Source organism: Gilliamella sp. Choc5-1, from assembly GCF_001690595.1.
GTDB classification, from domain to species: Bacteria; Pseudomonadota; Gammaproteobacteria; order Enterobacterales; family Orbaceae; genus Gilliamella; species Gilliamella apicola_M.
In genome coordinates this window covers 1-56655 of sequence record NZ_LZHH01000016.1, presented here as the reverse complement: position 1 = coordinate 56655, position 56655 = coordinate 1, and the positions used below count along the sequence as shown (strand labels likewise).

General features: G+C 36.4%; 68 protein-coding genes, 1 rRNA gene and 1 pseudogene (1 of these 70 only partly in view). 56 read left to right on the top strand and 14 right to left on the bottom strand.

All coding sequences use genetic code 11. From position 1 onward, the window contains the following. On the top strand, window positions 1–747 hold the 3' portion of the coding sequence (gene robA / locus A9G35_RS01390) for an MDR efflux pump AcrAB transcriptional activator RobA (RefSeq protein ID WP_065635371.1). The gene continues 171 nt to the left of window position 1, outside the view; only the last 747 of its 918 coding nucleotides appear in the window; its start codon lies off the left edge, out of view; the stop codon is at window positions 745–747. Between the two features lie 46 nt (window positions 748–793). Here the strand turns inward: robA and trpR are convergent, their stop codons facing one another. Next, window positions 794–1084 (bottom strand): trp operon repressor, encoded by a 291-nt coding sequence (gene trpR / locus A9G35_RS01385; protein WP_065635370.1) that lies wholly within the window; start codon window positions 1082–1084, stop codon window positions 794–796. Between the two features lie 9 nt (window positions 1085–1093). Next, window positions 1094–3031, bottom strand: a complete 1938-nt coding sequence (gene sltY, locus A9G35_RS01380; protein ID WP_065635369.1) for a murein transglycosylase — start codon at window positions 3029–3031, stop codon at window positions 1094–1096. A gap of 161 nt (window positions 3032–3192) precedes the next feature. Here sltY and iscR point away from each other — a divergent pair, with 161 nt between their 5' ends. The 35 genes from iscR (at window position 3193) to rplQ (ending at window position 22524) form a co-directional block, all read left to right on the top strand. Beyond that, complete coding sequence (iscR, locus tag A9G35_RS01375; RefSeq protein ID WP_065635368.1) at window positions 3193–3648, top strand: Fe-S cluster assembly transcriptional regulator IscR; 456 nt, start codon at window positions 3193–3195, stop codon at window positions 3646–3648. Between the two features lie 45 nt (window positions 3649–3693). Then, window positions 3694–4908 carry an IscS subfamily cysteine desulfurase gene (locus A9G35_RS01370; protein ID WP_065635367.1) on the top strand — a complete coding sequence of 405 codons (1215 nt, stop codon included), beginning with the start codon at window positions 3694–3696 and terminating at the stop codon, window positions 4906–4908. A gap of 15 nt (window positions 4909–4923) precedes the next feature. Then, window positions 4924–5310, top strand: a complete 387-nt coding sequence (gene iscU / locus A9G35_RS01365; RefSeq protein ID WP_034911174.1) for a Fe-S cluster assembly scaffold IscU — start codon at window positions 4924–4926, stop codon at window positions 5308–5310. Next, window positions 5310–5633 (top strand): iron-sulfur cluster assembly protein IscA, encoded by a 324-nt coding sequence (iscA, locus tag A9G35_RS01360; protein WP_065561024.1) that lies wholly within the window; start codon window positions 5310–5312, stop codon window positions 5631–5633. Before iscU ends, iscA begins: the two co-directional genes overlap by 1 nt. Before the next feature lie 15 nt (window positions 5634–5648). Next, window positions 5649–6167 (top strand): Fe-S protein assembly co-chaperone HscB, encoded by a 519-nt coding sequence (gene hscB, locus A9G35_RS01355; RefSeq protein ID WP_065635366.1) that lies wholly within the window; start codon window positions 5649–5651, stop codon window positions 6165–6167. A gap of 36 nt (window positions 6168–6203) precedes the next feature. Continuing rightward, a complete protein-coding gene (hscA, locus tag A9G35_RS01350; RefSeq protein ID WP_065635365.1) occupies window positions 6204–8063 on the top strand; it encodes a Fe-S protein assembly chaperone HscA in 1860 nt (619 codons plus the stop codon). A gap of 14 nt (window positions 8064–8077) precedes the next feature. After that, entirely contained in the window at window positions 8078–8416 is a 339-nt protein-coding gene (fdx, locus tag A9G35_RS01345; RefSeq protein ID WP_065635364.1) for an ISC system 2Fe-2S type ferredoxin, read from the top strand. A gap of 367 nt (window positions 8417–8783) precedes the next feature. After that, window positions 8784–9095 carry a 30S ribosomal protein S10 gene (gene rpsJ / locus A9G35_RS01340; RefSeq protein WP_006120582.1) on the top strand — a complete coding sequence of 104 codons (312 nt, stop codon included), beginning with the start codon at window positions 8784–8786 and terminating at the stop codon, window positions 9093–9095. A 31-nt stretch (window positions 9096–9126) separates the two neighbouring features. Next, entirely contained in the window at window positions 9127–9753 is a 627-nt protein-coding gene (gene rplC / locus A9G35_RS01335) for a 50S ribosomal protein L3 (protein WP_034911162.1), read from the top strand. A gap of 16 nt (window positions 9754–9769) precedes the next feature. Then, window positions 9770–10372: a 50S ribosomal protein L4 gene (rplD, locus tag A9G35_RS01330; RefSeq protein WP_034911160.1), complete on the top strand. Its 603-nt coding sequence runs from the start codon at window positions 9770–9772 to the stop codon at window positions 10370–10372. Then, a complete protein-coding gene (gene rplW / locus A9G35_RS01325) occupies window positions 10369–10671 on the top strand; it encodes a 50S ribosomal protein L23 (RefSeq protein ID WP_034885052.1) in 303 nt (100 codons plus the stop codon). Before rplD ends, rplW begins: the two co-directional genes overlap by 4 nt. Before the next feature lie 18 nt (window positions 10672–10689). Further along, on the top strand, window positions 10690–11514 hold the full coding sequence (gene rplB / locus A9G35_RS01320) for a 50S ribosomal protein L2 (protein WP_065561019.1): 825 nt from the start codon (window positions 10690–10692) through the stop codon (window positions 11512–11514). A gap of 19 nt (window positions 11515–11533) precedes the next feature. After that, window positions 11534–11812, top strand: a complete 279-nt coding sequence (gene rpsS / locus A9G35_RS01315) for a 30S ribosomal protein S19 (protein ID WP_024496505.1) — start codon at window positions 11534–11536, stop codon at window positions 11810–11812. Window positions 11813–11825: 13 nt separating this feature from the next. Beyond that, a complete protein-coding gene (rplV, locus tag A9G35_RS01310; RefSeq protein ID WP_034947997.1) occupies window positions 11826–12158 on the top strand; it encodes a 50S ribosomal protein L22 in 333 nt (110 codons plus the stop codon). 14 nt (window positions 12159–12172) lie between these two features. Further along, window positions 12173–12910: a 30S ribosomal protein S3 gene (rpsC, locus tag A9G35_RS01305; protein ID WP_065561018.1), complete on the top strand. Its 738-nt coding sequence runs from the start codon at window positions 12173–12175 to the stop codon at window positions 12908–12910. A gap of 12 nt (window positions 12911–12922) precedes the next feature. Then, window positions 12923–13333 carry a 50S ribosomal protein L16 gene (rplP, locus tag A9G35_RS01300; RefSeq protein WP_034911153.1) on the top strand — a complete coding sequence of 137 codons (411 nt, stop codon included), beginning with the start codon at window positions 12923–12925 and terminating at the stop codon, window positions 13331–13333. Beyond that, window positions 13334–13525, top strand: a complete 192-nt coding sequence (gene rpmC / locus A9G35_RS01295) for a 50S ribosomal protein L29 (protein WP_034902373.1) — start codon at window positions 13334–13336, stop codon at window positions 13523–13525. Between the two features lies 1 nt (window position 13526). Beyond that, a complete protein-coding gene (gene rpsQ / locus A9G35_RS01290; RefSeq protein ID WP_034911151.1) occupies window positions 13527–13787 on the top strand; it encodes a 30S ribosomal protein S17 in 261 nt (86 codons plus the stop codon). A gap of 194 nt (window positions 13788–13981) precedes the next feature. Continuing rightward, window positions 13982–14353 (top strand): 50S ribosomal protein L14, encoded by a 372-nt coding sequence (gene rplN / locus A9G35_RS01285; protein ID WP_025314392.1) that lies wholly within the window; start codon window positions 13982–13984, stop codon window positions 14351–14353. Between the two features lie 10 nt (window positions 14354–14363). Next, entirely contained in the window at window positions 14364–14678 is a 315-nt protein-coding gene (rplX, locus tag A9G35_RS01280) for a 50S ribosomal protein L24 (protein WP_065561017.1), read from the top strand. 17 nt (window positions 14679–14695) lie between these two features. Next, window positions 14696–15235 (top strand): 50S ribosomal protein L5, encoded by a 540-nt coding sequence (rplE, locus tag A9G35_RS01275; protein ID WP_025314394.1) that lies wholly within the window; start codon window positions 14696–14698, stop codon window positions 15233–15235. 11 nt (window positions 15236–15246) lie between these two features. Continuing rightward, on the top strand, window positions 15247–15552 hold the full coding sequence (rpsN, locus tag A9G35_RS01270; RefSeq protein WP_025314395.1) for a 30S ribosomal protein S14: 306 nt from the start codon (window positions 15247–15249) through the stop codon (window positions 15550–15552). A 17-nt stretch (window positions 15553–15569) separates the two neighbouring features. Further along, on the top strand, window positions 15570–15962 hold the full coding sequence (gene rpsH / locus A9G35_RS01265; protein ID WP_034911147.1) for a 30S ribosomal protein S8: 393 nt from the start codon (window positions 15570–15572) through the stop codon (window positions 15960–15962). 11 nt (window positions 15963–15973) lie between these two features. Beyond that, entirely contained in the window at window positions 15974–16507 is a 534-nt protein-coding gene (rplF, locus tag A9G35_RS01260; RefSeq protein WP_065635363.1) for a 50S ribosomal protein L6, read from the top strand. 9 nt (window positions 16508–16516) lie between these two features. Further along, entirely contained in the window at window positions 16517–16870 is a 354-nt protein-coding gene (gene rplR, locus A9G35_RS01255) for a 50S ribosomal protein L18 (RefSeq protein ID WP_025314398.1), read from the top strand. A gap of 14 nt (window positions 16871–16884) precedes the next feature. After that, on the top strand, window positions 16885–17385 hold the full coding sequence (rpsE, locus tag A9G35_RS01250; RefSeq protein ID WP_025314399.1) for a 30S ribosomal protein S5: 501 nt from the start codon (window positions 16885–16887) through the stop codon (window positions 17383–17385). 6 nt (window positions 17386–17391) lie between these two features. Beyond that, a complete protein-coding gene (gene rpmD / locus A9G35_RS01245) occupies window positions 17392–17571 on the top strand; it encodes a 50S ribosomal protein L30 (RefSeq protein WP_025314400.1) in 180 nt (59 codons plus the stop codon). Between the two features lie 5 nt (window positions 17572–17576). Beyond that, window positions 17577–18011, top strand: a complete 435-nt coding sequence (rplO, locus tag A9G35_RS01240; protein WP_065626331.1) for a 50S ribosomal protein L15 — start codon at window positions 17577–17579, stop codon at window positions 18009–18011. Between the two features lie 8 nt (window positions 18012–18019). Beyond that, window positions 18020–19357, top strand: a complete 1338-nt coding sequence (gene secY, locus A9G35_RS01235) for a preprotein translocase subunit SecY (RefSeq protein ID WP_065635362.1) — start codon at window positions 18020–18022, stop codon at window positions 19355–19357. Window positions 19358–19383: 26 nt separating this feature from the next. Next, window positions 19384–19497, top strand: coding sequence for a 50S ribosomal protein L36 (gene rpmJ / locus A9G35_RS01230; protein ID WP_025314403.1), 114 nt, complete (start codon window positions 19384–19386; stop codon window positions 19495–19497). Window positions 19498–19666: 169 nt separating this feature from the next. Next, complete coding sequence (gene rpsM, locus A9G35_RS01225; RefSeq protein WP_065586686.1) at window positions 19667–20023, top strand: 30S ribosomal protein S13; 357 nt, start codon at window positions 19667–19669, stop codon at window positions 20021–20023. A 15-nt stretch (window positions 20024–20038) separates the two neighbouring features. Further along, the gene (rpsK, locus tag A9G35_RS01220) at window positions 20039–20428 is read left to right on the top strand and encodes a 30S ribosomal protein S11 (protein WP_025314405.1); all 390 of its coding nucleotides are present in this window, start codon (window positions 20039–20041) and stop codon (window positions 20426–20428) included. Between the two features lie 44 nt (window positions 20429–20472). After that, on the top strand, window positions 20473–21093 hold the full coding sequence (gene rpsD / locus A9G35_RS01215) for a 30S ribosomal protein S4 (RefSeq protein WP_065567150.1): 621 nt from the start codon (window positions 20473–20475) through the stop codon (window positions 21091–21093). Between the two features lie 25 nt (window positions 21094–21118). After that, window positions 21119–22108, top strand: a complete 990-nt coding sequence (locus tag A9G35_RS01210) for a DNA-directed RNA polymerase subunit alpha (RefSeq protein ID WP_065635361.1) — start codon at window positions 21119–21121, stop codon at window positions 22106–22108. 29 nt (window positions 22109–22137) lie between these two features. Further along, window positions 22138–22524 (top strand): 50S ribosomal protein L17, encoded by a 387-nt coding sequence (gene rplQ / locus A9G35_RS01205; protein WP_034884211.1) that lies wholly within the window; start codon window positions 22138–22140, stop codon window positions 22522–22524. A gap of 192 nt (window positions 22525–22716) precedes the next feature. On the opposite strand, the gene A9G35_RS01200 is transcribed toward rplQ, so the two are convergent. From A9G35_RS01200 to fabI, 4 genes are all read right to left on the bottom strand, one after another. Beyond that, the gene (locus tag A9G35_RS01200; protein ID WP_065635360.1) at window positions 22717–22920 is read right to left on the bottom strand and encodes a SlyX family protein; all 204 of its coding nucleotides are present in this window, start codon (window positions 22918–22920) and stop codon (window positions 22717–22719) included. A 54-nt stretch (window positions 22921–22974) separates the two neighbouring features. Further along, entirely contained in the window at window positions 22975–23646 is a 672-nt protein-coding gene (radC, locus tag A9G35_RS01195; protein WP_065635359.1) for a RadC family protein, read from the bottom strand. Between the two features lie 169 nt (window positions 23647–23815). After that, window positions 23816–24388: a peptidylprolyl isomerase gene (gene slyD, locus A9G35_RS01190; RefSeq protein WP_065635358.1), complete on the bottom strand. Its 573-nt coding sequence runs from the start codon at window positions 24386–24388 to the stop codon at window positions 23816–23818. Between the two features lie 200 nt (window positions 24389–24588). Further along, window positions 24589–25377, bottom strand: coding sequence for an enoyl-ACP reductase FabI (fabI, locus tag A9G35_RS01185; protein ID WP_065635357.1), 789 nt, complete (start codon window positions 25375–25377; stop codon window positions 24589–24591). 190 nt (window positions 25378–25567) lie between these two features. On the opposite strand from fabI, the gene tehB reads away from it, so the two are divergent. Next, window positions 25568–26428 (top strand): SAM-dependent methyltransferase TehB, encoded by an 861-nt coding sequence (tehB, locus tag A9G35_RS01180; protein WP_065635356.1) that lies wholly within the window; start codon window positions 25568–25570, stop codon window positions 26426–26428. Window positions 26429–26471: 43 nt separating this feature from the next. Here tehB and fmt read toward each other — a convergent pair whose 3' ends face one another. The 4 genes from fmt to gntK form a co-directional block, all read right to left on the bottom strand. Then, the gene (gene fmt, locus A9G35_RS01175; RefSeq protein ID WP_065635355.1) at window positions 26472–27434 is read right to left on the bottom strand and encodes a methionyl-tRNA formyltransferase; all 963 of its coding nucleotides are present in this window, start codon (window positions 27432–27434) and stop codon (window positions 26472–26474) included. A 628-nt stretch (window positions 27435–28062) separates the two neighbouring features. Continuing rightward, window positions 28063–29940, bottom strand: a complete 1878-nt coding sequence (locus A9G35_RS01170; protein WP_065635354.1) for an SLC13 family permease — start codon at window positions 29938–29940, stop codon at window positions 28063–28065. 948 nt (window positions 29941–30888) lie between these two features. Beyond that, window positions 30889–32694: a phosphogluconate dehydratase gene (gene edd, locus A9G35_RS01165; RefSeq protein ID WP_065635353.1), complete on the bottom strand. Its 1806-nt coding sequence runs from the start codon at window positions 32692–32694 to the stop codon at window positions 30889–30891. A 45-nt stretch (window positions 32695–32739) separates the two neighbouring features. Further along, window positions 32740–33270: a gluconokinase gene (gene gntK / locus A9G35_RS01160; protein ID WP_065635352.1), complete on the bottom strand. Its 531-nt coding sequence runs from the start codon at window positions 33268–33270 to the stop codon at window positions 32740–32742. A gap of 292 nt (window positions 33271–33562) precedes the next feature. On the opposite strand from gntK, the gene gatA reads away from it, so the two are divergent. From gatA to A9G35_RS14025, 8 genes and pseudogenes are all read left to right on the top strand, one after another. Further along, window positions 33563–34015 carry a PTS galactitol transporter subunit IIA gene (gene gatA / locus A9G35_RS01155; protein ID WP_065635351.1) on the top strand — a complete coding sequence of 151 codons (453 nt, stop codon included), beginning with the start codon at window positions 33563–33565 and terminating at the stop codon, window positions 34013–34015. A 17-nt stretch (window positions 34016–34032) separates the two neighbouring features. Then, window positions 34033–34317: a PTS galactitol transporter subunit IIB gene (gatB, locus tag A9G35_RS01150; RefSeq protein WP_065635350.1), complete on the top strand. Its 285-nt coding sequence runs from the start codon at window positions 34033–34035 to the stop codon at window positions 34315–34317. Between the two features lie 4 nt (window positions 34318–34321). After that, window positions 34322–35671, top strand: coding sequence for a PTS galactitol transporter subunit IIC (locus tag A9G35_RS01145; protein ID WP_065635349.1), 1350 nt, complete (start codon window positions 34322–34324; stop codon window positions 35669–35671). Window positions 35672–35805: 134 nt separating this feature from the next. Beyond that, a complete protein-coding gene (locus A9G35_RS01140; protein ID WP_065635348.1) occupies window positions 35806–36849 on the top strand; it encodes an alcohol dehydrogenase catalytic domain-containing protein in 1044 nt (347 codons plus the stop codon). Between the two features lie 93 nt (window positions 36850–36942). Continuing rightward, window positions 36943–37716: a DeoR/GlpR family DNA-binding transcription regulator gene (locus tag A9G35_RS01135; protein ID WP_065635347.1), complete on the top strand. Its 774-nt coding sequence runs from the start codon at window positions 36943–36945 to the stop codon at window positions 37714–37716. Between the two features lie 204 nt (window positions 37717–37920). After that, complete coding sequence (locus tag A9G35_RS01130; protein ID WP_065635346.1) at window positions 37921–38859, top strand: hexose kinase; 939 nt, start codon at window positions 37921–37923, stop codon at window positions 38857–38859. 26 nt (window positions 38860–38885) lie between these two features. Beyond that, window positions 38886–39740 carry a tagatose bisphosphate family class II aldolase gene (locus tag A9G35_RS01125; RefSeq protein ID WP_065635345.1) on the top strand — a complete coding sequence of 285 codons (855 nt, stop codon included), beginning with the start codon at window positions 38886–38888 and terminating at the stop codon, window positions 39738–39740. A gap of 1 nt (window position 39741) precedes the next feature. Continuing rightward, window positions 39742–39834, top strand: a pseudogene (locus A9G35_RS14025) (phosphatase); the annotation flags it as partial. A gap of 57 nt (window positions 39835–39891) precedes the next feature. Here A9G35_RS14025 and A9G35_RS01120 read toward each other — a convergent pair. The 3 genes from A9G35_RS01120 to A9G35_RS01110 form a co-directional block, all read right to left on the bottom strand. Next, window positions 39892–41049, bottom strand: coding sequence for an ABC transporter permease (locus A9G35_RS01120; protein ID WP_218057157.1), 1158 nt, complete (start codon window positions 41047–41049; stop codon window positions 39892–39894). Then, window positions 41046–42179 (bottom strand): HlyD family secretion protein, encoded by a 1134-nt coding sequence (locus A9G35_RS01115; protein ID WP_218057156.1) that lies wholly within the window; start codon window positions 42177–42179, stop codon window positions 41046–41048. Before A9G35_RS01115 ends, A9G35_RS01120 begins: the two co-directional genes overlap by 4 nt. 75 nt (window positions 42180–42254) lie before the next feature. After that, window positions 42255–42752, bottom strand: coding sequence for a MarR family winged helix-turn-helix transcriptional regulator (locus A9G35_RS01110; protein WP_065635343.1), 498 nt, complete (start codon window positions 42750–42752; stop codon window positions 42255–42257). 290 nt (window positions 42753–43042) lie between these two features. Between A9G35_RS01110 and nirB the strand changes: the two genes are divergently transcribed. From nirB to cysG, 4 genes are all read left to right on the top strand, one after another. After that, entirely contained in the window at window positions 43043–45565 is a 2523-nt protein-coding gene (nirB, locus tag A9G35_RS01105) for a nitrite reductase large subunit NirB (protein WP_065635342.1), read from the top strand. A 1-nt stretch (window position 45566) separates the two neighbouring features. Next, complete coding sequence (gene nirD / locus A9G35_RS01100) at window positions 45567–45899, top strand: nitrite reductase small subunit NirD (protein ID WP_065635341.1); 333 nt, start codon at window positions 45567–45569, stop codon at window positions 45897–45899. 26 nt (window positions 45900–45925) lie between these two features. Next, on the top strand, window positions 45926–46693 hold the full coding sequence (nirC, locus tag A9G35_RS01095) for a nitrite transporter NirC (RefSeq protein WP_065635340.1): 768 nt from the start codon (window positions 45926–45928) through the stop codon (window positions 46691–46693). 229 nt (window positions 46694–46922) lie between these two features. Further along, on the top strand, window positions 46923–48296 hold the full coding sequence (gene cysG, locus A9G35_RS01090) for a siroheme synthase CysG (RefSeq protein ID WP_065635339.1): 1374 nt from the start codon (window positions 46923–46925) through the stop codon (window positions 48294–48296). Between the two features lie 166 nt (window positions 48297–48462). Here cysG and A9G35_RS01085 read toward each other — a convergent pair whose 3' ends face one another. Beyond that, entirely contained in the window at window positions 48463–49485 is a 1023-nt protein-coding gene (locus A9G35_RS01085) for a DUF4272 domain-containing protein (protein ID WP_065635338.1), read from the bottom strand. A 984-nt stretch (window positions 49486–50469) separates the two neighbouring features. On the opposite strand from A9G35_RS01085, the gene murA reads away from it, so the two are divergent. The 7 genes from murA to A9G35_RS01050 form a co-directional block, all read left to right on the top strand. Continuing rightward, window positions 50470–51723, top strand: coding sequence for a UDP-N-acetylglucosamine 1-carboxyvinyltransferase (murA, locus tag A9G35_RS01080; protein WP_065635337.1), 1254 nt, complete (start codon window positions 50470–50472; stop codon window positions 51721–51723). A 51-nt stretch (window positions 51724–51774) separates the two neighbouring features. Beyond that, on the top strand, window positions 51775–52350 hold the full coding sequence (gene yajL / locus A9G35_RS01075; RefSeq protein ID WP_065635336.1) for a protein deglycase YajL: 576 nt from the start codon (window positions 51775–51777) through the stop codon (window positions 52348–52350). Between the two features lie 11 nt (window positions 52351–52361). Next, the gene (locus tag A9G35_RS01070) at window positions 52362–53255 is read left to right on the top strand and encodes a cation diffusion facilitator family transporter (protein ID WP_065635335.1); all 894 of its coding nucleotides are present in this window, start codon (window positions 52362–52364) and stop codon (window positions 53253–53255) included. Between the two features lie 96 nt (window positions 53256–53351). Next, window positions 53352–54314, top strand: a complete 963-nt coding sequence (gene pfkA / locus A9G35_RS01065) for a 6-phosphofructokinase (protein ID WP_065635334.1) — start codon at window positions 53352–53354, stop codon at window positions 54312–54314. A 185-nt stretch (window positions 54315–54499) separates the two neighbouring features. Continuing rightward, window positions 54500–54760, top strand: coding sequence for a GNAT family N-acetyltransferase (locus A9G35_RS01060; RefSeq protein WP_065635333.1), 261 nt, complete (start codon window positions 54500–54502; stop codon window positions 54758–54760). Window positions 54761–54899: 139 nt separating this feature from the next. Then, entirely contained in the window at window positions 54900–55970 is a 1071-nt protein-coding gene (locus tag A9G35_RS01055) for an acyltransferase (protein WP_065635332.1), read from the top strand. A 580-nt stretch (window positions 55971–56550) separates the two neighbouring features. Continuing rightward, window positions 56551–56655: ribosomal RNA gene (locus tag A9G35_RS01050) — 16S ribosomal RNA — on the top strand; the annotation flags it as partial.

The window sequence follows — 56655 nt, the reverse complement described above, 5'->3', positions numbered from 1 at the left end:
CGTTTAACTTATGCTGCGCTTGCTTTGCGCATGACAAGTAAGCCTATTTTAGATATTGCGATGCAATATCGTTTTGATTCTCAACAAACTTTTACTCGATCTTTTAAAAAACAATTTAATGAAACACCCGCAAGTTATAGGCGAGGTGAATTTTGGGATCCTACTGGATTAACACCTGCTATTGAGTTGAATAAAAATCAACTTTTATTACCTGAACCAAGATTTGTTAATATGCCCAAACAAACGTTTTGGGGTATTACATTTAAGAATAATTGTAATTTGAGCCAATTATTAGATGAAGAAAATAAGCTAAGAACTGAATTTTTTCATAATTATATATCACGCTGTAATAATAAATTCGAAAATCTACCTGATAAAATTTATGCTTTTAGTCGTATATTGAAAAGTAAAGATAATGCTAATGAACAAGAGTTATTTTATACAATTGCTTTAGATCATAATAATGATATTGAGCATATTGAGGAGTTTGTTAGTGAAGGGGGATTATATCTTTGTTTTAAATATATTGGTTCGCCAGACAAGTTTATCGATTTTATTTCTCGGGTACATTTAGCGGCTATGCCAGCATTAAAAGTGCGTTTACGTTATTCTAGTTACATAATTGAAATTCATAAAAATCTTCACGATGGAGGTATCGAATCGGTTAAGGATATTAAACGTATGGAGTGCAATTATTGCGTGCCAGTTGTTGCTGATAGTGAAGTCAATATCCAATCAAGTTTATAACTATAATATGATATAAAAATCGGCTATTAGATATTGACTGAGTTATTTAGTTATCTGAGTTTAATAAAATTTTTTCTAACCACTTTTTAAATTCTGGAGTTGCTTCTTTTAGGCTATTAGAGCCTCTTGTTACTGTTGCAATACCAATTTTTAGTTGTTCTTTAAGTTGGCGTTGATTGATTGAACCATCGAGTAATGAATGTACAATTTTAACTCGAGTAATTAAAGCATCTCTCTCATCGGCAGTCATTAGTAGTTTTAATATATCCAGTGAATAACCATCGTTAAATGCTTGGTGTAATAATTCAACTGTTTGTTGCCATTCGTTAGTTTTCATTATAATCACCTAATATTGTTTATTAAATTCATTTGAACTAAGAAAATTGACATTTTTTTGCCCTAAGATTACTTGATAAATATAATCATATACCAATACGTTTTTGACGTAATTACGTGTTTCAGTAAACGGTATACTATCGATAAATGCTACTGCATCAAGTTTTCCGTTACTCTTTTTTAGCCAGCGCTTAACATTATTTGGACCAGCATTATAAGAGGCTGAAGATAATATACGATTTTTATCATTTTGTAGATAAGCAGTGTTTAAATAGGTAGTGCCTAACTGTATATTTGTTTGAGGATCAAATAATTGTGCTGATGAAATATAAGTTACTGAATTAACATTTTTAGCTGTTTCTTTTGCTGTGGCTGGCATTAATTGCATTAACCCACTGGCGCCGACAGGTGATTTGGCGGTAGTATCAAGTGCACTTTCTTGACGAGAAATAGCTAAAGCATAAGATAACCCAATAGCTTTATCTTTTAATGCATTGTTATATAAATCTTTGTACATAATTGGTAAACGTTCTGTCCAGTTATCCCAAAGTTTGCCAGCAATGGTTGCTTGAATACTAAGATCACCCCACCCTTTTTGTAAAGCATATTGAGCTAATGGTAAGTATTCATTTTTGTTTTTTTGATTATTTAGCATATATCGCCATTCGTAATTTGATTCTGGCAGCATTCCCAAATAACGTAATTCGTTAATTCTTTTTACATAAGGTTGATTATTGTATTTGTTTTTTAACGTTGATATTTCTGATGGTGTAATCTTTGGAGATTGGTTATTGATTGAATAAGGTTGATTAAGTGTTTGTGCACTTATCATGCCATAAAACCCACGTTTGGTTGTGAGTGTTTGCAAAATTTTGTTAGCTTCACTTTTCTTATTATTATTTAATAAAACTCTAGCTTGCCAATATTGCCAGTCTTCTTTTTGTTGATCTTCTGGCGATAGTTGTGCTATCCAATAAGCGATGTCTGAGAAGTTATAGTCATCAATAGCAAGGCGGATACGCTTTTCAACTAAAGTTGTATCATGATATTTCGCTATATAGTTATCGCGCCATTTTATTTGTTCGTCAGTTGCAGAATCTTTGAAGTAACTGTTAGCCAAACTTTTTTGTAATGCTACTTGCTCTGTTTTGTTTAACGTCTGCTGTTTAACTAATTTTGGTAATAATGTTGCAGCTAAATTCATATCAGCTTTTACTAAGCGAGGGTATGATGCTAATACAATTTTTTTAGTGAAAGAGCTAGCTTTAATATTTTTTGAAAAATCTTCTAATTTTTTAGGATTATTAAGAACTGCTAGTAAATTGATTTTGGTTGTTTTGTAGTTGTCATCAAGTAAGTTAGCTAGATGCTTGGCTAATTTTAAATTATTTGCTTCAATAGCAAGTTCGATACGCAATAGTATTAAATTAGCTGTCCGTTTACCTGCTTGAGCCCAAGCGTCGAGTAATGGATCGCATGCAGAAGGAAGTTCTTTGCCTGTCATCCAAAGTGATTCAACAGTGCTAAAAGCAACCTCGTTATTTCCTTGTTGTAGTAATGCATATTGATAACGACAATTAGATAGTATGGAGTTATCTTTTGGGAATGAAATGATGGAATTCCAATCTTGGCGATTGCTTAATTCGGTTAAATAAGATTGTGTTAATGAAGCTGTTAGCGGAAAATCATTATATTGATTGACAAAATTGCTTACCATTTGTGGTGAAACGATTTTAATATTACTCTGAAAAAACTGTACAGCAGCATAAGGATATAATGGGTAATCTTTTATGGTAGAGAGCAATGTTTGCTGTTCTTCAAAGTTAAGTGATTGATATGAATTAAGCCATATTTGATAATTTTCTCGTCCTTTTAGAGAACTATCTGCGTAAATGTTACCTGTGGACAATAGGCTAATTATCAAAAAATAACGTAATAGTAATTTCATCCTTTAACTCCCATGTGAATTTAGTTTATTAGATTAGCATATTAAGCTATGATTCGTCGATAAGAGCCATAGCTTAATTCCTACTAAAATACTCAACTAAATACTTGACTAAATAGAAAGGATATATACAATAAGCATACGCATATATAAAGGAATGCTCAATGAAACTGACATCAAAAGGGCGATACGCGGTGACAGCAATGCTTGATGTCGCATTGCATGCTGATTCTGGTCCGGTATCTCTTGCCGATATTTCAGAACGTCAAGAAATCTCGCTTTCTTATCTTGAGCAATTATTTGCTCGGTTACGCAAAAATGGTTTAGTGCAAAGTGTTAGAGGCCCTGGCGGTGGTTATATTCTTAGCCGTAGTATGGATCAAATTGCTATTAGCTCAATTATTAAAGCTGTAGATGAAAAAGTTCATGCAACAAAGTGCCATGGGCAAGATGGATGTCAAGGCGGTGTTAGATGTTTAACCCATACACTGTGGAATGATTTAAGTGAACGAATTGAGGACTTTTTAACTAGCATTACATTGAGTGAATTGGTCAATAATAAAGAAGTTAAAGCTGTTGCTAGCCGACAAAGTAATATACAACACGTTCAAATTAATTAATAAAAATAGAATACAGAATACAGAATTTTTCATTGGGAGTAATTAATGAAACTACCTATTTATATGGATTATGCAGCGACAACGCCTGTAGATCCTAGAGTTGCTGAAAAAATGATGCAGTATTTAACGCCAGACGGTATATTCGGTAACCCAGCATCTCGTTCCCACAAATTTGGCTGGCAAGCTGAAGAAGCGGTTGATATTGCCCGTAATCAAATTGCCGATCTTATTGGTGCTGATTCACGCGAAATCGTCTTTACGTCAGGGGCAACTGAAGCTGATAATTTAGCAATTAAAGGTGCAGCTCATTTTAATCAAGCCAAAGGTAAGCACATTATTACTTGTAAAACTGAGCACAAGGCTGTGCTTGATACTTGCCGCCAGCTTGAGCGAGAAGGTTATGAAGTAACTTATTTAACGCCAGAATCCGATGGGATCCTTGATCTTGATAAACTTGCAACGGCTATGCGTAGTGATACAACCGTTGTATCAATTATGCATGTCAACAATGAAACGGGTGTAATACAAGACATCGAAAAAATTGGTGAGATGTGCCGTGAAAGAGGCATTGTTTTTCACGTTGATGCAACGCAAAGTGTGGGTAAATTATCAATTGATTTAACAAAATTAAAAGTCGATCTGATGTCGTTTTCGGGGCATAAGATTTATGGTCCTAAAGGAATTGGTGGACTTTATGTAAGGCGTAAACCTCGTGTTCGTATTGAAGCTCAAATGCATGGTGGTGGACATGAGCGGGGTATGCGCTCTGGTACTTTACCTGTACATCAAATTGTTGGTATGGGTGAAGCATATCATATCGCTAAAGAGGTAATGGCAACTGAAATGCCACGTTTGTTGGCGCTTAAGAATCGTTTATGGAACGGCTTAAAAGATATTGAAGAAGTTTATCTTAATGGTTCTTTAGAGCATAGTGTGCCAAATATCTTAAATGTTAGTTTTGCTTATATTGAAGGTGAATCTTTGATGATGGCTTTGAAAGATTTAGCTGTTTCATCTGGTTCGGCTTGTACATCTGCTAGTTTAGAGCCGTCTTATGTTTTGAGAGCATTAGGACTTAATGATGAGCTTGCGCATAGTTCAATCCGTTTTTCGATTGGTCGCTTTTCAACCGAAGAAGAAATTGATTATGTTATTAAGTTAGTTAAACAATCAATAGGTAAACTCAGAGATTTATCCCCGCTTTGGGAAATGTTTAAAGATGGCGTTGATTTAACAAAGATTAAATGGTCAGCACATTAAAATTGGGAGTAAATTATGGCATATAGTGAAAAAGTTGTTGATCATTACGAAAACCCACGTAATGTTGGTTCGTTTGATCAAAATGATCCTAATGTTGGTAGTGGTATGGTTGGCGCACCAGCGTGTGGTGATGTGATGCGTCTACAAATCAAAGTGAATGACAACGGTATTATTGAAGATGCTAAGTTTAAAACTTATGGTTGTGGTAGTGCAATTGCATCAAGTTCTTTGGTTACAGAATGGATAAAAGGTAAATCATTAGACGAAGCAGAAGCTATCAAAAATACGGATATTGCTAAAGAACTTGCTTTACCTCCGGTTAAAATTCACTGTTCAATTCTAGCGGAAGATGCAATTAAAGCTGCTATTGATGACTACAAAACCAAAAAAGGACAACGTTAATGGCAATCACATTGACTAATAGCGCAGCTGATCGTGTTCAAGCTTTTTTGGCTAATCGCGGAAAGGGTGTTGGGTTACGATTAGGTGTTAAAACATCTGGTTGTTCTGGTATGGCTTATGTTTTAGAGTTTGCCGATGTGATTAATGATGATGATAGTGTCTTTGAAGATAAACATGTCAAAGTTATCGTGGATAAAAAAAGCTTAGTTTATATTGATGGTACTGAACTTGATTTTGTTAAAGAAGGATTAAATGAAGGTTTCAAGTTTAATAATCCTAATACGAAGCACGAATGTGGCTGTGGCGAAAGCTTTAATGTGTAATCGGGCACAATAATTATGGTTAATTACTTCGAGCTATTTAGTTTGCCAGCTCAATTGCCGGTGGATGTCGCTCAACTAACAACTCATTATCAGCAATTGCAAAAGCAATATCATCCAGATAATTTTGCTGTTGGAAACGATATTGATAAAGTGGCAATTGTTCAAAAGTCAGCAATCATTAATGATGGTTATCATACGTTAAAAAATCCAATTAAAGCCGCTGAGTATTTTTTATCTCTACAAGGTTTTGACGTAGCAACTGAACAAAGTATTATTCATGATACTGATTTTTTAATGGAGCAATTTGTTTTACGTGAAAGACTTGATGATATCGAACGTAAAGATAATTTTGAATTATTAGATGATTTTTATGCTGAGATTGTTGCTTGTCAAAAGATAGTTTATAACGAATTATTACAATTTATTACTAATCAAGATTGGTCAAAAGCACTTAATCAGATCTATAAAATTCGCTATCTTGCCAGATTGATTGAACAAATCGAAAAGTTACAAGAAAAGCAATTTGATTTATAATTTAAGATAAGTAACATATCGATAGAGATAGATTAAATGGTATTATTACAGATCAGCGAACCAGGACAAACTCCACTACCACATCAGCGCCGCCTTGCTGTAGGAATTGATCTTGGTACAACTAATTCATTAGTAGCAACGGTACGAAGTGGACAAGCAGAGGTATTGCCTGATTTAGAAGGTAATCCGCTATTGCCATCCGTTGTGCATTATGGCATCGATCATGATGATAACTCTGTTATCACGATTGGAAAAAATGCCAAAGATAATGCTGTGAATGATCCGCAAAATACAGTTAGCTCTATTAAGAGATTAATGGGGCGAAGTTTATCTGATATAGATTTATCACAATTTCCTTATACTTTTTCACAAACTGAAAATGGTGTTCCTTTATTAAATTTGCCTAATGAGCAAGTAAATCCAATACAAGTTTCATCAGAAATTTTGACAGCGTTAGCTGAGCGAGCAAAAGAGAGTTTACAAGGTGAAATTGATGGTGTGGTTATTACTGTGCCAGCTTATTTTGATGATGCACAACGGCAAGCAACAAAAGATGCTGCCAAATTAGCTGGTTTGCATGTATTGCGCCTACTTAATGAACCTACAGCCGCTGCGATTGCGTACGGTTTAGATTCAGGGAAGGAAGGTATAATCGCTGTTTATGATTTAGGTGGCGGTACTTTTGATATTTCTATTTTACGCTTAAATAAAGGTGTTTTTGAGGTTCTAGCAACTAGCGGTGACTCAGCACTTGGTGGTGATGATTTTGATCGGCTACTTGTTGACCATATAAAAGAGAAATTAGGATTAACTAATAATATAGATCCTTATATTAATCAAAAAATCAGTAGCCAAGCTACCGAAATAAAGATTTTATTAAGTGAGCAAGATTTAGCTGTATTTTCTCTGGATAATCAATCTTTGACTATTACTCGCCAGCAATTTCAACAATTAATTGAGCCATTGGTTAAACGCACTTTAGCTGTTTGTCGCCGTGCATTAAAAGATGCCGAGATTAATATGGATGAAGTAGTTGAAGTTGTTATGGTTGGCGGCTCTACTCGTGTGCCATTAGTGCGAGAATTAGTAGGGAATTATTTTAAAACTAATCCCTTGATATCTATCGATCCTGATAAAGTAGTTGCTATTGGTGCAGCTATTCAGGCCGATATTTTGGTTGGCAATAAACCCGATTCAGATATGTTATTGCTTGATGTGATCCCATTGTCGTTAGGCATTGAGATCATGGGTGAATTGGTCGAAAAAATTATTCCACGTAATAGTACAATTCCGTGTGCAAGAGCTCAAGAGTTTACCACTTTTAAAGATGGTCAAACCGCGATGATGGTTCATGTTTTACAAGGAGAACGTGAAAGTGTTGCTGATTGTCGATCTTTGGCTCGTTTTACTCTGCAAGGTATTCCAGCAATGCCTGCCGGTGGTGCGCACATTAGGGTGACTTTCCAAGTTGATGCTGATGGTTTATTAAGTGTAACAGCAATGGAAAAATCAACGGGTATTGAAGCTGCTATCCAAGTAAAACCTTCATATGGACTGACTGATAATGAAATTGCCGATATGATTCAAGATTCAATCAGTTACGCAGAGCAAGATAAACAGATTCGAATACTTGCTGAACAAAAAGTTGAGGCAGCCAGAGTGCTTGAAAGCTTGCAAAGTGCTTTAGATAAAGATGCTGACTTATTAGATGAAAGTGAACTAAACCATATTTTAATTGCTAAGCATCAATTACAAGCTGTAAGTGAGTCAAATGACAGTTATGCAATTGAAAAACAAATTAAAATTGTTGATAAAGTAACACAAAATTTTGCAGCTAAGCGAATGGATAGGTCAATTCGACATGCGTTAACTGGCCATAACGTTGATGATATTTAACTAACGAGATTATTATGCCAAAAATTACTTTTTTACCGAATGCGGAGCTTTGTCCAGATGGAAGAACTGTTGATGCCCAAGAAGGCGAATCCATTTTAGAAGTGGCATTGCGCAATGATATTGAAATCGAGCATGCTTGTGAAATGTCATGTGCTTGTTCAACATGCCACTGTATTGTGCGTAAGGGATTTGATTCGCTTGAAGCAAGCGATGAGCAAGAAGATGATATGTTAGATAAAGCCTGGGGAGTTGAACCGCATAGTCGTTTAAGCTGTCAAGCTCGTGTCACGAATGAAGATTTAGAGGTCGAAATCCCAAGATATAGCCTTAATCATGCCAAAGAAGATCATTAGTAAGTTATCATAATGATTATCCATTATGGGTTAATATAAAAATAACATTAAATCTGGTTATTTGATTGAAATTTGGTAATTGTAAATTAATAACCAGAAAAAGCTTCCCATCTTTAAACCCAAATATCTTTATTTATTTCTTGCCTTTAGTTAACTAACAGAGTATAATCGGCTCACTTTGTTTATTGCCTTTATGTAAGCAAATGAGAAAAAGATATAATTGTTATATAAAAAATAGCTAATTATATCAACAATACTCCCGATTTGGGGGTTACGAAAAAGAACGGATTACACTCTCCTGTCAATCGAAACAGGGTAAGAGGAGTAGTCTTTTGTTATAACTTTTAAATAATGGAGCTCTGGTCTCATGTCGAACCAAAGAATCCGTATCCGGTTAAAAGCGTTTGATCATCGTTTGATTGATCAATCAACTGCTGAAATTGTAGAAACTGCGAAGCGCACAGGTGCGCAAGTTCGTGGTCCTATTCCATTACCGACACGCAAAGAGCGTTTCACTGTATTGATTTCTCCACACGTAAATAAAGATGCGCGTGATCAGTACGAGATTCGCACTCATAAGCGTCTAGTTGATATTGTTGAGCCAACTGAAAAAACAGTTGATGCTTTAATGCGTCTAGACCTTGCTGCCGGTGTTGATGTGCAGATCAGTTTAGGTTAATCCTAAGCTGAATGATTGAGAGGTCGAAACAATGATTGGTTTAATCGGTCGTAAAGTAGGAATGACGCGTATCTTCACTGAAGATGGTGTTTCTATTCCTGTCACCGTAGTTGAAGTTCAAAGCAACCGCATTACTCAAGTTAAAACACTTGAGAATGATGGTTATCAAGCTATTCAGGTTACTACTGGCAGCAAAAAAGCAAGCCGCGTAAACAAACCTGAAGCAGGTCATTTCGCTAAGGCTGGCGTTGAAGCTGGTCGTGGTCTATGGGAATTCCGTTTTGAAGAAGGCGAATTTTCTGTAGGTCAAAGTATTAACGTTGATATCTTCGCTGACGTTAAGAAAGTTGATGTTACTGGAACATCTAAAGGTAAAGGTTTTGCCGGCGTTACTAAACGTTGGAATTTCCGTACTCAAGATGCTACTCATGGTAACTCTTTGGCACACCGTGGTCATGGTTCTATTGGTCAAAACCAAACCCCAGGTAAAGTGTTCAAAGGTCGTAAAATGGCAGGTCACCTAGGTAATGAACGTGTAACTGTTCAAAACTTAGATATTGTACGTGTTGATGCAGAACGTAACCTTTTATTAATTAAAGGTGCAGTACCAGGTGCAATCAATAGTGACGTAATTGTTAAACCGGCAATCAAGGCTTAACGTCGAGGAGATAGAGATGGAATTAGTAGTAAAAGACGCGAAAGCGCTTTCTGTTTCCGAAACTACCTTCGGACGTGAGTTTAATGAAGCGTTAGTTCATCAAGTAGTTGTTGCTTATGCATCTGCTGCTCGTCAAGGTTCTCGCGCACAAAAAACTCGTGCAGAAATCGCTGGTTCAGGTAAAAAACCATGGCGTCAAAAAGGTACCGGTCGTGCTCGTTCAGGTTCAATTAAGAGCCCAATCTGGCGCAGTGGTGGTGTAACATTTGCAGCAAAACCACAAGATCATAGCCAAAAAGTTAACCGTAAAATGTATCGTGGTGCATTAAAGAGTATTTTCTCTGAATTAGTGCGTCAAGAACGTTTAGTTGTGGTTGAAACATTTACTGTTGAAGCACCTAAGACTAAATTATTAACTCAGAAATTAAACGATATGAATCTTAATGATGTTCTTATTATCGCTTCTGAAGTTGATGAAAATCTTTTCTTAGCAGCACGTAACTTACATAAAGTTGATGTGCGTGATGTGGCAGGTATTGATCCAGTTAGTTTGATTGCATTTGACAAAGTGGTTATCACAGTTGATGCCGTTAAACAAGTAGAGGAGATGTTAGCATGATTCGTGAAGAGCGTCTGCTTAAAGTCCTGCGAGCACCACATGTTTCTGAAAAAGCATCTATTTCAATGGAAAAAACAAATACATTAGTATTGAAAGTTGCTAAAGATGCTACTAAGAGAGAGATTAAAGCCGCAGTTGAACAACTATTTGAAGTTAAAGTAGATGACGTTAATACACTTGTTGTTAAAGGTAAAGTTAAACGTCGTGGTCAACAAATCGGTCGCCGTAGCGACTGGAAAAAAGCTTACGTTACTTTAGCAGAAGGTCAAAATTTAGACCTTGCTGGCGTCGCTGAGTAATTCGGAGGAGTAAGAACAATGGCAGTTGTTAAGTGTAAACCTACATCTCCGGGTCGTCGCCACGTTGTTAAAGTGGTTAACCCAGAGTTGCATAAAGGTAAACCTTATGCACCGTTGCTTGATTCAAAAAGCAAAACTGGTGGTCGCAATAATAATGGTCGTATCACTACCCGTCATATTGGTGGTGGTCATAAACAACATTATCGTATTGTCGACTTTAAGCGTAATAAAGATGGTATTCCAGCAGTTGTTGAACGTTTGGAATATGATCCAAACCGTAGTGCAAATATTGCATTGGTTTTATATAAAGACGGTGAACGCCGTTATATTTTAGCGCCTAAAGGCTTAAAAGCAGGTGATCAGATCCAATCTGGTGTTGATGCAGCAATTAAAACAGGTAACTGTTTACCAATGCGCAATATTCCAGTCGGTTCTACCGTGCATAATATTGAAATGAAACCAGGTAAAGGCGGACAACTTGCTCGCTCTGCTGGTAGTTATGTTCAAATCGTTGCGCGTGATGGTGCTTATGTAACATTACGTCTACGTTCAGGTGAAATGCGTAAAGTATTATCTGATTGTCGTGCCACTATTGGTGAAGTTGGTAATTCAGAGCATATGCTTCGCGTATTAGGTAAAGCGGGTGCAACGCGTTGGCGTGGTGTTCGTCCTACTGTTCGTGGTACAGCAATGAACCCGGTAGACCATCCACATGGTGGTGGTGAAGGTCGTAACTTTGGTAAACATCCTGTGTCTCCATGGGGTCAAAAAGCCAAAGGATTGAAAACGCGTAGCAACAAACGTACTGATAAGTATATTGTTCGCCGTCGCAATAAGAAATAATTAATATAGAGGATTAGCTATGCCACGTTCTCTCAAGAAGGGTCCTTTTATTGACCTACACTTGCTGAAGAAGGTAGAGAAAGCGGTGGAAAGCGGGGACAAGAAACCAATTCGTACTTGGTCCCGTCGTTCAACGATCTTTCCTAACATGATCGGTTTGACCATCGCTGTCCATAATGGTCGTCAGCACGTTCCAGTTTATGTTTCCGACGAAATGGTTGGTCATAAATTGGGTGAATTCGCGCCGACTCGTACTTATCGCGGCCATGCGGCTGATAAGAAAGCTAAGAAGAAATAAGTAGGAGAAAGAGATGGAAACAATTGCAAAGTACCGCCACGCTCGTTCTTCTGCACAAAAAGTTCGCTTAGTTGCAGATCTTGTTCGCGGTAAGAATGTGTCTCAGGCACTAGATATTTTAACGTACACCAATAAAAAAGCGGCTGTACTTGTTAAAAAAGTATTAGAGTCTGCTATTGCTAATGCAGAGCATAACGATGGTGCTGATATTGATGATCTAAAAGTTGCGAAGATTTTCGTAGATGAAGGCCCAACCATGAAGCGTATTATGCCTCGTGCGAAAGGTCGTGCAGATCGAATTTTGAAGCGTACGAGTCACATCACCGTGATCGTTTCAGATCGCTAGGCTGGAGAATAGCAATGGGTCAAAAAGTAAATCCAAATGGTATCCGATTAGGCATTGTCAAGCCTTGGACATCTACATGGTATTCGGGTACAAAGACATTCGCTGATAATTTAGAAAGTGATTTTAGAGTGCGTGAATTCTTAAATAAAGAATTATCTCAAGCGTCAATCTCTAAGATTGTTATCGACCGTTCAGCAGAAACTAACGTTCGTATTACTATTCACACTGCTCGTCCGGGTATTGTGATAGGTAAAAAAGGCGAGGACGTTGAAAAATTACGTAATGCCGTAGCTTCTATTGTCAATAAATATAAAGACAAAAGAGAAAAACGTGATGTAGCAGTACAAATTAATATTGCTGAAGTTCGTAAACCAGAACTTGATGCTAAATTAGTTGCTGATAGCATTACTTCTCAATTAGAACGCCGCGTTATGTTCCGTCGAGCTATGAAACGTGCGGTTCAAAATGCAATGAAGGCGGGTGCTAAAGGTATCAAAGTCGAAGTAAGTGGTCGTTTAGGCGGTGCTGAAATTGCTCGTAGCGAATGGTATCGTGAAGGTCGTGTACCTTTACATACATTACGGGCTGATATTGACTATGGTTTATCTGAAGCATTAACTACCTATGGTATTATTGGTGTTAAAGTGTGGATCTTCAAAGGTGAGATCCTTGGTGGTATGGCTGCCGTTGAACAAGCAGAAAAACAACCTGCTGCTCAACCGAAAAAGCAGCGAAAAGGCCGAAAACAATAAGGAGCGTCGCTGATGTTACAACCAAAGCGTACAAAATTCCGTAAAGTGCACAAGGGTCGCAATCGTGGCCTTGCTGTAAGTACTGATGTTAGTTTCGGTACATTCGGTCTTAAGGCTGTAGGTCGTGGTCGTTTGACTGCGCGCCAGATCGAAGCAGCACGTCGTGCAATGACTCGTGCAGTTAAGCGTCAAGGTAAAATCTGGATTCGAGTTTTCCCTGATAAACCAATTACCGAAAAACCACTTGCAGTGCGTATGGGTAAAGGTAAGGGTAACGTTGAATACTGGGTTGCTCAGATTCAACCAGGTAAAGTCCTCTATGAAATGGACGGTGTGCCTGAAGAAGTTGCTCGTGAAGCATTTGCGTTGGCAGCTGCAAAACTGCCAATTAAAACCACCTTTGTGATTAAGACGGTGATGTAAATGAAAGCAAAAGAGCTACGCGAAAAAAGCGTTGAAGAGTTAAATACTGAACTTCTTAATTTATTACGTGAGCAATTTAACTTACGTATGCAATTAGCTGGAGGTCAGTTAACACAGACTCATATGTTAAAACAAGTGCGTCGTAATATTGCACGAGTTAAAACATTATTAACTGAAAAGGCGGGTGCGTAATATGACTACTGAAGTAAAAATTCGTACTCAGCAAGGTCGTGTTATTAGCGACAAAATGGATAAATCTATTACTGTAGCTATTGAACGTAAAGTGAAGCATCCGTTATATGGTAAGTTCATTAAACGTACGACTAAATTGCATGTACATGATGAAAACAACGAGTGTGGTATTGGTGATACTGTTGAAATTAAAGAGTGTCGTCCATTATCAAAAACCAAATCTTGGACTCTTGTTCGAATCGTTGAAAAAGCAGTTATTTAATCTTTTTGATTGAAAACTGTACATAATATAATAAACGGCTCAACGGCCGTTTATTTTATGCTATCCATTTTATTTGAGTGGTGTTATACTATGCGTCCTCACGTAAGTGGGTTTTTGGTTGTCTATTCTTATCCATGGTAGTTGAAGTGGATGAAGGTAGATTAGACAATAATTAATTTATACGGAGCATTAAAATGATCCAAGAACAGACTAGGCTAGATGTTGCTGATAATTCTGGCGCACGTAGCGTAATGTGTATCAAGGTTCTCGGTGGATCGCACCGTCGTTATGCAGCTGTAGGCGATATCATCAAAGTTACCATTAAAGAAGCCATTCCGCGTGGCAAAGTTAAAAAAGGTGATGTACTTAAAGCTGTTGTTGTGCGCACTAGAAAAGGTGTTCGTCGCCCTGATGGATCTGTCATTCGTTTCGATCGCAACGCTTGTGTTATTTTAAATAATAACAGTGAGCAACCGATTGGTACGCGTATTTTTGGACCGGTCACTCGTGAACTTCGCTCTGAGAAGTTTATGAAGATCATTTCATTAGCACCAGAAGTACTGTAAGGAGCGGGTAATGGCAGCGAAAATCCGTCGAGAAGATGAAGTTATCGTGTTAACTGGCAAAGATAAAGGTAAACGCGGTAAAGTTAAGAGTGTTTTGTCTACAGGCAAAGTGATTGTTGAAGGTATCAATTTGGTGAAAAAACATCAAAAACCAGTACCTGCATTAAATCAAGAAGGTGGAATTGTTGAAAAAGAAGCAGCTATTAATGTTTCTAATGTGGCAATTTTTAATCCAGCTACAGGCAAAGCAGATCGAGTAGGCTTTCGTATTGAAGACGGTAAAAAAGTCCGTTTTTATAAGTCTACTAATGAATTAATCAATTAAGTAATTTGGAGTGTACGATGGCGAAACTGCATGATTACTACAAAGCACAGGTAGTAAATAAACTGCAAGAACAGTTTGGCTACAAATCTGTCATGCAAGTCCCTCGGATCGAAAAGATCACCTTGAATATGGGTGTGGGTGAAGCAATTACTGATAAGAAATTATTAGATAATGCTGTTGCAGATTTAGCAGCAATCAGTGGTCAAAAACCACTAGTCACTAAAGCACGCAAATCAGTTGCTGGTTTTAAAATCCGTCAAGGGTATCCTATTGGTTGTAAAGTCACTTTACGTGGCGAACGTATGTGGGAATTTTTTGAACGTCTAGTTTATATTGCTCTTCCTCGGACTCGAGATTTTCGTGGTTTAAGCGCAAAATCTTTTGATGGTCGTGGCAACTATAGCATGGGTGTTCGTGAGCAAATCGTTTTCCCTGAAATCGATTATGACAAAGTTGATCGTGTTCGTGGTTTAGATATTACTATCACCACTACTGCACAATCAGATGAAGAAGGCCGAGCTTTATTATCTGCCTTTAACTTCCCATTTCGTAAGTAAGGTAGGGCATAATGGCTAAACAATCAATGATTGAACGCGATAAGAAACGCGTAAAGCTAGCAGAAAAATATTTTGCAAAGCGTCAAGAATTAAAAGCGATTATCTCTGATCTTAATGCATCAGATGAAGATCGTTGGAATGCAGTGCTTAAATTGCAAACGCTTCCTCGTGATTCTAGTCCATCACGTCAACGCCGTCGTTGTCGTCAAACTGGTCGTCCTCATGGCGTCCTTCGTAAGTTTGGTTTAAGCCGTATTAAGGTTCGAGAGTCAGCCATGCGTGGTGAGATTCCTGGTCTTAAAAAGGCAAGTTGGTAATCAGGGGAGTGTTATAGATGAGCATGCAAGATCCTATAGCAGATATGTTGACCCGTATTCGTAATGGTCAATCTGCGAATAAAGTTGCAGTCACCATGCCTTCCTCTAAGCTAAAAGTGGCAATTGCCAATGTGCTAAAAGAAGAAGGTTATATTGGGGACTTTAAAGTTGTTGGTGACACTAAGCCAGAACTGGAAATTACTTTAAAATATTTCCAAGGTAAAGCTGTTGTAGAAAGTATCAAACGTGTTAGCCGTCCAGGTTTACGTATTTATAAGCGTAAAGATGAATTGCCGAAAGTTATGGCAGGGCTAGGTATCGCAGTTGTTTCTACTTCTAAAGGTGTTATGACTGATCGTGCAGCACGCCAAGCAGGTCTTGGTGGTGAAATTATCTGCTACGTAGCGTAAGGGAGAAAAAAATGTCTCGTGTTGCAAAAGCACCTGTCGTTGTTCCTGCTGGCGTAGAGGTAAAACTCAATGGTCAGGTAATTACGATTAAAGGTAAAAATGGCGAGTTATCTCGCACAATAAATAACGCTGTTGTTATTAATCAAGAAGAAGGTCAAATTAAATTTGCTCCTCGTGATGGTTTTGCCGATGCTTGGGCTCAAGCTGGTACTGCTCGTGCGTTAATTAATGCAATGGTTATTGGTGTTACTGAAGGTTTTACTAAAAAACTTCAGCTAGTTGGTGTCGGTTATCGTGCACAAGTAAAAGGTAATACAATTGGTTTATCTCTTGGATATTCTCATCCAATAGAACATCAATTACCTGCAGGTGTAACAGCTGAATGTCCTTCTCAAACTGAAATCGTACTTAAAAGTGCTGATAAACAGTTAATTGGACAAGTAGCTGCTGATATCCGTGCTTATCGTCGTCCTGAGCCTTATAAAGGTAAAGGTGTTCGTTACGCAGATGAAGTTGTGCGTACTAAAGAAGCTAAGAAAAAGTAAGGTAACACTATGGATAAGAAATCAGCTCGTATCCGTCGTGCAACTAAAGCGCGTCGCAAGATGCATGAACTACTTGCAACTCGTTTAGTGGTTCATCGTACTCCGCGTCATATTTATGCGCAGATTATCGCACCAAACGGATCAGAAGTACTGGCAGCCGCTTCTACATTAGAAAAAGCTATCAGTGAAAGTTTAAAATATACCGGAAACAAAGATGCAGCAGCAGCGGTTGGTAAAGCAATTGCTGAACGTGCATTAGCGAAAGATATCAAAGAAGTTTCATTTGATCGTTCAGGTTTCCAATATCATGGTCGAGTTCAGGCGCTAGCAGATGCTGCTCGCGAAGCTGGCCTACAGTTCTAAGGTAGGAGTTAAAGATGTCAAACATCGAAAAACAAGCTGGTGAACTGCAGGAAAAACTAATCGCAGTTAACCGAGTTTCTAAAACCGTAAAAGGTGGTCGTATTTTTAGTTTTTCTGCACTAACAGTTGTTGGTGACGGTAATGGCCGTGTAGGTTTTGGATATGGTAAAGCACGTGAAGTGCCGGCAGCAATTCAAAAAGCAATGGAAAAAGCACGTCGCAACATGATTAATGTTGCTTTAAATAACGATACTTTACAGCATCCAGTTAAAGGTGCTCACACAGGTTCTCGTGTTTATATGCAACCAGCATCAGAAGGTACTGGTATTATTGCCGGTGGTGCAATGCGTGCTGTTTTAGAAGTTGCAGGTGTTCGTAACGTTTTAGCTAAAGCATATGGTTCTACTAACCCAATTAATGTGGTTCGTGCAACAATTGATGGCTTAGAAAATATGAAATCACCTGAAATGGTTGCAGCTAAGCGTGGTAAAACCGTCGAAGAAATTTTGGGGTAATTAGCCATGGCAAAAACAATTAAAATTACACAAACTCGTAGTTCTATTGGTCGTCTACCGAAGCATAAAGCGACGTTAGTTGGTCTTGGATTACGTCGTATTGGTCATACTGTTGAGCGCGAGGATACTCCTGCAATTCGTGGTATGGTAAACCAAGTTTATTACATGGTTAAAGTAGAGGAGTAATAGTAATGCGTTTAAATACTTTATCTCCTGCTGAAGGTTCAAAGCATGCACCAAAACGTCTGGGCCGAGGCATCGGTTCAGGATTAGGTAAAACTGGTACTCGTGGTATTAAAGGCCAAAAATCTCGTTCAGGTGGTGGCGTTCGTCGCGGCTTTGAAGGTGGTCAAATGCCTTTATATCGTCGTTTACCAAAATTTGGTTTTACCTCACGTAAAGCTCAAGTTACAGCTCAAGTTCGTCTTTCAGATTTAATGAAAGTCGAAGGCGATATTGTTGACCTAAATAGCTTAAAAGTTGCAAATGTGATTAATTCACATATCGAATATGCAAAAATCATGTTATCTGGTGAAGTAACTAAACCAGTAACTGTTCGCGGTATTCGAGTAACTAAAGGTGCTAAAGCTGCAATTGAAGCTGCTGGCGGAAAAATTGAGGAATAAGTAGAAAGATGGCAAAGCAACCAGGATTAGATTTTCAAAGTACACGAGGCGGTAGTGGTGAGCTTAAAAGACGCTTAATGTTTGTGCTTTTAGCGCTTATTGTTTTTCGTCTTGGTTCTTATGTTCCCGTTCCTGGTATTGATACTAAAGCGTTATCGGATATGCTAGCAGCATCATCAAATGGCATTGTTAATATGTTCAATATGTTTTCAGGTGGTGCTTTAAGCCGTGCTTCAATTTTTGCATTAGGGATAATGCCTTATATTTCGGCATCAATTATCGTGCAGTTATTAACGGCAATTAGTCCTAAGTTAGCAGAATTAAAGAAAGAAGGTGAATCTGGTCGTAAAAAGATTAGTCAGTACACTCGCTATGGCACATTAGCTTTAGCGATTGTGCAAGCTGTTGGTATTGCGACTGGTTTACCAAACATTCCTAATTATGGCAATGTTGTTATTAATCCGGGATTTTCTTTCTACTTTATTGCATCGGTTAGCTTAGTTACTGGTACTATGTTTCTTATGTGGCTAGGTGAACAGATCACAGAGCGAGGCGTAGGTAATGGTATTTCAATCATTATCTTTGCTGGTATTGTGGCTAGTCTTCCTCATGCTATATATGAAACAATTGAACAAGCTCGTTCTGGTTCATTGCATCCGATTTTATTATTAGTGGTTGCTGCTTTAGTGGTGGGTGTTACTTACTTTGTTGTATTTGTTGAACGTGGTCAACGACGTATTGTTGTTAACTATGCGCAACGACAACAAGGTCGCCGTGTGTATGCTGCACAAAGTACACATTTACCGTTAAAGATCAATATGGCTGGGGTTATTCCTGCAATATTTGCCTCAACAATAGCTATGTTACCATCAATGATGGCTTCTTGGTTCCAAGGAGACGGTGAGGGATGGAGATATATTATGGTCCTTATAAACCAATATTTTTCTCATGATCAACCGTTATACATTATCTTTTTTGCGGCGGCGATTATCTTTTTTTGTTTCTTCTATACGGCATTGGTTTTCAATCCAAGAGAAACAGCAGATCAGCTTAAAAAATCAGGTGCATTTATTCCAGGTATCCGTCCAGGTGAACAAACATCTAAGTATATTGACAAGGTAATGACTCGTTTAACGCTAATTGGCGCAATCTACATTACTTTTGTATGTTTAGTTCCAATGTTTATGACAAGCGCAATGAAAGTTCCAGTTCAATTTGGTGGAACATCATTATTAATCGTTGTTGTTGTAATCATGGATTTTATGGCACAAGTACAGACTTTAATGATGCCAAATCGTTATGAGTCAGTGTTAAAGAAAGCGAACCTTAAAGGCTACGGCCGATAAGTTAGCCAGAAGTTACGGAGAAAAAAATGAAAGTTCGTGCTTCAGTCAAGAAATTATGCAGAAATTGTAAAATCATTAAACGTAATGGCATTGTTCGTGTTATTTGCGTTGAAGGTAAACATAAACAACGTCAAGGTTAATTTATTTAGCCGTAAAGTTGCGCTTTTGCATATTTTACTTGCCAAAGTATAGTAAAGCTGGCTAGAATAGCCAGCCTAGATTTATTTTTGGGTTCACTGTTTGAGTATCCTGAAAACGGGCTTTTCAGTATGGTGAACTCACTAAACATTAACAATAAAGGAGTGCATAGTGGCCCGTATAGCAGGCATTAACATTCCTGATCAACAACATGCTGTGATTGCTTTACAAGCAATTTATGGTATTGGAAGTACTCGCGCTAAGACAATTTGTGCTGAAGCTGGTATTCCTGAACATGTTAAGATCAGAGAACTATCTGAAGATCAGATTGAAAAGTTACGTGAACAAGTCGCTAAATTCACTGTTGAAGGTGATTTACGTCGTGAAGTAACTATGAGTATCAAGCGTTTATTAGACCTTGGTTGTTATCGTGGCATGCGTCACCGTCGTGGACTTCCTGTCCGTGGTCAACGCACAAAGACTAACGCTCGTACCCGTAAGGGACCGCGTAAGCCAATCAAGAAATAATTGAGGTATAATTAAATGGCAAAGACACCTGTTCGTACACGTAAACGTGTAAAAAAGCAAGTTTCTGATGGTATAGCTCATATTCATGCATCATTCAACAATACAATTGTAACTATTACCGATCGTCAAGGTAATGCGTTAGGTTGGGCAACCGCTGGTGGTTCTGGTTTCCGTGGCTCTCGTAAGTCAACACCTTTTGCAGCTCAAGTGGCAGCGGAACGTTGTGCTGAAGCCGTCAAAGATTACGGAATTAAGAATCTGGAAGTTATGGTTAAAGGACCTGGTCCTGGTCGTGAGTCAACAATTCGTGCATTAAATGCGGCGGGTTATCGCATCACTAACATTACTGATGTTACTCCGATTCCTCATAACGGTTGTCGTCCACCAAAGAAACGTCGTGTTTAATTTTTTATTAAACATTGAATGTTTAGGATTATTGGAGAAATAAAATGGCAAGATATTTGGGACCAAAGCTCAAATTAAGTCGTCGTGAAGGTACAGATTTATTCCTTAAGTCTGGAGTACGAGCGGTTGACAGTAAATGTAAATTAGAACAAGCTCCTGGACAGCATGGTGCGCGTAAACCGCGTTTATCAGATTATGGTGTTCAGTTACGTGAAAAACAAAAAGTTAGACGTATTTATGGAATTTTAGAACGTCAATTCCGTAATTACTACAAAAGCGCAGCGCGAATTAAAGGTAACACAGGTGAAAACCTACTTGGTCTTTTAGAGCGTCGCTTAGATAATGTTGTTTATCGCATGGGATTTGGCGCAACTCGCGCTGAAGCTCGTCAATTAGTTAGTCATAAAGCTGTTCTTGTTAATGGTCGCGTTGTAAATATTGCATCTTATCAAGTTTCACCTGAAGATGTGATCAGTGTTCGCGAAAAATCAAAAAAACAAGCACGTATTAAAGCCGCTTTAGAGCTAGCTGAACAACGTGAAAAACCAACATGGTTAGAAGTTGATGCTAGCAAAATGGAAGGCGTATTTAAACGCTTACCAGAACGTTCAGATTTATCTGCTGACATCAACGAACATTTGATCGTCGAACTTTACTCTAAGTAAAGTTTAGCACTTAAGAGAGGACATAATGCAGGGTTCTGTAACAGAGTTTTTAAAACCTCACCTAGTTGATGTTGTTCAATACAGTCAAACACATGCCAAAGTGACTTTAGAGCCACTTGAGCGTGGTTTTGGCCATACTTTAGGTAATGCACTACGCCGCATTTTATTATCATCTATGCCGGGATATGCAGTAACCGAAGTTGAAATTGACGGTGTTCTGCATGAGTACAGTACTAAAGAAGGCGTTCAAGAAGATGTACTTGATATTTTGCTTAATTTGAAAAAATTAGCAGTGCGAGTACATACTAAAGATGATGTTATGCTGACTTTAAACAAATCAGGTATTGGTGTAGTGACTGCATCTGATATCACTCATGATGGTGATGTTGAGATTGTTAATCCTGATTTAGTAATTTGTCATCTTACTGATGCAAATGCTTCAATTAGTATGCGTATTCGTGTACAACGAGGGCGTGGTTATGTCCCTGCTTCTGCTCGCGTTAAGTCAGAAGATGAAGAACGACAAATCGGTCGTCTGTTAGTTGATGCATGTTATAGTCCTGTAGAGCGCATTGCATATTCTGTTGATGCGGCTCGTGTGGAACAACGTACAGATCTAGATAAACTTGTTATCGATATGGAAACCAATGGTACTATCGATCCAGAAGAGTCTATTCGTCGTGCATCAACTATTTTGGCTGAACAACTTGAAGCTTTCGTTGATTTGCGTGATGTACGCCAACCAGAAGTGAAAGAAGATAAACCGGAATTTGATCCAATTCTATTACGTCCAGTAGATGATTTGGAATTAACTGTTCGGTCTGCTAATTGCTTAAAAGCAGAAGCAGTTCATTATATTGGTGATTTAGTACAACGTACTGAAGTTGAGTTACTTAAAACCCCTAATCTTGGTAAGAAATCACTTACTGAAATTAAGGACGTACTCGCATCTCGTGGTTTATCTTTAGGCATGCGTCTTGAGAACTGGCCACCAGCAAGTATTGTTGAAGACTAAGATAAAATTTATATAAGAAGGATAAAGTTATGCGCCATCGTAAAAGTGGTCGTCAACTGAACCGAAATAGCAGCCATCGTCAAGCAATGTTTCGTAACATGACTAGTTCACTTGTTGAACATGAAATCATCAAAACTACATTGCCTAAAGCAAAAGAGTTGCGTCGTGTTGTTGAACCGTTAATTACGCTAGCCAAAAGCGATAGCGTAGCTAATCGCCGTCTGGCTTTTGCTCGTATCCGTGATAAAGATACAGTTAAAAAATTATTTTCAGATTTAGGTCCACGTTTTGCTACCCGTCCTGGTGGTTATGTACGCATTTTAAAATGTGGTTTCCGTGATGGAGATAATGCTCCAATGGCTTATATCGAATTAGTTGATCGCCCTGCAGTAGAAGCAGAAGCAGCAGCTGAATAGTTTTAAATCATTGTGCATCAAAACCGGCTTTATGCCGGTTTTTTATTGTCTAATTTAATTCTTATTAACTTTAATGACAAATTGATAGCTTACTTAAATTCGGAATCAATCATCAATTCAGTGTTATCTAGGCAATACTTATCATTAAAAAGCCATTAAATAGCAGTGCTGATTGCCATCATACAGCTGTTATTAATAATGAGGTGGAGGTGTTTCTTCAGATAAACTAGCAATATTTGATGGCTGTGTTGCTTGTAATTTTTGTGATAATAACGTTAATTGTTCTTTCAGCCTACTTACATCAGCTTGTAAATTGGTTACCATTTGATTAAGTTCTTCAATGGTGATTTCTTGAAAAGCCACTTTGGTTTCAAGTAACTCTAATTGTTGGTTCATAAAATAGATTCATATATAGATTAATTGATTAAGCTACATTGTAAGTAAAAACCACTACGAAATCCATCCACGCTCAGCAAAAGAGACATATTCGCCTTTGCCGATAACAATATGATCTATAATTCGAATATCAACTAATTCGCAAACCTCTTCTATTTTTTGAGTAAGATGGCGATCTGCTTGACTCGGTTCTGCTATACCAGAAGGGTGATTATGCGCTAAAATTAATGCGGCTGCATTATGTTGTAGCGCGCGTCTGACAACTTCACGCGGGTGGACTTCTACACAATTATAGGTACCAACAAACATTTCTTCAGACGAAATAACATGATGTTGATTATCTAAAAAAATCACCATAAAAATTTCACGATCTTTATTAGCTAAACGACTGGCTAAATAGTGGTGCGTTACTGATGGTGAAGAAAGCGAATTTTCATGCATCATTTTCACTTTCAAATAACGAGATGAAAGCTCAACAACTGCCTTTAACTGCGTATATTTAGCGGTACCTAAGCCATGTTTTTGGCAAAAAACTTGGTGACTTGCATTAATTAAATTATATAAAGAACCAAAATCATTTAATAGGCTTTGTGACAACTCCAAAACAGGTAAATTGCGAGTACCAGTTCGTAAAAATAGCGCTAATAGTTCAGCGTCACTTAATGTTTCAACACCAAATTTTAATAGCTTTTCACGGGGCATTAATTGAGGATATTCTAAGGACATTATACTTTTATTTAGTAATTAAAAGTAAATTATGAATGAATGATTAGTTTACTAAACCTAAAAAATAAAAGATTTCTAGCTATTTCACAAAAAAATAAACCGTTTTGCACAGCTTTGCAAAAAAAGAAAAGCGCTATAGCGCGCTTTTAAATATCGATTAGCAATAAAACTAATGACAGCCACATCCTCCATGACCACCGCCACAACAACCATGATCTTCATCGTCTTCATCATGATCATGACCGCCACAACCGCAACCACCGTGCCCATGATCGTGTCCGTGAGCGCCATGAATATGACCGTGTGCAATTTCTTCTTCTGTTGCTTCACGAATTGCTAAAACTTCAACGTTAAATTGTAAATCTTGGCCTGCTAACATATGATTGCCATCGACAGTTACAGTATCACCATCAATAGCGGTAATTCCTACTGGTAAAGAACCTTGATCTGTATCAGCAAAAAAGCGCATACCCACTTCTAGTTCATCAACACCAACAAACACATCACGTGGAACGTTTTGTACAAGCGCATCATTAAAATCGCCATAAGCGTTAATGATTTCGATATCAAATTTATCGCCAACTTGACGACCTTCTAATGCATTTTCGAGATCTTGTAATAAGTTACCTGCACCTTGCAAATACTCAAGTGGCGCAACAGTTGTTGCTTCATCAACTAACACACCGTCTTTAGTGCGGACTTGGTATGCCAAACTGACTACTTTATTTTTTGCTATTTTCATTTTTTCTCCAACAGACTTGTATTGAGCAAATTACTTTAGATTTTAGCGGAAAAAAGAAGTTATGTATTCTAAATTTTCTATTTTGTTCAAAACTAACAAAAGAATAATATAACGCAGTAATATAATAATTTGTTATTAACTACCATTAAAAAAGGCATCAAGATAATCATTGACGCCCTTTTCAGTGTTAAATATCAATTTTATTTAAGTTCTAACTCATTCATTGCCGCAATGCTAAATCCACCATCGACATGAATCACTTCACCAGTAATACCAGATGAAAGGTTTGAGCATAAGAATGCTGCTGAATTACCCACATCTTCAATTGTTACAGTACGACGGATTGGTGTTACTGATTCACAGTGAGATAACATTTTTTTAAAATCTTTAATGCCAGATGCGGCAAGCGTACGAATTGGGCCTGCTGAAATTGCATTAACACGGATACCTTCAGGACCCATAGCATTTGCCATATAACGCACATTTGCTTCTAGTGAAGCTTTAGCAAGTCCCATTACATTATAGTTAGGGATTGCACGCTCAGCACCAAGATAAGAAAGTGTCACTAATGCTGAATTTGGATTTAGCATTGAACGACATGCCTTAGCCATAGCAACGAAGCTATAAGAGCTAATATCGTGAGCAATAGCAAAACCTTCACGGGTCACTGCATTAACATAATCGCCATCTAATTGATCGCCAGGAGCAAAAGCGATAGCGTGAACAAAGCCATCGAATTTATCCCAAGTTTTTGCAAGTTCAGAAAATAGTTCAGAGATGCTTTCATCATGAGCAACATCGCAAGGTAAAACGATTTTAGAACCAAAATCAGCGGCAAACTCTTCAACGCGTGTTTTTAATTTATCATTTTGGTAAGTAAAAGCGAGTTCAGCGCCTTCACGATGCATTGCTTGTGCAATACCGTAAGCAATTGAACGATTACTTGCAACACCAGTAACGAGTATACGTTTACCTGTTAAAAATCCCATAAATTATTCCTCTAATTTTCACTATATAGTCTAGGATGGTGACGATTATATGTTGATCAAGCCAACTTCGCTACTATAAATTTATTTTCGTTGATAGGTTTTTATTTTATTGTCTAAAATAAATGATTGTTTACCATATTAATATCCTACTATAATAGTCAACTATTGTTTTTTTATAGGAGGTATCAATTTGAATAATTTAGTTTGTTACAAAACATTGCCTATTTGGAATGCTGATACATTACCTGCGTTGTTGCGTCAAAAGCATAATACCCAAATTGGTACATGGGCAAAGTTACAAATTTTAAAAGGAAGTGTTGGTTTTGAAATGTTAACCGAACAAGGCGAAGTGATCACTAAGCATTGTTTTGATACTCAGCAGCAACCACCATTTATATTGCCACAGCAACGGCACCGCATTGTCGAAATATCTGATGACTTACAGTGTCAGCTAGCTTTTTATTGTTTGCCTGAGGATTATACCCAAAAAAAATACCAAATGACCAAAACCCACTCCGAGGTACTTAGCGCAACAAAGATTATCCAAGCAGGAAAGGCATTAGATTTAGGTTGCGGTTCAGGTCGCAACTCACTCTATTTGCAGTTACAAGGCTTTGATGTTACCGCTGTTGATAAATCAGAACTCAGTATTGGAAATTTACAAAAAATCATTAATGATGATAACCTTAAGCATATTAATACAATGGTTTATGATATCAATCAAGCAAATTTACAGGGCGAATATGATTTTATCCTTTCGACCGTTGTTATGATGTTTTTACAACCCGAAAGAATTCCTGCTATTATTAATAATATGCAAAAAATGACCAAATCAGGAGGATATAATTTAATTGTCAGCGCCATGTCTACGCCTGATTACCCTTGCTCTGTTGGGTTTTCATTTACTTTTAAAGAAAACGAGTTGCACCAATATTACCAAGATTGGGAAATACTAAAATATAATGAGGATGTTGGACAATTGCATAAAACGGATATACATGGAAACAGAATCAAATTAAGGTTTGCAACCTTATTGGCTAAAAAACGATAGCAATTACAGGATATAGCATCCTGTAATTTTATACATTGATCGATTAACGTGTATTTAATTTTTCGCCAACTGTGAACCAAGCCTTGCGTGAGTTTAACAAATCTTGGGCAGACATCGGTTTTTTCCCCGCAGGTTGTAAAAGTGTCATATTCAATGCGCCATTGCTGGTTGCAATACAAATGCCATTTTTATTGGCTTGCAAAATTGTGCCAGCCGGCTGTTTTGAATCCATTTTTACCACATGGGCTTGCCATACTTTTACAGGCTCACCATTAACCTCAAAATAACTCACTGGCCATGGATTAAAAGCCCGAACGCAACGCTCAAGTTGCACTGCAGGCAAATTCCAATCAAGTTTAGCTTCTTGCTTTGATAATTTTTCGGCATAAGTTGCTTGTGATGGATCTTGCTTTTCGGGTTGGATTTTTTGTTCAGTGAGTAATGTCAACGTATCAAGCAACGCTTGCGGTCCTAATTTTGCCAGTTTTTCATATAACGATGCGCTAGTATCGGTCTGCTCAATTGGGCAGGTCAGCTTATATAGCATATCGCCCGTATCAAGCCCTGCATCCATCTGCATAATGGTAATGCCTGTTTGCTCATCACCTGCCCAACATGCACGTTGAATTGGCGCTGCACCACGCCAACGAGGTAATAACGAACCATGCACATTTAAACAACCCAGTTTAGGCATATCTAATACTGCTTGTGGCAAAATTAGTCCATAAGCAACCACAATCATAATATCGGCATTAAGATCGGCAATAATTTTTTGATTCTCTTCTTTTTTAAGCGTGGCAGGTTGATAAACAGGTAAATTGTACTCGATTGCAAGTTGCTTAACTGGGCTTGCTGTTAATTTATTGCCACGACCCGCAGGGCGATCGGGTTGCGTAAAAACGGCAATCACATTATGTTCCGAACCAACAAGCGCCTTTAAATGAGTAGCAGCAAAATCGGGCGTACCAGCAAAAATGATATTTAAAGGTTTAGTGACATTAGGCATAAGTATTCGTATCCATAATCGAAAAATAACCTCAATTATACCCGAAACTTAATTAAGAATCTTTAATCAAAAAAGAGACTATTTTATCTTTGGCGGTTTGTTTTTTAGCAAAAAATCGGTCAGGAAGTATTTTGATTTTATTGAAGTTTTTATGAGGTGTTTTTATCAAACAAAAACAAACTATAATTGATACACTAATCACAATACCGATATTGTCATCATTATAGTTTAAATTGGTGAGTGAAAATTATAAAGGTAAATTACGTTTAATCATGCATTGTTTATAAACATCAAAAGCTTTTTGATTTAATTTCATACCATACCTATAAAGAATGCCGTAGCACAAAAATGAAAAAAAACATTATCTTTGTATTTTTTTAACATATTATAGTGTTTCATCAATATTTTATCACTTATTTTATCTGATTTTACTTGCTTTATAATTACGTTACATAGCAATTGAATAAATAAGCCTACAAAAATCAACAATCCGATAATTAATGTAAAAAAAATGCACGTCCTATAATATCTTGTAAAACATCCATCATTTTTTAATTCTCCTATTTCTCAATTTAATAAAATATGTTTGTCTATTAAAATTATTTTCAATCATTACCATAATTAGGCTTTAAAACGGAAAAAACCCCGGTACTAAAGCAATATCTACCGCCATTACTAAAAACGTTAACGGTACGCCAATTTTGACAAAATCTCCAAAACTATACCCACCAGGCGCAACGACCATAGTTTTAATTGGCGATGATACGGGCGTGATGAATGATGCCGATGTAGCAATGGCAACTGTCATGGCAAAAGGATGGGGTGAATAACCAAATTTTAATGCTAAATCAATGGCGATAGGCGCAATTAAGATTGCGGTTGCGGTATTGGATATGAATAATCCGACAGTTGAGCAGAGTAAGAAGATAAATGTTAGCACCATGTATGGACCAAAGCTGCGTAGATGAACTTCAAGCCAAGCTGATATGAGCGAAATACCGCCCGTTTTGTTGAGCGCTAATGCAAATGGCATCATACCGATAATTAATATTAAGGTTGGCCAGTGTATTGATTTATAGGCATTGGTCATATCAATGCAACGTGTTGCTCCCATCAGTAAACAGGCAATTAAGGCTGCAACAACGTTTGGCACAATGCCTGTTACCATTAAGGTTATCATGATTGCTAGGTTGATTAATGCCGCTGGTGCTTGAGTGCTTGCTGGTGCTATGTCGTCGATATCTGCGGGGTAATCTAATACGACAAAATCATTGGTGCGAGTTTGTAACTTTTGAATCGAGCCCCAGTCACCACAGACTAATAATGTGTCGCTCATTTCTAATCGTTCTTGGAATAAGTTGTTTGTTTCAACTGGTGCGTGATTGCGCCAAATTCCGATAACGGTTAGAAAGTATTTCCCTCTAAAATCAATTTCGTTTAGGGTTTTACCGCAAAGTGTTGATTCAGGAAGTAGGGCAACTTCGGCCATGCCGACTTCTTTAACTTGTTCAGAAAAATATTCGCCTCGTAAAACTTTGGGCTCAAGGTTGTTGGTAGTTAAAAAAGTGCGATAATCGGCTTCGGAGTGCGACATATCAAGTAGCAAAATATCATTTTCACGAAACTCAGTTGAGCCATTAACAGGAATTAATACTTTGTGAAATTTGCGCCAACGTTCAATACCAATAACATTTACGCCATGTTCACTACGCAAATGCAAGCCATCAATTGTGCGACCAACAAAAGGCGATCCCGCTAATATTTGTGCGCGGTGGGCACGACCAATTAATTTATAGTCACGGATTAAATCGGTAATTTTTCGTCTTTGCGGTTGGGTGTTGGTTGGGGTGACTTGTTCAGCTGTGAGCAACCAATTACGTGTTAACACACAATAAATGACCCCAACAACTAAAACGCCTAAACCAATTGGAGTAATGGAAAAAAAACTAAACTCTTTTAATTTGAAGTGATTTAGCTCACTATTGACAACAAGGTTTGGCGCCGTTGCAACTAGTGTCATCATGCCACTAATTAATGCTGCAATACAAAGCGGCATCATTAATTTTTTAACGTGTATGCCTGTGTGATTAGCAATGCTAATGGCAACAGGGATAAAAATCGCAACAACACCCGTTGAGCTCATTATTGAGCCAAGCAAAGCTGCGCCTAGCATAATATAGGTAATAATGCGGATGTCATTTTTACCTGCAATTTTTAGTATGTATTCACTCATTTTGTATGATATGCCTGTTCTAACTAGGCTTTCACCAATAATAAATAATAAAGCAATTAAAATTATGTTGGGATCACTAAAACCTGCTAATGCTTCGGCTGGAGTTAGTACGCCAGTGATGGTGATTGCTGTAATTGTAAGTAAGGCAATGATATCCATTCTTAATTTGCTGAATGAAAATAACAAAATAGCGATAAATAGCAATGAGCAAACAATAATGAGTGGATAATGTTGAATTAAGTAATCAGGTAAAAAAGCAGTAATTGATGACATAACGCCATGATGAGATGACAATTGTTCCACAAAAATAACTCTATGAGGTAGATTTTATTTTAGACATAATACCTTGATTTATTGTTGTAGGGAATATTTTCAATTTATTTGGCTGCGTTTTTTTATCATTTATTTTCTTGTTTTAATATTAAGTTGTAATAGTCTTTACTTAATTTGATATTTAAGTTGTTTTATAAAATAAAAAGGAGAGCCAGAAATGAATCAAACCGCCAAAATCATTAAACCTAAATTAGGACTGCTAGAATTAGCAAAACAACTCGGTAACGTTCAATAAGTGTAGGAAAACGCCAAGTTGTTTACATTTCATGGTTAAAATAATCCTTTAAAACGCTAAGGTGTTTTCTTAACATTGTTTTATAAGGTTTAACGGTACTATAAAAATTAATCAAGCGTTTGCGCTTTTGTTTTCGTTTTTGAGTCGTTAAATATTGGCTGATGCTATAACTTCCCATTAACGTATGTATCACTATTTCAGTTTTTCTATTCATTTGTGGACCGGTGATTTTTGCTTGATATACCGGTTATCACTCAGTTTATCTAAATAAATCAAGGGAATATAAATTTTGTTAAAAAGTTTCAGGAGTGCACTACGTTTATGTATAAAAAACAATAAAATCAAATATATATAAGTTATAGAATATTCTCTAGTTTTCTGCTTTGTTTGATTTTTAAGTAAAGGTAGACCTTTGGTAATAACCTGCAGTATTTCACCCAGATAGGTTTTGTTATCGGCTTTAGCTAAATTGGTGACAGTTATTTTTCTTTATGATATCAGCACCCTATCGCTTGTTTGTGATAGGGTGTTAATTTTGTTTTTTTATGGATATTTATTACAGAGCATCTCAAAGCAGTGTAAACAACATGAAGAATTTCTACAGCGAGACTGGTTGGTCAGTTTCTGCCGCAATATGCGGCAGATTTTTAGCATTAAAAGCTTACTGCACCTTCTTCGGCCGAGGTTAAGTTTTCACGAATAACGGTGAACAGTTCACGTCCATAGCCATGATGTGAGTCGGTTAAGTCAAATTTTTCAGGCTCACGTTTAGCTAATTCAACTTCATCAACAAGTAATGTTATTTCGCCAGTTTGGCCGTTAACACGAATCATGTCGCCTTCTTGAACTTTACTTAGTAAACCGCCATCATAAGCTTCTGGTGTGACATGAATAGCAGCAGGAACTTTGCCTGAAGCACCTGATAAGCGACCATCGGTTAATAAGGCGACTTTATAGCCTTTATCTTGTAGCACGCCTAGTGGGGTTATCAGTTTATGCAATTCTGGCATGCCAATCGCTTTTGGCCCTTGATAGCGTACAACAACAACACAATCTTTATCTAATTTTCCTGCTTTATAATCAGCATCTAAATCATATTGGCTATTAAAAACAACCGCAGGTGCTTCGATAATTTGATGTTCAGGCTCAATAGCGGATGTTTTCATTACTGCTCGCCCTAGGTTGCCTGACATAACTTTTAATCCACCATGCGAGTTAAATGGTTTTTTAATCGAGGCGATGACGTTTTCGTCTAATGATTTGGTTGGACCTTCACGGTAAAGTAATTTGCCATTTTCTAAAATTGGTTCTTTGGTGTAACGGCTAAGACCATGACCGGCAACGGTTTCAACATCTTCATGTAATAAGCCTCCAGCGAGTAATTCTCGAACCAATAAAGACGTTCCCCCTGCTGCTTGGAAATAGTTAATATCAGCAGGACCGTTCGGATAAATTCGGCAAAGTAGTGGTACAACAGTTGAAAGATCTGAAATATCATCCCAATTAATAATAATTCCAGCCGCTTTCGCCATTGCGACAATATGCATGGTTAAATTAGTTGATCCGCCGGTTGCCAGTAATGCAACTAAGCCATTGACGATGACCTTTTCGTCTACCATTTTACCCACAGGCATATAGTTACCTGATTGTTTTGTTAGGCGTGTAATTTGTTTAGCCGCCGCATTAGTTAATTCAAAACGCAGTGCGGTTTCTGGATGAACAAAGGCAGCACCAGGTAAATGTAATCCCATTAATTCAATAACCATTTGGTTACTATTGGCGGTGCCATAAAAAGTACAAGTTCCGCTAGTGTGATATGATGCCGATTCTGACTCTAACAAATCTTCACGAGAAGCCTTACCTTCAGAATAGAGTTGGCGAATGCGTACTTTTTCTTTATTCGATAAGCCTGATGGCATTGGTCCTGCAGGAACAAAAATTGCTGGCAAATGCCCAAATGCTAATGCGCCTACAAATAAGCCCGGTACAATTTTATCGCAAATGCCAAGGTATAGTGCGCCGTCAAACATATTGTGTGAAAGGCCAACAGCAACAGACATGGCAATGATGTCTCGGCTCATTAATGACAGCTCCATCCCCGGCTCGCCTTGGGTAACGCCATCACACATTGCCGGCACTCCCCCCGCCATTTGCCCAACCGCACCCACTTCATGTAGAACTTTTCGGATTTGTTCAGGATAATATTCATAAGGTTTATGTGCCGAAAGCATGTCGTTGTAAGAGCTAATGATTCCAATATTGCTTTTTAGAATATTTTTTAGATCATTTTTATCATCAATACAACAAGCAGCAAAACCGTGAGCTAAGTTGCTACAAGGTAAGCTGGCTCGAGTTACTTTATTGAGCATTGCTCGTTCTATTTTTTGTAAATAAGCCTCGCGCGTTGCTTTTGAACGCTCAATAATACGTTTTGTTACAGCTTGAACAGTTGGATTCACATTAACCTCGACATTTGTTATATTATTCTTTTTATTCTATTGCTATTATTCACAATGACATATGGAACGAATGACTTGTTCTGTATCATGGACAACATTGACTAATGGCTGTGCAATGTCTATTTTGTAGACATCGTTTTCATCAGTAGTTGGTTCTTCAAGAGTGTCAAATTGCGATTGAAGCATGCCAGTTTTTTGGTAGTGACCTTGACGTTTAGCTAAACGTTCTGCAATGACATCGTAATCGCCTTTTAAATAGATAAAATGAACGTTTTCATTCTCACCACGGATAATATCTCGATATTGTTTTTTTAATGCCGAACAAATAATAATCGACACATCATTGACATTACTCATGGCAAAAGCGGCATTACTGATTAAACTAAGCCAAGGCATACGATCTTCATCATTTAATGGTGTGCCACTACGCATTTTTAGAATATTAGACTTAGGATGTAAAAAATCACCATCTAAAAAAGCAGCATCTAAATTATAAGCAACTTGTTTAGCCACCGCTGATTTGCCACAACCCGACACTCCCATTAATACAAAAACTTGTTTGCTTTTTTTAGTCATTGCTAATCCTTAGTATACTCACATTTTGTTACGGGTAACATTTTGGCATTTTAATCTTTTATTGCAATCTAAAAAAGTAATTTTTGTGATCTTGATCATAATTTGCTGTTGGAATGTGTCTTTATACTGATTTGAGAAACAATGCTTATTAAAAAAAATAGATTTCGATCACAAAAATATAAAATCCTATTTGTTTTTTTGTTCGAAAGTAATTAATCTTTCGATATGGTTTTTGTTTTCGAAAGTTATGATTTAAAGAGTAACATAAAAAAGACAAAAAATGGAGAATAAAATGAGAGAATGTCAGCTTATTATTAATGATAATGTTAGTTTTAACAATAGGTTAGATTTGCTAACTTATCTGAGCCAGCAATTACAGCAAAAAGGTATTGTAAAAGAAAGCCATTTGAAAGCTTTGATTGATAGGGAAGCTTCATTTCCAACGGGTATTTTACTCGATGGTTATGCTGTAGCTATTCCACATTGTGAAGCTGAACATGCAAATACCCCTGCGGTCTTTATTCTTCGCTCTCTATCTCCTGTTTTATTCCAACGAGCAGATGACGATGGAACTGTTGAAGTTTCATTAATTATTTCATTGGTTGTTACTTCACCAACAGATCAGCTAACACTTTTAAAAACGCTTTTTACAAGTCTACAAAATAAAGAATTTTATCATTTTTTATTAAATAGTCCGCAAGATGCAATTGCCGAACATTTTAATAAAGTGATATTTAATCAATAAGTTGTTTAGGAGGCATTATGAAAAAAAAGATTATTGTTGCATGTGGTGGTGCAGTTGCAACATCAACTTTAGCAGCTGATGAGATAAAAGAGTTATGTAATGAAAATAATATTGAGCTTGATCTAGTACAGTGTCGGATTAATGAAATTAGTACCTTTATTGATGATGTCGACCTGATTTGTACTACAGCAAAGATGGATCAAACATTTGATGATATTCCGATTGTGCATGGTATGCCATTTGTATCTGGCGTTGGAATTGAGCAGTTAAAAGCAAAAATATTATCTATTTTAAAAGGATAAGAATATGTTTACTGAAATTATGCAGTACATTTTGGATCTTGGTCCATCAGTGATGTTGCCCATTGTGATTATTCTCTTCTCACTCTCATTAAGAATGAAAGTGGGGGATGCATTAAAAGCAGGTATTCATATTGGAATTGGCTTTGTTGGTATTGGTTTAGTAGTGGGATTATTAACCAGTTCAGTTGGACCTGCAGCCCAAGCTATGGCAGAACGATTTGATATTAGCCTAAATGTTGTTGATGTTGGTTGGCCTGGCGCTGCCCCTATGACTTGGGCTTCGCAAATTGCGCTAGTTGCAATTCCTATTGCTATTGCCGTTAACATTGTGATGTTACTTTTAAAATTAACCCGAGTTGTTAATGTGGATATTTGGAATATTTGGCATATGACATTTAGTGGAGCGTTAGTTTACATTGCAACAAGCTCTTACTGGCTTGGTATTGCTGGTGTGATTGTGCATGCGATTATTGCTTATAAATTAGGAGATTGGTTTGCTAAAGATACCAAAGATTTTTTTGAGCTTGATGGTATTGCTGTACCACATGGAACTTCGGCATATTGTGGCCCGATAGCGGTATTTGTTGATACTGTTATCGAAAAAATACCAGGCATTAATAAAATTAATTTTAATGCTGTTGATATGCAAAAAAGATTTGGCGCATTTGGTGAACCAGTCACCGTAGGTTTATTTATGGGCATTTTACTAGGTTTATTAGCGGGTTATGGTGTCAAGCAAACCTTACAACTTGCAATTCAAACCGCTGCGGTAATGCTGTTAATGCCAAGAGTGATAAAACCAATTATGGATGGTTTAACTCCAATATCTAAACAAGCACGCAAACATTTACAATCTAAATTTGGTGGGCAAGACTTCCTTATTGGTTTAGATCCAGCATTATTGTTAGGTCATTCAACCGTTGTTTCTGCTAGTTTGATTTTTATTCCTTTAAGTATTTTCATTGCCATTGTGCTTCCTGGTAATGAAGTCCTACCATTTGGTGATTTGGCAACCATTGGCTTTTTTATCGCTATGGGAGTAGCTATTCATCAAGGCAATCTATTTAGAATTATTATTTCTGGATCAATTATTATTGCTATTACCTTATGGATCGCCACTCAAATGGTGCCGTTAACCACGCAACTTGCTGTTAATGCTGGCACCATTACTGCAAGTAATGGCATTTCAGTTGGCGCAATGGATCAAGGTGGTTCGCCAATTACTTATATTTTGGTTCAGCTTGTTAATTTGAAACAGCCTATTGGATTTACTTGTATCGGAATTTTTTATCTATTTTGCTTATTTTTGACATGGAAACGGGCGCAAAAATTTAAACTATTGTTGAAAAAGTAACGGGTAGACGATGCCGATAATGTGTGAATCGGTAATAAAAAAAGTAAGCTGTAAATTTATCTAGTAACGTTCACTGACAACCCAGTGAACGTTAAAACAGCAACCTAATTTGATTATTAACATAGGAACATAACATGAAAGCAGTCGTTGTTAATGATGAGGGGACTTTATCTGTAGAAGATATTGAAATGCCCCAAATCACTTCATCAGATCAAATTCTGGTAAAGGTGGCATATTGTGGGTTATGCGGTTCTGATATTCCACGCATTTTTCATCATGGAGCACATTTTTATCCAATCACACTTGGCCATGAATTTAGTGGCACGGTTGTCGAAATGGGCAGTGATGTCACAGAGTTTGATATTGGTGATTTAATTTCTTGCGTACCTTTATTACCTTGTTTTAAATGTGATGAGTGCCAAAAACATTATTATTCTCTATGTAAACATTATACATTTGTTGGTTCAAGAATAACCGGAGGATTAGCACAATATATTGTAATTAATAAGAAAAGTGCTTTCAAATTACCCAAAGATGTTAGTCCTATACAAGGCGCATTTTTTGAGCCAATGACAGTTGGAATGCATGCACTGTTATTGGCAGATGGTTGTCATAATAAAAATGTGGTGATTGTTGGAGGGGGGACTATTGGCTTACTTGCCATGCAATGCGCAAAGGCAATGGGGGCTATGTTTGTCGCTGTATTGGATATTAATGAAGAGCGATTAGATCTGGCCAAAAAATTAGGTGCTGATGCTGTTTATCATGCTAAGAATATGACAGTGTCTGAGATTAATGATGCATTATTACCTCATAGGTTTGATCAAGTGGTATTAGAAACCGCTGGCGCACCAGCAACCGTTAGCCTAGCTATTGAAATAGCAGGCCCAAAAGCCAAAGTTGGTTTAGTGGGTACATTACATAATGATGTAACTCTTTCAGAAAAAACATTTGGATTGATATTACGAAAAGAACTTCAAATTTTGGGCAGTTGGATGAACTATTCAGCACCTTGGCCAGGAAAAGAGTGGCAACTAGTTAGCCAATTTTTTGTTGATGGAAAAATAATGCTTGACGAACTTATTGCAGGTGTTGGTAATTTTGATGAATTTGTTCAGAAAGTTAGCGCTTTGAATGGTCATTCAATGAACGGAAAAATTTTATTAAATTGCATGTAATTACTTGATTTATAGCCATCATCAAAAATGAGCGCTTATCTTTTGATTTTGTTTGTTATACACTGCTGAAAAATTTTCGAAAAAGGAAATATTATGAACGCAGGTGAAAGACGCCAACAAATAGTTGAACTTCTTAATACGAAAGGAACGGTTCTTGTCAGTGACTTATCGCAGCAATATGATGTTTCGGAAGTGACAATTAGAACAGATCTTCGTTTATTAGAAAAGCAAGGAGTTCTTACTCGATTCTATGGTGGTGCAAACAAAATCATGAATAAAGGTGATTTAAAATCATTTAAAGAATTGCAATTAGAAGAACGCCATCAGCGTTTTATAGAAGCTAAAAAACGTATTGCAATTGCAGCGGTTAAACATGTCAAAGAAGGTGATACTATTATTTTAGATAGTGGCAGTACCACAATGTTGATAGCTGAAGAATTAGTTAAACTTAAACATATCACTGTCATTACTAACAGTCTTACTTCTGCATTTATATTATCGGATAACAGTGACATTATGTTATTTATGTGTGGTGGTACACTAAGACATAAAACACGTTCTTTTCATGGAAAAATTGCCGAGCAATCGTTAGATGGCATTTCTGCTGATATTTTGTTTGTTGGTGCAGATGGAATCGATGCAATAAGAGGAATAACAACGTTTAACGAAGGTTACACAATCAGTAGTGTGATGGCTAATGCAGCAAGTAAAGTGATTGCTGTTTTAGATTCATCAAAATTTGGACGAAATGGCATTAATGTCGTATTACCACTTAATAAGCTTAATACGATCATTACTGATAATGATGTCAATGGCGATTATAAGCAGCAATTTGAAGACAAAGGCATTGATTTTATAACTGTTTAAATTTTTTAACTGGTGATTGTATATCTTTTAAACAGAGCTTAAACGATCTGTAAACTAAACAAAAATAATTTGTACGAATTAAATAGTGATTACATTGTGTATTATTGACTATTTAAATGATTGACAATATTGAACTAGTTTGATTATTTAAGTTTGTTATTTCTCCCAACGATATTACTTCGTAATGAATGCGTAGGTGAGAATATGATATTAACAATTACCATGAACCCTTCAGTGGATATTTCATATCCACTTACTAAACTCTATATTAATGATGTCAATCGTGTTGCTAATGTAAAAAAAACAGCTGGTGGTAAAGGACTCAATGTTACCCGAGGTGTTAAATTTTCTGGCATTGATGTTTTAGCTACTGGTATTGTAGGGGGAACAACTGGTGAATATATTCAAAAGCAATTAGATAATGATAATATTCACTACGACTTCTATGTTACCAAACATGAGTCTAGAAATTGTATTGCAGTTTTGCATGAAGGTAATCAAACCGAAATTCTTGAATCCGGACCTATATTAGATCAAAAAGAGGTAACTAGCTTTTTAGATCACTATCAAAAATTGGTTAACCAAGCAAAAGTAATAACCATTTCAGGATCACTGCCACAAGGTTTTCCGATTGATTTTTATGCCACATTAATTCAAATCGCCAATAAAAAGGCTATTCCTGTTTTGCTAGATTCATCAGGAAAAATATTATTAGCTACATTGGTATCTGAACATAAACCTTACTTAATTAAGCCCAATAAAGATGAATTACAACAAATTATTAAAATAAATATTGATGTTAATGATACTACATCGTTAATAAAAGCTGTGAATCATCCTTTGCTTAATAATATTCCTTTTATCGTCATTTCCTTAGGTAAAAATGGTGCTTTTGTGCGTTGTTATCATCAATATTATCAGGTTTCAATACCTAAAATAAATGTTGTCAATCCAGTGGGATCTGGAGATGTCACTTTAGCTGGACTTGCCGTTAGTATTTATGAAAACGAACCGATAGAAGTCATGCTTAAACGGGCAATGACAATGGGCATGTTAAATGCGATGGAGTCACAAACTGGTTTTGTCGATATGCGTAATTATGATGAATATTATCAACAAGTTAGCATTACCCAAATTAATTAAAAATTTATGTTAATTAAGGAGTTATTATGTACCTTATTTCCAGTCAAGAAATGTTAAAAAAAGCACAACGTGAAAATTATGCTGTTCCGGCATTTAATATACATAATCTTGAAACAATTCAAGTCGTAATTGATACCGCTAAACAGATGCAATCACCGGTAATATTGGCAGCTACACCTAGCACTTATCGCTATGCAGGTACAGAGTATTTAATTAATATTTGTAAAACAGCTGCACAAACCAAGCATTTTCCTTTTGCTTTACACCTTGATCACCATGAAGATATCAAAGATATTCAAGCTAAAATTGAAGCGGGTATTCGTTCAATTATGATCGATGCTTCACATCATCCATTTGAAGAAAATATTAACATTGTGCGTAAAATGGTTGAATTTAGCCACAATTTTAACGCCAGCGTTGAAGCCGAATTAGGGCGGCTTAGTGGGCAAGAAGACGATCTTATTGTCGATAACAAAGATAGTGCTTTTACAGATCCCAGTGCGGCAAAAGAGTATGTCGAACGCACAGGAATAGATTCACTTGCGGTAGCTATTGGTTCAGCTCATGGTATGTACAAAGGTGAGCCTAAACTCGATTTTGAACGATTAGCCAAAATACGAGATAAAGTTGATGTTCCACTGGTGTTACATGGTGCCTCAGGTATACCTGAGGCAATGGTGAAAAAATCGATTTCATTGGGTATTTGCAAAGTAAATGTGGCAACTGAATTAAAAATTGCTTTTTCAGATGCGTTAAAACAAGATTTTAAAACCTACCCTGATGCAAATGATCCAAGGCATTATATGCAACCAGCTAAATTAGCTATGGCAAAAATTATCGAAGATAAAATTCGTATTTGTGGTAGTGCTGGTAAATTGTGATATAAAAGCTAAAGGTATTTTGTTTGATTTAGATGGAATATTGGTTAATTCATTACCAGCAGTTGAGTGCTGCTGGTTAAAATTTGCTAAACGCCTTATGGGCGTTTTAAAGGATTATTTTAGCATGAAGTGTAAAAAAATCTGTGTTTTCTTATATATTATTTGTTTTATTCTCTCGCTCAACAAACATCATCACAAGAAAAGCAATAATCGTTAAGTAGATAATGAAAGCGCCATAAGTCGCAAACATATCAATCAGTGAACGCCCTCGCATGGCAAAATCGCGGAAAAATTTAAATAACCAAACTAATGGGAAAGCATGGCTGACATAGTAAGTCCAAATTGGCATTATTCCCACAGCCATTGTTGAGCCCCCCATAATAAATCCTGGCGGTACTAGAAAGATCATTTTGCTTGCTCCTTCGCCCGGGTTGTTGGTTTTCCAAGACAGTAAAAATCCTAGCCAACCAAATGCTAATCCTGTCATAAATATGCTCGGTACAAAAGCAAAATAGTTACCGTCAAAACGCAGTTGTCCAAATATAACAAGTATGGCTGTGATAAGCGTTAATGCTGTTGTAAAAAATAGTGCATAAGGAACCGTTCTTGCTAATAATGAAACAAATCCTCTTTCTATTGCGGTTTGCCACATGCCTGTGACTTTTAAGCGTCCAACTATCATTAATGAGGTTAACCCATAAGTCAGTGACGAGAAAAAGTAAACAAAATAGATAATTGTCGATATGGTTGAGGAGCTTGCAGGGTTAAACATGTAGCGTGTTTTAAGCTGCATTGGTGATAAAGTTGCTTCGATACCATCATGACCAAGCCCTAATGCGGCGACTTTACCAATACTGAGTTCGGCACCTAATTCAGGAATGTACTCATTTAAGCTTTGTAATACCTTGGCATTTTGTGCGTCATTGGTATCATCAGCAAAATAACCTAAGCGAACAGTTTTGTCGCCTTTTTTTAAGCTTTTTTCTAGACCTTTAGGAATATATAAAACACCTAAATTACGGTCGTGTGAAACCAACGTTATTGGATTTACTGGCGATCTTATTACTTCTGTCACTTCAATATAAGGCGATGTGTTAACTTTGCTAATTAATTCGGTCGAATAATGAGAGCCATCAAGATCAATAACTGCAATTTTTCCTTCAAAAACAGCGCCGTGGCTTAATACAATTGAAAATATGAGCGAGACAATAGCCACTAAGCCAATCGAGACTTTATAATAAGGAATAAAGTGGCCTGATAGCATGGCGTCGAGCTCTTCAAGAATGGATTTAATGATGTTTTGCATCATTTTTTAACCTCAAGTGTCATGCCTGTTAATAGTTTTGGTATTGGTTCGATATAAATTCTAACTTGATAAGAAGTTAAATCAGCTTGTCCTCGTTCTCGTGTCATTCGTAAATCAGCAAAAGATGGCGCTGCTGTGGCAAAGCGAACTTTTCCTTTTACTTCTTTATTAAGCGCAATCACATTCGCTGTAACAGTTGTGTCTGGTTGGTAATCATTAACCATCTTTTCATTTACATAAATATCGATATATTTACGGTCGGTTTCTAATAATACAGCTGGCGCGCCATTGGGTACCATTTCACCATCTTCAAACATAAGTTTTAATACTTTGCCATCTTCAGGGGCTTTTAATGTTAACCGTTCATTATTGAGCTGTAATTGTTTTAATTCGGCTTCGCCTTGTGCCAGTTGTGCTTGTATTTGGGTAAGTTGATTTTTGCGGTTTTCGAGTTTTTGGCGTGCAATAGTGATAGATTGTATTGTCATACCTGTTGCTTTTTTTGTTTGCTGAAATTGGCTAATTTGCTCAGGTGTTGCGCCAATCATTAAAGTCGATAATTGACTTTCGATTTGAACAACTTGCATTTTGGCGGCAGTAAAGGCATGACGGGCGTTATCCAGTTGCGATTGTGAGTTACCACCTGTTTTGCGTAATTGTGTTTGGCGATCAAATTCGGTGCCAGTTAAATATTGAGCCGATTTTGCCGCTTCTAAATTAGCTTGTACTTCTTCAATTTTGCGCCAAGTTGATAATTCTGAAAGATTAGTTTCGTTCTCTGTAATTTTGATGGCAGCTTGTTCTTGATTAACTGCGGCCTTTTGGCTATCAACAAGTGCTTGCATGCGATCGATAGCTAGCTTGGTATCAATATCTTCTAACTGCATAAGTGGATCACCTTTTTTTACCATTTGTGATTCTTGCACAAAACGTTTGGTGACTTTTCCGCCGACATTTTGAAAGGCAATATTAATTTCGTCAGCGGTTAATACTCCCGATTTGATACTTTTTGCAACCGTTACGGCATCATTCCTTGATCCTAAGAAAATTAAGAATGAGCCAAAAATTAAAAGGAGTAAAAAGATAAGTGGGATTTTGATGTTTTTTTTCATCTCTGCATTTTTCATATTCATAGATAGCTTATTTTCCATTTATTTAGTCAGCTAATTATTTAAATAAAAAATAACCGTTGAGTATTTTAAATACGGCTATTTTCGTAATAATTTTCGTAACATTAATATTAAGGATTCTTGTTCTTGCGAATCTAGTACTTGCGCAAAAGCGCGGATTGCTTTTAGGTGATTGGGTAATGCATTTTGAATTAGTCTTTCCCCTGCATTTGTTAATGCGATTAGACGTGAACGACCATCATCACTATTTTTTGACATTGAAATTAATGGCTCAGATACTGATAACATTCGTTTAACCATAACAGATACCGTAGCGGGTGTAACGCCTATACGCAGTGCTAAATCACTGGCACAGGTTTCGCCTTCCGAAAACAATGACATCAGCAAGGCAAACTTACCTTCAGACACACCATAATCTTTATCTAATTGTGCGTAGATATTAGCGCGAATTAAATCAGCTGTTGTGATTAAACTTAGCACCAGATCAACTCCTGATACTTCAACAATATCATCATTAAATCTTTGTGCTCGTGCTAAGGTTTCACGAGAAGGCAGTGTTCTTGAATTATAGTTCAATTGTCATTACTCAATTTATTTAGTCGGCTAATTATATAAATTTAATAATACTTGGCAACTTTTTTTAATTTTTTTATAGAAGAGTTAAGTAATTTAGTCGGATGTTTTTATCAATATTGTCCGCTTTTAGTTATTGTTAAGTAAGCGTAATTCATGGGATATTTTTTAAAATTATTATTCTTACCACCAAAGTGGTAATTCTTGAGGGTAGTTATAATCTGTACAAAGTTTCATACAATGTTATCAAAATAAAATTAAATCATTAAATTAAAATAAAATTGGAGTTTTGTATGAGTAAAACCAATCTCGTTATTATTGGTAATGGGATGGTTGGGCATCGTTTTGTTGAAGAATTAATCGATAAAGCACAGCCTAATCAGTTTAATATTACTATATTTTGTGAAGAACCACGACTTGCCTATGATCGGGTGCACCTTTCTTCTTATTTTTCTGGCCACACAGCAGAAGCGCTTTCTCTAGTTCGTGAAGGTTTATACGAAGAGAATAATATTAAAGTCTTACTTAATGAACGGGCTATTTTAATTAATCGTCAGCGTAAGGAGATTCACTCTCAACAAGGGCGAATTGTTGCTTATGATAAATTGATTATTGCGACAGGATCTTATCCTTGGGTACCACCGATTAAAGGTGCTGATGGTTCGGATTGTTTTGTTTATCGTACGATTGAAGATCTTGATGCTATTCAAGAATGTGCAAAGCGTTGTCAAAAAGGCGCTGTTTTGGGTGGTGGATTGCTTGGACTTGAGGCTGCTGGAGCTTTAAAAAACTTAGGTATGGAAACGCATGTGGTTGAGTTTGCTCCAGTGCTTATGGCTGAACAGCTGGATGTGCAGGGTGGAGAACAACTACGTCGTAAAATTGAGGAGATGGGGGTAGGTGTTCATACCAGTAAAAATACTCAAGAAATTATTCACACACCTGCTGGGAAAATCATGCAATTTGCAGACGGCTCGGCACTTGAAGTCGATTTTATTGTTTTTTCAACTGGCATTAGAGCAAATGATAAATTAGCTCAAGAATGTGAGTTAGAAATCGGTCCTCGTGGAGGAATTGTTATTAATGATTATTGCCAAACTTCGGATCCTGATATTTATGCTATTGGTGAATGTGCTTGTTGGCAAAACAAGGTTTTTGGTTTAGTTGCACCAGGCTATAAAATGGCTCAGATTGCTTTAGCTCATTTAGTGGGTGAATCTGCCAAATTTGAAGGTGCAGATATGAGTGCTAAATTGAAACTGATGGGCGTAGACGTTGGAAGTATTGGTGATGCCAAAGCAAAAACAATTGGTAGCCGTAGTTATGTTTATTTAGATGAAACCGCATCTGTTTATAAGAAGTTAGTTGTTTCTAGCGACAATAAAAAGCTTTTAGGTGCAGTATTAGTTGGCGACACATCAGATTATAGCAATTTACTGCAATTAATGCTTAATGATATGGAACTACCTGAACATCCAGATACGTTAATATTGCCAGCACATGCAGGTGCAAAACCAACGATGGGCGTTGATGCGCTTCCTGATTCTGCTCAAATTTGTTCATGTTTTGATGTGACAAAAGAAAAAATTATTCATGCCATTAATGCCGGTTGCCATACCGTTGCTGCAATAAAAGCTGAAACCAAAGCAGGAACAGGGTGTGGTGGTTGTATTCCATTAGTTACTCAAATTCTGAACTTGGAGTTAGCTAAGCAAGGGATCGAGGTTAGCAATGCATTATGTGAACATTTTAAATATTCTCGTCAAGAATTGTATCATTTAATCCGTGTTGAGGGATTAACGTCTTTTGAACAGGTGATTAAAAAACATGGACAAGGCTATGGCTGTGAGGTTTGTAAACCAACAGTTGGTTCGTTATTAGCATCATGTTGGAATGATTATATTCTTAAAGATAATTTGATTCCTCTACAAGATAGTAATGATATTTTCTTAGGCAATATTCAAAAAAATGGGACATATTCGGTGATTCCGCGTAGTGCAGGTGGTGAAATCACGCCAGAAGGATTAATTGCTGTTGGTCAAATAGCTAAAAAATATAATCTTTATTCTAAAATTACCGGCTCACAACGTATTGGTTTATTTGGTGCACAAAAAGATGATCTTCCTGCTATTTGGAAAGAGCTAATTGATGCTGGTTTCGAGAGCGGTTATGCTTATGCCAAAGCATTACGAATGGCAAAAACTTGTGTTGGTAGTACTTGGTGTCGATTTGGTGTGGGCGATAGTGTTGGTTTGGGGGTTGAGCTTGAAAATCGCTATAAAGGTATTCGTGCACCACATAAATTTAAGCTAGGTGTATCGGGTTGTACGCGTGAATGCGCGGAGGCTCAAGGTAAAGATATTGGTGTTATTGCCACAGAAAAAGGTTGGAACCTTTACGTTTGTGGTAATGGTGGTATGAAACCCCGTCACGCCGATTTACTTGCTGCTGATCTTGATAAAAATACACTTATTCAATATATCGATCGTTTCCTTATGTTTTACATTCGTACTGCCGATAAGTTACAACGCACATCGGTTTGGCTTGAAAATCTTGAAGGCGGCATTGATTATTTGCGCAGTGTTATTATTGACGATAAACTCGGCATTAATGCAGAACTAGAAAATGAAATGGCACGTTTACGCAAATTAATGGTATGTGAATGGAAGGAAGCGGTTGAAAATACAGAAGGTCAAATTCGATTTTCTCATTTTATTAATAGTAACAAACGTGATGAGAATGTCCAAATCGTACCTGAGCGTGATCAGCATCGCCCAGCTACCGCAGAAGAACGTAAAGTAATGTTAGGGGAATAATATGAGTCAATGGATAACAGTTTGTAAGCTTGATGAGATTTTGCCAGGCACAGGTGTTTGTGCGCTTGTTGGTAATGAACATGTGGCTATCTTTCGTCCTTATAATAATGCTGAAATTTATGCAATTAGTAATATTGACCCGTTTGCTAAGGCAAGTGTTTTATCTCGTGGCATTATCGCAGAACATGAAAATGAGTTATGGGTGGCAAGTCCGCTTAAAAAACAACGTTTTCGCTTAAAAGATGGTTATTGTCTGGATGATGAGCAATATTCTGTCACTCATTATGATGTAAAAGTTAATGATAATGGTGAAGTACAAGTAAAATCACAATAACTATATTTTAAAAAGGATAAATATTTATGTATACCGATACGATTAATAAATGTGCAGCAAATGCTGCGCGTATTGTTAGTTTGGCAAAAAATAACCCTTTTGGTTTTTGGTTAAGCTCTGCTATGGCTGGTGCTTATGTAGGACTAGGAATTATTTTAATTTTTACTTTAGGAAACCTTGTTGAACCATCAATAAGACCTTTACTTATGGGGGCAACGTTTGGCATTGCTTTAACGTTGGTTGTAATTGCCGGTTCTGAGTTATTTACAGGGCATACCATGTTTTTAACTCTAGGAGTAAAATGCAAAAAAATTACTCATACCCAAATGTGGACAGTATTGCCGCAAACATGGTTAGGAAATTTATTAGGTTCAATTTTTGTTGCTGCATTGTATTTTTATGCTGCAACACCGCTATTATCAACGGATACTAGTTTGGTTCATGCAGCGGCTTTAGCAAAAACATCTGCTTCAGCTTCAGCATTATTTTTTAGGGGTATTTTATGTAACTGGTTAGTTTGTTTAGCGATTTGGATGGCTAATCGAGTTGAAGGTTCGGCAAAGTTTATCGCTATTTGGTGGTGTTTGTTAGCATTTATTGCTTGTGGTTATGAACACTCCGTTGCGAACATGACGCTTTTTTCACTTTCATGGTTTGGTCATCATAGTGATGCTTACACATTAGCTGGAATTGGTCATAATCTATTATGGGTTTCATTAGGAAATCTTGTTTCTGGTGCATTATTTATGGGACTGGGATACTGGTATTCAACACCCAAAGAAGATCGACCTTAATAACTGTTTAATTCAGGAAATGTGGTTAAAATAACCAATATAAGGGGGGAAAGCATGGTAAGCAATCCCCCAAAGACGTTAAATTAATTAGGATTACATTTGGTTTTAATCATAATTAGTGATAAAAAAATAACGAAGCAATTAACAATAGGATAATTAATAAATTTCTATTATTAGAGGTTAGTTGTTAATAAATTTTTAAACAGATAATGTTTTATTTTGAGGTGTTATGGATTATTTCCCCTTATTTTGTAAGCTAGAAAACCGTGATTGCTTATTAGTCGGTGGCGGTGAAGTTGCTGAACGTAAAGCTCGATTATTACTTGAAGCTGGTGCCCGCTTAACTGTCAATGCGCATGAATTTAACGAGCAATTCATATGCTGGAATGAACAAAAACAACTAGTTTTAGTTCAAGGGGAGTTTAATGCTGAATTACTGGATGATAAATGGTTAGTTATTGCGGCAACAGACTGTCAGGAAACTAATCAAAGAGTGAGTATTGAGACGGAAAAAAGGCGTATTTTTTGTAATGTGGTTGATTCTCCAAAAGATGCGAGTTTTATTATGCCCTCAATTATTGATCGTTCCCCTATTATGGTTGCTGTCTCTTCAGAAGGGCATGCTCCTGTTTTGGCTCGATTATTGCGTGAAAAACTAGAGTCCATTTTACCTCAACATTTAGGCAAATTAGCTAAATATGCCGGTTATTTACGTAATAAAGTTAAAACAACCTATCAAACAGTGACGGAACGTCGTCGTTTTTGGGAAAGGCTATTTTCTCATGATAGGTTAGCTCAAGCGATTGCTAATAGCGATTCAGATCATGTTGAAAAACTCACCAATGAGCTATTTGATACATCACTTGATTCCCGTGGTGAGGTTGTGTTAGTTGGTGCTGGTCCAGGTGATGCGGGCTTGTTGACTTTAAAGGGATTACAGCAAATCCAACAAGCAGATATTATTGTCTATGATAGATTAGTATCGGATGAAATTATGAATCTAACCCGTCGCGATGCCCAACGTATTTTTGTTGGTAAGCGAGCAGGATTTCATTGTGTCCCTCAAGAACAAATAAATCAGATTCTTTTACAACAAGCTAAAAAAGGTAAGCGTGTTGTACGTTTAAAAGGTGGAGATCCTTTTATTTTTGGTCGAGGTGGTGAAGAGCTCGAAACATTATTTAATGCCGATATTCCATTTTCTGTAGTGCCAGGAATTACAGCAGCTTCAGGTTGTTCTGCATATAGTGGGATCCCATTAACACATCGAGATTATGCCCATAGTGTACGTTTAATTACTGGTCATTTGAAAGATGGCAGCCATCTTGATTGGCAAAGTTTAGCTGCAGAAAAACAAACTTTAGTTTTTTATATGGGGTTGTCTCAAGCAGAAAATATCGAAAAACAGCTAATTAAATATGGTATGGATGCAAACGTACCTGTTGCGATTGTTGAGGAGGGCAGCACAACAAAGCAAAAAGTGGTATCAGGCGTGTTAGGTAATTTAACACAACTATCATTGCAAGCTCGTAGTCCAAGCCTAATTATTATTGGACATGTTGTCGCATTACGTGAAAAGCTGAATTGGTTTTCTGACAATTAATATAAACTATTTTTTGAATTTAATTTTAAAAAGTTTTCATTTTAGAAAAGAGTTAAAACACAACTAAAAAGCAAAAAATAAAGGTAACAAAATGATTTATTAATATAGAATTTATTAATTTGATATTGTCATAATGCTACCTACCATGATGAAAAGATAAAAGGTATCAGGTTGGTGTATCTACATCATCCCAATCTGCATTTTCAAAGTTAGTTAACCAATTTAAAGCATAGTGACGTTCTTGAATAACATCACTTATAATTGAAGCGGGTGGTTGCTCGCCTTTCATTCGAAAATCTGTGGTTATCCAATGTAAGCGGTAGTGTAAATCTAAGGCATCTAATAATTCGCTAATAGGTCTTAAGGTTACTTTAGAAATATCTTGCTCACTATGTTGCATTCCTTTGTCAACTAATGATGAAACATCGCAAATAGTATCAGCAAATGGGAGCTCTGATTGCCAATTTATCGCCCATTGTAAAGGTAATAATGCTTCGTATTTCCACGACATATCTATAACATCTTGCTCTGTAGGTTGTTCACTATAAATAAAGTCACGTTCATTATTTGATAAAGCTGCAAACCCTGTTGGGCAACGTTCTTTAAATTCCATCGGATTGATTGGATTATTTTCTCGAAAACTTTCTGCTTGAATACCTGTTAACATTATCGCTAAAGCGCGTTTAGCTACCTCGTCAGGTGTTCTAAGTATTACTTCGGATTCAGCAATAACTGGTGGTAAATGTGTAGGTGTATGTAACCCTAATTTGGCTAAATACTGCTCATTTTTTGTTTTACGCTTTAATGCTTCAGGTGGGTAAGGAACAATTACATCAAAATCAATATCATCATCAGGATCTAGTAATATATCTCCATCAGGATTTCGAATAGTTCCATCTGTCAGCAATATAATGGCATTGGCCTGCCAGCCCCAAGAAGTAAACTCATTGAAGTTCTCTTCTTCAATCTCAAAGGCAAATTGATGTTTAACTCGTTGGATATGGCGATACAAAGCATAACGGCGTGAATTCATCTGCCCATCTCCAGCTTGCATGACATAACCGATAAAACCATCAAGGTTTTTCATTAACTCAGGATCATCTAATCCACGATGATATAAACGTTCGCAAGGAAAATTAATGGCTGGTGGCTGAGTGACTGTAGAGAAAGCATTGATCAATATCGACATTTCAAATATTCCTATTTTAAATTTTGTGTATTTTATAGCTATAAATAGCGGTTATTTGTTTGTCCGATTTTATAATAAGTCATTGCATCTTTCTAGCTGTAGGATTTACTAGCGTTGTTTACAGTAATTTGAGAAACTACTGTAATGAATATACATAAAAAAAACAAAACTAACGCTCTATCACAGTCAAGCAATAGGGCGCTGATATCATAAAGAAAAATAACCATTACTAATTTGGCTAAACGCTTTATGGTCTGTAGCCAAACCTCTTATCACGTGCTAAATAAATCCCAATTAAAGTTTTTACCCCTTTTTTTACCCCTTAAAGTAGTAAAAATGAATGTCATAAAACCATCAATTATTGTTTTAACTATATGATATAAAATACAAAAATAAATTAAAGATAAATTAAAAAAACAAGCCAAAGGCGATAACAAAACCTATCTGAGCGAAATACGACAGGTTAATAGCAAAGGTTTACCGTTACTTAAAAATCAAACGAAACGGCAAACTAGAGAATATTCACTCTTTGGTATCAATTTGATTTTTAAGGTTTTTATACATAAACGTAGTACGCTCCTGAAACTTTTTGACAAAATGATCCTGTCTTTATTTATTTAAATAAATTATTAGGTTAGATAAACTGAGTAATAACTAGCATATCAACCAAAAATCGACAAAAATTACCAGCTCATAATCCAATGGAAAAGCCGAAATAGCGATACGTATGTTAATGGTAAGTTGTATAATTAGCCAGTATTTAGCGACTCAAAAGAGAGAAACAAAAGCTTAAACACCTCATGCGTTTTTAGCGAATTATTTTAACTATGAAGTGTAAACAACGCGATGTTGTCCTATATAGCTAAAATGAATTCTGGTTAATAATTAGTGTTTCAATTTTTCATGAAATTCATTTATCTATTGATAAATAACTTCTATAATGTTCGATAATTTATCAAGCACAATAATTTATAAGAGTTAATAATGGAAAAGTTTCATGTAACAGGCCCAACCGCGTTAAATGGTGAAGTGGTTATTTCTGGCGCAAAAAATGCTGCGCTACCAATTTTATTTGCTGCAATTTTGGCTGAAAAACCAGTAGAGCTTCGAAATGTTCCCAAGCTGAAAGATATTGACACAACATTAGAATTGCTAAGCCAGTTAGGCGTAAAATGTGAAAGAAATGATTTTATTTATCTTGATGCAAGTCACCTTAATAACTACTGTGCACCTTATGAGTTAGTTAAAACCATGCGTGCTTCAATTTGGGCTTTAGGTCCACTTGTTGCTCGTTTTGGGCAAGGTCAAGTTTCATTGCCTGGTGGTTGCGCTATTGGTGCCAGACCTGTTGATCTTCATATTACTGGTCTTGAGCAATTAGGGGCGACAATTAAACTCGATGACGGTTATGTAAAAGCATCGGTAAATGGACGCCTAAAAGGTGCTCATATTGTTATGGATAAAGTCAGTGTTGGAGCGACAGTTACCATTATGTCAGCAGCAACGTTAGCTGAGGGTAAAACTATCATTGAAAACGCAGCTTGTGAACCCGAAATTGTTGATACAGCTAAATTTTTAAATATGCTAGGTGCTAAAATTACCGGTGCTGGCACAATGCGCATAGAGATTGAAGGGGTTGAACGTTTAGGTGGTGGCATTCATGAGATCGTTTCTGATCGTATTGAAACGGGAACTTTTTTAGTTGCTGCAGCTATATCTAAAGGTAAAATCACTTGTCGAAAAACTGATCCAACTTTGCTTGATGCAGTGCTTTCGAAATTGAAGGAAGCCGGAGCCAAAATTGAAGTTGGCGAAGATTGGGTTTGTTTAGATATGCAAGGAAAACGAGCAAAAGCTGTAAATATTCATACGGCTCCACATCCAGGATTCCCTACTGATATGCAAGCACAATTTTCATTATTGAATATGGTTGCCGAAGGTACAGGAATTATTAAAGAAACGATTTTTGAAAATCGATTTATGCATGTACCAGAGCTAATTCGGATGGGAGCTAAGGCCGAAATTGAAGGCCATACTTTAATTACTCACGGCGTTGAAATGCTAAGTGGTACACAAGTGATGGCAACGGATTTGCGTGCATCAGCTAGTTTAGTTTTGGCTGGTTGTATCGCCGAAGGTTTAACAACGGTTGATCGTATTTATCATATTGATCGTGGTTATGACAATATTGAGGCTAAGCTAAGGAAATTAGGCGCTAATATTGAAAGAGTAAAATAAACTTCATCAAACTAAAAATGATTAAGTTGTTTGTTTAAAAGGAACGAAGTAATGACAAAGCAAGCATTGGTATTTTTATCAGATGGCTGCGAAGAAACAGAAGCGGTAACAACAATTGATTTATTAACTCGAGCGGGTATTAATGTTACTACCGCTAGCATATCAAACTCTCGTGAGGTTGAATGTTCTCGGGGAGTAACAATTTTAGCTAAAAAAACGCTTTTAGATATTCAACACATTGATTTTGAAATTGTTATTTTGCCAGGTGGTTTGAAAGGCGCTGAAAATTTTCGTGATTGCCCATTGTTGATTGAAAAATTAAAACAAACACATCAAAAAGGGGGAATTGTTGCAGCAATCTGTGCTTCTCCTGCTATGGTTTTACAACATCATAATCTGTTTCCTAATGCTAATATGACGGGTTACCCAACTACTAAAGAGGCATTTCAGAATTGGAAAGATGATAGAGTTTATTTTGATGAACAAAATAAAGTCATTACTAGCCAAGGGCCTGCAACCACTATTGATTTTGCTTTAAAAATTATTGAGGTTTTGCTAGGACGAGCAAAGGCTGCTGAGGTTGCTCAGCAGCTGGTTCTTCCATTGGGGATTGAAACCTATCAATAAATAGGCTCTAAATGTCAAATTCACATTTGTATGAAAAATTAGTTAAAAGAGCAACATTAAGTGCTGTTTTAATTTCTATTTTTCTCATTTTAGTTAAATTTATTACTTGTTGGTTAACAGGTTCAATAAGTTTGCTTGCTTCATTATTGGATTCAAGTATTGATTTAATTGCTTCTGGTTTTAATTATTTTTTAGTTCGTTATGCGTTAAAACCTGCAGATGATGAGCATACTTTTGGTCATGGTAAAGCAGAATCTTTAGCAGCATTATCACAAAGTGCATTTATTATTGGTTCTGCGATAATTTTATTATTTTCTAGTATTCGATCTTTTATTCAGCCAAGTGAACTACAGTTTCCTTTGCTAGGAATTGCTGTTTCGACAATTTCTGCTGCAATTACATGTGTTCTTGTTTTATACCAAAGGCACGTTATCAAAATTACTAAAAGTAATGCTATTCAAGCTGATATGTTACATTATTCTTCTGATCTCTTGCTGAATATTACCGTTATAGTTGCTCTTTGTTTTAGTTGGTATGGTATTACCTATGCTGATGCAATATTTGCATGCTTTATTGCTTTATATATTTGTTATAATGCTTTTTGTATTGCCTATAATGCTATTCAAGATTTACTTGATAGAGCTTTACCTGAAAGTGATAATATATTGATTGCAGAAATTATTAGTCAGTATCCAGAGGTTTACGGTTTTCACGATTTAAAAACGAGGCAGGCTGGCCCTGTTAAATTCATCCAATTGCATATAGAACTTGATGATAATATGCCTTTAATTAAAGCTCATGCTATTGCCGATTCTATTGAAAAGCAAATTTCAAAGCAGTTTTCACCAGCAACTGTTATTATTCATCAAGATCCAATTTCTGTTGTACCAGCCGAAATGATGTAGTAGAAAAAACAATCAAAATAGCGAATAATCTTCTATTGTTAGATATCTGTTAAGGCTCTATAATAAAGAAAAGTTAATAATTTGGAGTTATTTTATATGATAAAGAAAATAGGTATTTTAACAAGTGGTGGTGATGCTCCAGGAATGAATGCAGCTATACGAGGAGTAGTAAGAACCGCCTTAACAGAAGGATTAGATGTTTTTGGTGTCTATGATGGCTATATGGGGCTTTGTGAAGACCGTATCATTCAACTAGAGCGTTCAAGTGTTTCTGATATCATTACTCGTGGTGGCACATTTCTTGGCTCAGCTAGGTTTCCAGAGTTTAAAGATAAAGCTGTAAGACAAAAAGCTATTGCTAATTTGAAAAAACATCAAATTGATGCTTTAGTTGTTATTGGTGGTGATGGTTCATATATGGGAGCAATGCGGTTAACTGAAGAAGGTTTTCCATGTATTGGTTTACCAGGTACTATTGATAACGATATTCGTGGTACTGATTACACTATTGGTTATTTTACTGCACTTAGTACTGCTGTTGAAGCCATTGATAGGTTACGAGATACTTGTTCTTCGCACAACCGTATATCAGTTATTGAGATTATGGGGCGAGATTGTGGCGATTTAACTTTAAATGCTGCTGTTGCTGGCGGTTGTGAGTTTATGATTATTCCTGAAGTTTCTTATACTAAAGAAGATTTAATCGAAGAAATTAAACTTGGCTTTGCAAAAGGTAAAAAACATGCAATTGTAGCAGTTACAGAGCATATGTGTGATGTAAATAAACTAGCCGCTGATATTGAAGCTGCAGTTCATCACGAAACTCGTGCAACAATTTTAGGGCATGTTCAACGAGGAGGGTCTCCTGTACCTTATGATCGTATTTTAGGGTCACGTATGGGAGCCTATGCTGTTCAGTTATTACTTGAAGGCCATGCAGGTAGAAGTGTTGGTGTGCAGAATGGTAAATTAGTCCACCACGATATCATCGAAGCTATTAATAATATGAAGCGTTCATTTGATATAGAACTATATAATACTGCTAAACGATTATTTTAAATATTAATTGTGATTAAAATATAATCTTAATTGAGAAAGATTTAATTGTTTTATTATAGGTGAGTTATTGGAAATGAAATGTTAACAATGGCCACCTATTTTTTTATTTTCCTAAAATTATTTGATATTAAATTTATTATTAATTAAATGGTTATAATTAACTATTATGATATATAGGTATTTTTATGTCGTTACATCTTTTAGAAGCTAATGATCGTTTTTATGTTTGTGATGCCAATAATAAAGAGATAGGTGAAATAACTTTTACAAGGTTAGGAAAAGATAAGGCTACTATTGATCATACCTATGTTGATCCTGCTTATCGAGGGCAAGGTATTGCTGATAATTTATTAGACATTGTAGTAAGACGATTACAACAAGAAAACCGTGATATTATTCCTATTTGCTCGTTTGCCATTAAGAAATTGACTAGAAAATCAGATTGAAGCGTTAACTTTAATTGATTGATTTTAAATAATATTTTATTTTTAATTTGTTTGGGGATTTATTTTTATAATTGTAGTTTCAGTTACATAGAAATGTGATAATGTATGCTAATTTATTTCATTATTTACAGTATCTAAAATGGTAACAGAAAAACCGCAAAAAATTCATTCGATTCATATTTTACGTGGTGTTGCAATTATAATGATTGTTTTTAGCCACTGCTTAGGGGTATTTAAAAACACCAACTTAATTACTAATAGTTATCTATTTTCTTTTTTGAATCTATTTGCATTTAATTTTACGACATTTTTTGTATTAATTGCCGGTTTTTTATTTCAACATCTAACATACAAATTTGATACTAAAACATATTATTTATCAAAATTTAAGACGGTCGTATGCCCTTATATTTCAATATCCATTTTCTGTTTTATATTTTTTCATTACCGATATTTATCGAGTTTACCTTGGTATTCGTCAACTGAAACTAGCATAATTAGCGCAATAACTAAAATGATGTTGACAGGAACACAGTTATTGCCATTATGGTTTATGCCGATGATCATCATTATCTACTTAATGGCCCCTGTATTATACTTTTTATCGAAAAAGAGTTTAATTATAGCTGGTTTGATTGCTATGTTTTGGGTGGTTATGTTTACTAAGCCTGATTTCACTAAACCCTTTTTAAATTTATTGCATTATGGTCCTGTTTATTTAACGGGTATGATGATAAAACAAAACTATCAAACCATTATGAAATCTGTAAAAAGTAATTTATTTTTGGTTATATTCTTTTTTTGTTTATGCTTTTGGATTCCATTTGCATATCGCTATATAAGCCACTTAATTGTTGCAAAACTTTATTATGATACATTACAAAAAATAGTTTTATTTATATTAGCACTTTACTTTTTAGATAAATTGAATCATAAAATTAATGAAGGACGAATTTATAAATTTTTGTCTTATATGGCAAATATTAGTTTTCCTATTTATTTTATTCATGAAATTATTGTGTTAGAGCTTGAACAGCTATTGTATATTTCTCCTCTAGGTTATGTAATCAAAACTGACAATGGTTGGTTAGCATCATTGGGAGCTGTAATCTTTTTAGTGTCGACTTTAATCGTAAGTGTCAGTATTGCTAAAATAATAACATTACTTTTCAAAAATAAAGCAAAATACCTTATTGGTGCAATTCGTTAGATATCTTATTTATTAATTGATTTGGTGTTTTGAAATATTTTTATTAAATTTAGAATATAAATTAATGTTCTAGATCCATGTTAAAAATATGAGATTCTTCATATTTTAATATAAATTAAGTTAATAAATTGTTTTTTCTATAGCAAATTACGCTTATTTTATTTATGTCAAATGTATTGAACATAAAGATTTGAATAAATAAAACGCAAACGGAAAAAAAATTACAATTAACGCTTGCACGAAATATTTAAGTCCCTATAATGCGCACCCACTGACACGCAGTCAGCGACAAGCAGACGGTGAATAAGGTCGGTAGGCAAGGTAAAAAATTTTCAAAAAAGATCTTGACGAATAAAAAAGGTTAGCGTAGTATATGCAACCCTTGAGACAGCGAAGTAAAACAACGAAATGTTGGGTTAAATAGAAGCTGTCAGCTCTTTAAAAAGAAGAAACAGACAATCTGTGTGGGCACTTGCGAGACAAAAGATTAAAGTCTACGGACTAAAAAAATTAAGTCTTGATAAGTGACACTGAAGATTCATTTGAATATGTCAGAGACAGTTATCGAGCATCAAACTTTAAATTGAAGAGTTTGATCATGGCTCAGATTGAACGCTGGCGGCAGGCTTAACACATGCAAGTCGAACGGTAACATGAGTGCTTGCACTTGATGACGAGTGGCGGA

Coding starts and splice junctions, on each gene's coding strand:
- trpR (WP_065635370.1), bottom strand. CDS start 1,084: ATGAAAACTAACGAATGGCAACAAACAGTTGAATTATTACACCAAGCA.
- sltY (WP_065635369.1), bottom strand. CDS start 3,031: ATGAAATTACTATTACGTTATTTTTTGATAATTAGCCTATTGTCCACA.
- iscR (WP_065635368.1), top strand. CDS start 3,193: ATGAAACTGACATCAAAAGGGCGATACGCGGTGACAGCAATGCTTGAT.
- A9G35_RS01370 (WP_065635367.1), top strand. CDS start 3,694: ATGAAACTACCTATTTATATGGATTATGCAGCGACAACGCCTGTAGAT.
- iscU (WP_034911174.1), top strand. CDS start 4,924: ATGGCATATAGTGAAAAAGTTGTTGATCATTACGAAAACCCACGTAAT.
- iscA (WP_065561024.1), top strand. CDS start 5,310: ATGGCAATCACATTGACTAATAGCGCAGCTGATCGTGTTCAAGCTTTT.
- hscB (WP_065635366.1), top strand. CDS start 5,649: ATGGTTAATTACTTCGAGCTATTTAGTTTGCCAGCTCAATTGCCGGTG.
- hscA (WP_065635365.1), top strand. CDS start 6,204: ATGGTATTATTACAGATCAGCGAACCAGGACAAACTCCACTACCACAT.
- fdx (WP_065635364.1), top strand. CDS start 8,078: ATGCCAAAAATTACTTTTTTACCGAATGCGGAGCTTTGTCCAGATGGA.
- rpsJ (WP_006120582.1), top strand. CDS start 8,784: ATGTCGAACCAAAGAATCCGTATCCGGTTAAAAGCGTTTGATCATCGT.
- rplC (WP_034911162.1), top strand. CDS start 9,127: ATGATTGGTTTAATCGGTCGTAAAGTAGGAATGACGCGTATCTTCACT.
- rplD (WP_034911160.1), top strand. CDS start 9,770: ATGGAATTAGTAGTAAAAGACGCGAAAGCGCTTTCTGTTTCCGAAACT.
- rplW (WP_034885052.1), top strand. CDS start 10,369: ATGATTCGTGAAGAGCGTCTGCTTAAAGTCCTGCGAGCACCACATGTT.
- rplB (WP_065561019.1), top strand. CDS start 10,690: ATGGCAGTTGTTAAGTGTAAACCTACATCTCCGGGTCGTCGCCACGTT.
- rpsS (WP_024496505.1), top strand. CDS start 11,534: ATGCCACGTTCTCTCAAGAAGGGTCCTTTTATTGACCTACACTTGCTG.
- rplV (WP_034947997.1), top strand. CDS start 11,826: ATGGAAACAATTGCAAAGTACCGCCACGCTCGTTCTTCTGCACAAAAA.
- rpsC (WP_065561018.1), top strand. CDS start 12,173: ATGGGTCAAAAAGTAAATCCAAATGGTATCCGATTAGGCATTGTCAAG.
- rplP (WP_034911153.1), top strand. CDS start 12,923: ATGTTACAACCAAAGCGTACAAAATTCCGTAAAGTGCACAAGGGTCGC.
- rpmC (WP_034902373.1), top strand. CDS start 13,334: ATGAAAGCAAAAGAGCTACGCGAAAAAAGCGTTGAAGAGTTAAATACT.
- rpsQ (WP_034911151.1), top strand. CDS start 13,527: ATGACTACTGAAGTAAAAATTCGTACTCAGCAAGGTCGTGTTATTAGC.
- rplN (WP_025314392.1), top strand. CDS start 13,982: ATGATCCAAGAACAGACTAGGCTAGATGTTGCTGATAATTCTGGCGCA.
- rplX (WP_065561017.1), top strand. CDS start 14,364: ATGGCAGCGAAAATCCGTCGAGAAGATGAAGTTATCGTGTTAACTGGC.
- rplE (WP_025314394.1), top strand. CDS start 14,696: ATGGCGAAACTGCATGATTACTACAAAGCACAGGTAGTAAATAAACTG.
- rpsN (WP_025314395.1), top strand. CDS start 15,247: ATGGCTAAACAATCAATGATTGAACGCGATAAGAAACGCGTAAAGCTA.
- rpsH (WP_034911147.1), top strand. CDS start 15,570: ATGAGCATGCAAGATCCTATAGCAGATATGTTGACCCGTATTCGTAAT.
- rplF (WP_065635363.1), top strand. CDS start 15,974: ATGTCTCGTGTTGCAAAAGCACCTGTCGTTGTTCCTGCTGGCGTAGAG.
- rplR (WP_025314398.1), top strand. CDS start 16,517: ATGGATAAGAAATCAGCTCGTATCCGTCGTGCAACTAAAGCGCGTCGC.
- rpsE (WP_025314399.1), top strand. CDS start 16,885: ATGTCAAACATCGAAAAACAAGCTGGTGAACTGCAGGAAAAACTAATC.
- rpmD (WP_025314400.1), top strand. CDS start 17,392: ATGGCAAAAACAATTAAAATTACACAAACTCGTAGTTCTATTGGTCGT.
- rplO (WP_065626331.1), top strand. CDS start 17,577: ATGCGTTTAAATACTTTATCTCCTGCTGAAGGTTCAAAGCATGCACCA.
- secY (WP_065635362.1), top strand. CDS start 18,020: ATGGCAAAGCAACCAGGATTAGATTTTCAAAGTACACGAGGCGGTAGT.
- rpmJ (WP_025314403.1), top strand. CDS start 19,384: ATGAAAGTTCGTGCTTCAGTCAAGAAATTATGCAGAAATTGTAAAATC.
- rpsK (WP_025314405.1), top strand. CDS start 20,039: ATGGCAAAGACACCTGTTCGTACACGTAAACGTGTAAAAAAGCAAGTT.
- rpsD (WP_065567150.1), top strand. CDS start 20,473: ATGGCAAGATATTTGGGACCAAAGCTCAAATTAAGTCGTCGTGAAGGT.
- A9G35_RS01210 (WP_065635361.1), top strand. CDS start 21,119: ATGCAGGGTTCTGTAACAGAGTTTTTAAAACCTCACCTAGTTGATGTT.
- rplQ (WP_034884211.1), top strand. CDS start 22,138: ATGCGCCATCGTAAAAGTGGTCGTCAACTGAACCGAAATAGCAGCCAT.
- A9G35_RS01200 (WP_065635360.1), bottom strand. CDS start 22,920: ATGAACCAACAATTAGAGTTACTTGAAACCAAAGTGGCTTTTCAAGAA.
- radC (WP_065635359.1), bottom strand. CDS start 23,646: ATGTCCTTAGAATATCCTCAATTAATGCCCCGTGAAAAGCTATTAAAA.
- slyD (WP_065635358.1), bottom strand. CDS start 24,388: ATGAAAATAGCAAAAAATAAAGTAGTCAGTTTGGCATACCAAGTCCGC.
- fabI (WP_065635357.1), bottom strand. CDS start 25,377: ATGGGATTTTTAACAGGTAAACGTATACTCGTTACTGGTGTTGCAAGT.
- fmt (WP_065635355.1), bottom strand. CDS start 27,434: ATGCCTAATGTCACTAAACCTTTAAATATCATTTTTGCTGGTACGCCC.
- A9G35_RS01170 (WP_065635354.1), bottom strand. CDS start 29,940: ATGTCATCAATTACTGCTTTTTTACCTGATTACTTAATTCAACATTAT.
- gntK (WP_065635352.1), bottom strand. CDS start 33,270: ATGACTAAAAAAAGCAAACAAGTTTTTGTATTAATGGGAGTGTCGGGT.
- gatA (WP_065635351.1), top strand. CDS start 33,563: ATGAGAGAATGTCAGCTTATTATTAATGATAATGTTAGTTTTAACAAT.
- gatB (WP_065635350.1), top strand. CDS start 34,033: ATGAAAAAAAAGATTATTGTTGCATGTGGTGGTGCAGTTGCAACATCA.
- A9G35_RS01145 (WP_065635349.1), top strand. CDS start 34,322: ATGTTTACTGAAATTATGCAGTACATTTTGGATCTTGGTCCATCAGTG.
- A9G35_RS01140 (WP_065635348.1), top strand. CDS start 35,806: ATGAAAGCAGTCGTTGTTAATGATGAGGGGACTTTATCTGTAGAAGAT.
- A9G35_RS01135 (WP_065635347.1), top strand. CDS start 36,943: ATGAACGCAGGTGAAAGACGCCAACAAATAGTTGAACTTCTTAATACG.
- A9G35_RS01130 (WP_065635346.1), top strand. CDS start 37,921: ATGATATTAACAATTACCATGAACCCTTCAGTGGATATTTCATATCCA.
- A9G35_RS01125 (WP_065635345.1), top strand. CDS start 38,886: ATGTACCTTATTTCCAGTCAAGAAATGTTAAAAAAAGCACAACGTGAA.
- A9G35_RS01120 (WP_218057157.1), bottom strand. CDS start 41,049: ATGATGCAAAACATCATTAAATCCATTCTTGAAGAGCTCGACGCCATG.
- A9G35_RS01115 (WP_218057156.1), bottom strand. CDS start 42,179: ATGAATATGAAAAATGCAGAGATGAAAAAAAACATCAAAATCCCACTT.
- nirB (WP_065635342.1), top strand. CDS start 43,043: ATGAGTAAAACCAATCTCGTTATTATTGGTAATGGGATGGTTGGGCAT.
- nirD (WP_065635341.1), top strand. CDS start 45,567: ATGAGTCAATGGATAACAGTTTGTAAGCTTGATGAGATTTTGCCAGGC.
- nirC (WP_065635340.1), top strand. CDS start 45,926: ATGTATACCGATACGATTAATAAATGTGCAGCAAATGCTGCGCGTATT.
- cysG (WP_065635339.1), top strand. CDS start 46,923: ATGGATTATTTCCCCTTATTTTGTAAGCTAGAAAACCGTGATTGCTTA.
- A9G35_RS01085 (WP_065635338.1), bottom strand. CDS start 49,485: ATGTCGATATTGATCAATGCTTTCTCTACAGTCACTCAGCCACCAGCC.
- murA (WP_065635337.1), top strand. CDS start 50,470: ATGGAAAAGTTTCATGTAACAGGCCCAACCGCGTTAAATGGTGAAGTG.
- yajL (WP_065635336.1), top strand. CDS start 51,775: ATGACAAAGCAAGCATTGGTATTTTTATCAGATGGCTGCGAAGAAACA.
- A9G35_RS01070 (WP_065635335.1), top strand. CDS start 52,362: ATGTCAAATTCACATTTGTATGAAAAATTAGTTAAAAGAGCAACATTA.
- pfkA (WP_065635334.1), top strand. CDS start 53,352: ATGATAAAGAAAATAGGTATTTTAACAAGTGGTGGTGATGCTCCAGGA.
- A9G35_RS01060 (WP_065635333.1), top strand. CDS start 54,500: ATGTCGTTACATCTTTTAGAAGCTAATGATCGTTTTTATGTTTGTGAT.
- A9G35_RS01055 (WP_065635332.1), top strand. CDS start 54,900: ATGGTAACAGAAAAACCGCAAAAAATTCATTCGATTCATATTTTACGT.